General features: G+C 49.9%; 59 protein-coding genes and 1 riboswitch (2 of these 60 cut by a window edge). Of the genes, 2 read left to right on the forward strand and 57 right to left on the reverse strand.

Translation table 11 applies throughout. The features are described from left to right. The 37 genes from B9D94_RS28115 to pth form a co-directional block, all read right to left on the reverse strand. Positions 1-48 carry the 5' portion of a hypothetical protein gene (locus B9D94_RS28115; RefSeq protein ID WP_148248508.1) on the reverse strand. 492 nt of this gene lie to the left of the window's left edge, so only the first 48 of its 540 coding nucleotides appear in the window; it begins with the start codon at positions 46-48; its stop codon lies off the left edge, out of view. Between the two features lie 152 nt (positions 49-200). Further along, on the reverse strand, positions 201-1712 hold the full coding sequence (lysS, locus tag B9D94_RS28120; RefSeq protein ID WP_006207459.1) for a lysine--tRNA ligase: 1512 nt from the start codon (positions 1710-1712) through the stop codon (positions 201-203). A gap of 228 nt (positions 1713-1940) precedes the next feature. Then, the gene (gene greA / locus B9D94_RS28125; RefSeq protein ID WP_006207458.1) at positions 1941-2417 is read right to left on the reverse strand and encodes a transcription elongation factor GreA; all 477 of its coding nucleotides are present in this window, start codon (positions 2415-2417) and stop codon (positions 1941-1943) included. Between the two features lie 209 nt (positions 2418-2626). Beyond that, on the reverse strand, positions 2627-3658 hold the full coding sequence (gene dusB / locus B9D94_RS28130; protein ID WP_036640946.1) for a tRNA dihydrouridine synthase DusB: 1032 nt from the start codon (positions 3656-3658) through the stop codon (positions 2627-2629). A 231-nt stretch (positions 3659-3889) separates the two neighbouring features. Continuing rightward, positions 3890-4096, reverse strand: a complete 207-nt coding sequence (locus tag B9D94_RS28135; RefSeq protein ID WP_040680117.1) for a helix-turn-helix domain-containing protein — start codon at positions 4094-4096, stop codon at positions 3890-3892. Beyond that, positions 4048-4596 carry a 2-amino-4-hydroxy-6-hydroxymethyldihydropteridine diphosphokinase gene (gene folK / locus B9D94_RS28140; RefSeq protein ID WP_036640947.1) on the reverse strand — a complete coding sequence of 183 codons (549 nt, stop codon included), beginning with the start codon at positions 4594-4596 and terminating at the stop codon, positions 4048-4050. The genes B9D94_RS28135 and folK overlap by 49 nt, the downstream gene beginning before the upstream one ends. A 7-nt stretch (positions 4597-4603) precedes the next feature. Then, positions 4604-4966 carry a dihydroneopterin aldolase gene (folB, locus tag B9D94_RS28145; RefSeq protein WP_006207454.1) on the reverse strand — a complete coding sequence of 121 codons (363 nt, stop codon included), beginning with the start codon at positions 4964-4966 and terminating at the stop codon, positions 4604-4606. Positions 4967-4997: 31 nt separating this feature from the next. Next, positions 4998-5858 (reverse strand): dihydropteroate synthase, encoded by an 861-nt coding sequence (gene folP, locus B9D94_RS28150; RefSeq protein WP_148248509.1) that lies wholly within the window; start codon positions 5856-5858, stop codon positions 4998-5000. Continuing rightward, entirely contained in the window at positions 5855-6742 is an 888-nt protein-coding gene (locus tag B9D94_RS28155; RefSeq protein WP_063478234.1) for an aminotransferase class IV, read from the reverse strand. Before B9D94_RS28155 ends, folP begins: the two co-directional genes overlap by 4 nt. After that, on the reverse strand, positions 6739-7320 hold the full coding sequence (gene pabA / locus B9D94_RS28160) for an aminodeoxychorismate/anthranilate synthase component II (protein ID WP_006207451.1): 582 nt from the start codon (positions 7318-7320) through the stop codon (positions 6739-6741). The genes B9D94_RS28155 and pabA overlap by 4 nt, the downstream gene beginning before the upstream one ends. A gap of 1 nt (position 7321) precedes the next feature. Continuing rightward, the gene (locus B9D94_RS28165) at positions 7322-8998 is read right to left on the reverse strand and encodes an anthranilate synthase component I family protein (protein ID WP_148248510.1); all 1677 of its coding nucleotides are present in this window, start codon (positions 8996-8998) and stop codon (positions 7322-7324) included. A 263-nt stretch (positions 8999-9261) separates the two neighbouring features. Next, positions 9262-10197, reverse strand: coding sequence for a cysteine synthase A (gene cysK, locus B9D94_RS28170; protein WP_036640953.1), 936 nt, complete (start codon positions 10195-10197; stop codon positions 9262-9264). A 421-nt stretch (positions 10198-10618) separates the two neighbouring features. Beyond that, the gene (locus B9D94_RS28175; RefSeq protein ID WP_148248875.1) at positions 10619-11554 is read right to left on the reverse strand and encodes a peptidylprolyl isomerase; all 936 of its coding nucleotides are present in this window, start codon (positions 11552-11554) and stop codon (positions 10619-10621) included. A 20-nt stretch (positions 11555-11574) separates the two neighbouring features. After that, positions 11575-12459, reverse strand: coding sequence for an Hsp33 family molecular chaperone HslO (hslO, locus tag B9D94_RS28180; RefSeq protein WP_063478232.1), 885 nt, complete (start codon positions 12457-12459; stop codon positions 11575-11577). Positions 12460-12511: 52 nt separating this feature from the next. Then, positions 12512-13276: a type III pantothenate kinase gene (locus B9D94_RS28185; RefSeq protein WP_006207446.1), complete on the reverse strand. Its 765-nt coding sequence runs from the start codon at positions 13274-13276 to the stop codon at positions 12512-12514. Then, complete coding sequence (gene nadC / locus B9D94_RS28190; protein WP_036640958.1) at positions 13273-14148, reverse strand: carboxylating nicotinate-nucleotide diphosphorylase; 876 nt, start codon at positions 14146-14148, stop codon at positions 13273-13275. The genes B9D94_RS28185 and nadC overlap by 4 nt, the downstream gene beginning before the upstream one ends. Beyond that, on the reverse strand, positions 14138-15754 hold the full coding sequence (gene nadB / locus B9D94_RS28195; protein WP_148248511.1) for an L-aspartate oxidase: 1617 nt from the start codon (positions 15752-15754) through the stop codon (positions 14138-14140). Before nadB ends, nadC begins: the two co-directional genes overlap by 11 nt. Positions 15755-15792: 38 nt before the next feature. After that, positions 15793-16731, reverse strand: a complete 939-nt coding sequence (nadA, locus tag B9D94_RS28200) for a quinolinate synthase NadA (RefSeq protein WP_006207443.1) — start codon at positions 16729-16731, stop codon at positions 15793-15795. Positions 16732-16961: 230 nt separating this feature from the next. Continuing rightward, positions 16962-19031 (reverse strand): ATP-dependent zinc metalloprotease FtsH, encoded by a 2070-nt coding sequence (ftsH, locus tag B9D94_RS28205; protein ID WP_006207442.1) that lies wholly within the window; start codon positions 19029-19031, stop codon positions 16962-16964. A gap of 99 nt (positions 19032-19130) precedes the next feature. Continuing rightward, complete coding sequence (gene hpt, locus B9D94_RS28210) at positions 19131-19670, reverse strand: hypoxanthine phosphoribosyltransferase (RefSeq protein ID WP_006207441.1); 540 nt, start codon at positions 19668-19670, stop codon at positions 19131-19133. A 68-nt stretch (positions 19671-19738) separates the two neighbouring features. Beyond that, positions 19739-21169: a tRNA lysidine(34) synthetase TilS gene (gene tilS / locus B9D94_RS28215; protein WP_148248876.1), complete on the reverse strand. Its 1431-nt coding sequence runs from the start codon at positions 21167-21169 to the stop codon at positions 19739-19741. Between the two features lie 41 nt (positions 21170-21210). After that, positions 21211-22131 carry a serine/threonine protein kinase gene (locus tag B9D94_RS28220; protein WP_006207438.1) on the reverse strand — a complete coding sequence of 307 codons (921 nt, stop codon included), beginning with the start codon at positions 22129-22131 and terminating at the stop codon, positions 21211-21213. After that, positions 22115-22855, reverse strand: coding sequence for a vWA domain-containing protein (locus B9D94_RS28225; RefSeq protein ID WP_006207437.1), 741 nt, complete (start codon positions 22853-22855; stop codon positions 22115-22117). Before B9D94_RS28225 ends, B9D94_RS28220 begins: the two co-directional genes overlap by 17 nt. 173 nt (positions 22856-23028) lie before the next feature. Further along, entirely contained in the window at positions 23029-25539 is a 2511-nt protein-coding gene (gene spoIIE, locus B9D94_RS28230; RefSeq protein ID WP_006207436.1) for a stage II sporulation protein E, read from the reverse strand. Positions 25540-25883: 344 nt separating this feature from the next. Next, positions 25884-26375, reverse strand: a complete 492-nt coding sequence (locus B9D94_RS28235; RefSeq protein WP_006207435.1) for a S1 domain-containing RNA-binding protein — start codon at positions 26373-26375, stop codon at positions 25884-25886. Positions 26376-26489: 114 nt separating this feature from the next. Further along, on the reverse strand, positions 26490-26840 hold the full coding sequence (locus B9D94_RS28240) for an FtsB family cell division protein (protein WP_006207434.1): 351 nt from the start codon (positions 26838-26840) through the stop codon (positions 26490-26492). An 11-nt stretch (positions 26841-26851) separates the two neighbouring features. Next, positions 26852-27421, reverse strand: a complete 570-nt coding sequence (yabQ, locus tag B9D94_RS28245; RefSeq protein ID WP_006207433.1) for a spore cortex biosynthesis protein YabQ — start codon at positions 27419-27421, stop codon at positions 26852-26854. Beyond that, a complete protein-coding gene (gene yabP / locus B9D94_RS28250; protein WP_006207432.1) occupies positions 27418-27699 on the reverse strand; it encodes a sporulation protein YabP in 282 nt (93 codons plus the stop codon). The genes yabQ and yabP overlap by 4 nt, the downstream gene beginning before the upstream one ends. A gap of 151 nt (positions 27700-27850) precedes the next feature. Next, positions 27851-28129: an RNA-binding S4 domain-containing protein gene (locus B9D94_RS28255; protein ID WP_006207431.1), complete on the reverse strand. Its 279-nt coding sequence runs from the start codon at positions 28127-28129 to the stop codon at positions 27851-27853. Next, positions 28129-28401 (reverse strand): HU family DNA-binding protein, encoded by a 273-nt coding sequence (locus tag B9D94_RS28260; protein WP_036640966.1) that lies wholly within the window; start codon positions 28399-28401, stop codon positions 28129-28131. The genes B9D94_RS28255 and B9D94_RS28260 overlap by 1 nt, the downstream gene beginning before the upstream one ends. A 165-nt stretch (positions 28402-28566) precedes the next feature. Further along, positions 28567-30081 carry a bifunctional methyltransferase/pyrophosphohydrolase YabN gene (gene mazG / locus B9D94_RS28265; protein ID WP_006207429.1) on the reverse strand — a complete coding sequence of 505 codons (1515 nt, stop codon included), beginning with the start codon at positions 30079-30081 and terminating at the stop codon, positions 28567-28569. A 95-nt stretch (positions 30082-30176) separates the two neighbouring features. After that, entirely contained in the window at positions 30177-31859 is a 1683-nt protein-coding gene (locus B9D94_RS28270) for a putative polysaccharide biosynthesis protein (protein ID WP_006207428.1), read from the reverse strand. Positions 31860-32058: 199 nt separating this feature from the next. Further along, positions 32059-32601 (reverse strand): stage V sporulation protein T, encoded by a 543-nt coding sequence (gene spoVT / locus B9D94_RS28275; RefSeq protein ID WP_006207427.1) that lies wholly within the window; start codon positions 32599-32601, stop codon positions 32059-32061. Between the two features lie 315 nt (positions 32602-32916). Next, a complete protein-coding gene (locus B9D94_RS28280) occupies positions 32917-34002 on the reverse strand; it encodes a peptidylprolyl isomerase (protein WP_148248512.1) in 1086 nt (361 codons plus the stop codon). Further along, positions 33986-37513 carry a transcription-repair coupling factor gene (gene mfd, locus B9D94_RS28285; RefSeq protein ID WP_148248513.1) on the reverse strand — a complete coding sequence of 1176 codons (3528 nt, stop codon included), beginning with the start codon at positions 37511-37513 and terminating at the stop codon, positions 33986-33988. Before mfd ends, B9D94_RS28280 begins: the two co-directional genes overlap by 17 nt. 186 nt (positions 37514-37699) lie before the next feature. Then, entirely contained in the window at positions 37700-37930 is a 231-nt protein-coding gene (locus B9D94_RS28290) for an anti-sigma-F factor Fin family protein (protein ID WP_006207424.1), read from the reverse strand. 123 nt (positions 37931-38053) lie between these two features. Beyond that, positions 38054-38617 carry an aminoacyl-tRNA hydrolase gene (gene pth / locus B9D94_RS28295; protein ID WP_006207423.1) on the reverse strand — a complete coding sequence of 188 codons (564 nt, stop codon included), beginning with the start codon at positions 38615-38617 and terminating at the stop codon, positions 38054-38056. Positions 38618-38724: 107 nt separating this feature from the next. On the opposite strand from pth, the gene B9D94_RS28300 reads away from it, so the two are divergent. Continuing rightward, entirely contained in the window at positions 38725-38925 is a 201-nt protein-coding gene (locus B9D94_RS28300) for a hypothetical protein (protein WP_006207422.1), read from the forward strand. A gap of 155 nt (positions 38926-39080) precedes the next feature. Here B9D94_RS28300 and B9D94_RS28305 read toward each other — a convergent pair whose 3' ends face one another. The 13 genes from B9D94_RS28305 to B9D94_RS28365 form a co-directional block, all read right to left on the reverse strand. Beyond that, positions 39081-40034: a ribose-phosphate diphosphokinase gene (locus B9D94_RS28305; protein WP_006207421.1), complete on the reverse strand. Its 954-nt coding sequence runs from the start codon at positions 40032-40034 to the stop codon at positions 39081-39083. 88 nt (positions 40035-40122) lie between these two features. Further along, positions 40123-41511, reverse strand: a complete 1389-nt coding sequence (gene glmU, locus B9D94_RS28310; RefSeq protein WP_006207420.1) for a bifunctional UDP-N-acetylglucosamine diphosphorylase/glucosamine-1-phosphate N-acetyltransferase GlmU — start codon at positions 41509-41511, stop codon at positions 40123-40125. Positions 41512-41621: 110 nt separating this feature from the next. Further along, positions 41622-41906, reverse strand: coding sequence for a septation regulator SpoVG (gene spoVG / locus B9D94_RS28315; protein WP_006207419.1), 285 nt, complete (start codon positions 41904-41906; stop codon positions 41622-41624). Between the two features lie 183 nt (positions 41907-42089). Then, positions 42090-42917, reverse strand: coding sequence for a pur operon repressor (purR, locus tag B9D94_RS28320; protein ID WP_006207418.1), 828 nt, complete (start codon positions 42915-42917; stop codon positions 42090-42092). Between the two features lie 108 nt (positions 42918-43025). Then, complete coding sequence (gene ispE / locus B9D94_RS28325) at positions 43026-43880, reverse strand: 4-(cytidine 5'-diphospho)-2-C-methyl-D-erythritol kinase (protein WP_006207417.1); 855 nt, start codon at positions 43878-43880, stop codon at positions 43026-43028. Between the two features lie 191 nt (positions 43881-44071). Beyond that, positions 44072-44254, reverse strand: a complete 183-nt coding sequence (locus tag B9D94_RS28330) for a small, acid-soluble spore protein, alpha/beta type (protein ID WP_006207416.1) — start codon at positions 44252-44254, stop codon at positions 44072-44074. Between the two features lie 232 nt (positions 44255-44486). Next, a complete protein-coding gene (veg, locus tag B9D94_RS28335) occupies positions 44487-44762 on the reverse strand; it encodes a biofilm formation stimulator Veg (RefSeq protein ID WP_006207415.1) in 276 nt (91 codons plus the stop codon). A gap of 288 nt (positions 44763-45050) precedes the next feature. Further along, positions 45051-45953: a sporulation peptidase YabG gene (yabG, locus tag B9D94_RS28340; RefSeq protein ID WP_036640982.1), complete on the reverse strand. Its 903-nt coding sequence runs from the start codon at positions 45951-45953 to the stop codon at positions 45051-45053. A gap of 114 nt (positions 45954-46067) precedes the next feature. Then, positions 46068-46952: a 16S rRNA (adenine(1518)-N(6)/adenine(1519)-N(6))-dimethyltransferase RsmA gene (rsmA, locus tag B9D94_RS28345; protein WP_063478222.1), complete on the reverse strand. Its 885-nt coding sequence runs from the start codon at positions 46950-46952 to the stop codon at positions 46068-46070. Further along, positions 46949-47500 carry a ribonuclease M5 gene (gene rnmV, locus B9D94_RS28350; RefSeq protein WP_036640994.1) on the reverse strand — a complete coding sequence of 184 codons (552 nt, stop codon included), beginning with the start codon at positions 47498-47500 and terminating at the stop codon, positions 46949-46951. The genes rsmA and rnmV overlap by 4 nt, the downstream gene beginning before the upstream one ends. A 194-nt stretch (positions 47501-47694) precedes the next feature. Beyond that, positions 47695-48882 (reverse strand): resuscitation-promoting factor, encoded by a 1188-nt coding sequence (locus tag B9D94_RS28355; RefSeq protein WP_006207411.1) that lies wholly within the window; start codon positions 48880-48882, stop codon positions 47695-47697. Between the two features lie 272 nt (positions 48883-49154). Further along, a riboswitch (cyclic di-AMP (ydaO/yuaA leader) is annotated at positions 49155-49369 on the reverse strand. A 206-nt stretch (positions 49370-49575) separates the two neighbouring features. Next, entirely contained in the window at positions 49576-50340 is a 765-nt protein-coding gene (locus tag B9D94_RS28360) for a TatD family hydrolase (protein WP_006207410.1), read from the reverse strand. 94 nt (positions 50341-50434) lie between these two features. Then, complete coding sequence (locus tag B9D94_RS28365; protein WP_006207409.1) at positions 50435-51724, reverse strand: HD domain-containing protein; 1290 nt, start codon at positions 51722-51724, stop codon at positions 50435-50437. 321 nt (positions 51725-52045) lie between these two features. Here B9D94_RS28365 and B9D94_RS28370 point away from each other — a divergent pair, with 321 nt between their 5' ends. Then, positions 52046-52300 (forward strand): AbrB/MazE/SpoVT family DNA-binding domain-containing protein, encoded by a 255-nt coding sequence (locus B9D94_RS28370; protein WP_006207408.1) that lies wholly within the window; start codon positions 52046-52048, stop codon positions 52298-52300. Positions 52301-52548: 248 nt separating this feature from the next. On the opposite strand, the gene rsmI is transcribed toward B9D94_RS28370, so the two are convergent. The 7 genes from rsmI to B9D94_RS28405 form a co-directional block, all read right to left on the reverse strand. Further along, positions 52549-53442 (reverse strand): 16S rRNA (cytidine(1402)-2'-O)-methyltransferase, encoded by an 894-nt coding sequence (gene rsmI, locus B9D94_RS28375; RefSeq protein ID WP_006207406.1) that lies wholly within the window; start codon positions 53440-53442, stop codon positions 52549-52551. Next, positions 53439-54206 carry a tRNA1(Val) (adenine(37)-N6)-methyltransferase gene (locus B9D94_RS28380; RefSeq protein ID WP_120662312.1) on the reverse strand — a complete coding sequence of 256 codons (768 nt, stop codon included), beginning with the start codon at positions 54204-54206 and terminating at the stop codon, positions 53439-53441. Before B9D94_RS28380 ends, rsmI begins: the two co-directional genes overlap by 4 nt. A 194-nt stretch (positions 54207-54400) precedes the next feature. Further along, entirely contained in the window at positions 54401-54772 is a 372-nt protein-coding gene (yabA, locus tag B9D94_RS28385; RefSeq protein WP_006207404.1) for a DNA replication initiation control protein YabA, read from the reverse strand. Positions 54773-54804: 32 nt separating this feature from the next. Then, the gene (locus B9D94_RS28390) at positions 54805-55605 is read right to left on the reverse strand and encodes a PSP1 domain-containing protein (RefSeq protein WP_006207403.1); all 801 of its coding nucleotides are present in this window, start codon (positions 55603-55605) and stop codon (positions 54805-54807) included. Positions 55606-55661: 56 nt separating this feature from the next. Beyond that, a complete protein-coding gene (gene holB / locus B9D94_RS28395) occupies positions 55662-56648 on the reverse strand; it encodes a DNA polymerase III subunit delta' (protein WP_148248514.1) in 987 nt (328 codons plus the stop codon). Positions 56649-56723: 75 nt separating this feature from the next. Continuing rightward, positions 56724-57167, reverse strand: coding sequence for a YaaR family protein (locus tag B9D94_RS28400; protein ID WP_006207401.1), 444 nt, complete (start codon positions 57165-57167; stop codon positions 56724-56726). A gap of 339 nt (positions 57168-57506) precedes the next feature. Further along, positions 57507-57671, reverse strand: partial view of a cyclic di-AMP receptor DarA gene (locus tag B9D94_RS28405; protein WP_006207400.1) — the 3' end only. 165 nt of this gene lie beyond the right edge of the window; the window shows 165 of its 330 coding nt (coding positions 166-330); its start codon lies beyond the right edge, outside the window; it ends in the stop codon at positions 57507-57509.

The raw sequence follows: 57671 nt of genomic DNA on the forward strand, positions 1-57671 counted from the left end.
AAATATCCAGAACAAAACTTCACAGGCAACTATAAAAAAAACAATCATTTGGCCATCCCCTTATTTAATACAATCGTATTAAATAAATTTAACACAGCTTTGTTCCCTAAACAAGATACCCTCGTGAAATAAAAAAACAGCCCACTATAGATAACTATAGTCAGCTGCCTTTTGTACTACTTATGAAAACAAAGCCACTTCTATTCTTTATTGCGCATGTGTGGGAACAGCAAGACATCGCGAATGGATGGGGCATTGGTAAGCAGCATGATCAAGCGATCGATCCCGATACCAAGTCCGCCTGTTGGCGGCATACCATACTCCAGCGCACGCAAGAAATCTTCATCCATTTCATGTGCTTCATCGTTACCTTGCTCTTTTTCCTTCATCTGTGCTTCAAAACGTTGACGCTGGTCAATCGGATCATTGAGCTCAGAGAATGCGTTCGCATGCTCACGCGCCACGATAAACAGCTCAAAACGATCCGTGAACCGTGGATCCACGTCATTCTTCTTCGCAAGCGGTGAGATCTCAACCGGATGGCCGGTCACGAAGGTCGGCTGAATCAGCGTTTCTTCAACGAACTGCTCAAAGAATGCGTTCAGGATATGCCCGAATGTCATATGTGGCTCAACCGGAACCTTATGTTCTTTTGCCAGACGATGAGCTTCCTCATTGGACATTTCAACACCAAAGTCTACGCCCACAATCTCTTTGACAGCGTCCACCATGGATACACGGCGCCACTGCGGAGTCAGGTCCACTTCATGGCCTTGGTAGGAAATCACTTGTGTACCGAGCACTTCTTGTGCAATATGGGCTATCAAGTTTTCGGTCAGTGCCATAATATCCTTATAGTCCGCATATGCTTCATAGAGCTCGATCATCGTGAACTCCGGATTGTGACGGGTAGAGATGCCTTCATTACGGTATACACGGCCAATCTCGTACACTTTCTCCAAGCCGCCCACGATCAGACGCTTCAGGTGAAGCTCAATCGCGATTCGCATATACAGCTCCATGTCCAATGCATTGTGATGCGTAATGAACGGGCGTGCCGCAGCCCCGCCAGCGATCGAATGCAAAGTTGGGGTTTCCACTTCAAGATAGCCCAGGGAATCCAGATAACGGCGCATCGACTGGATAATACGGGAACGTGTAATGAACGTCTTTTGAACATCCGGATTGATGATAAGATCGACATAACGCTGACGATAACGAAGTTCCACGTCCTTCAGGCCATGGAATTTCTCAGGGAGCGGATACAGCGATTTCGAAAGAACCTCCAGCTCCTTCACTTTCACGGTTGTCTCACCGGTTTTGGTCTTGAACAAGACCCCCTTCACTCCGATGATGTCACCAAGATCAAGGATGCTGAATGCTTCATATTGTGCTTCTGCAACGGAATCCTGACGAACATAAATCTGAACGCGACCACTCAGGTCCTGAATATGAGCAAAAGAAGCCTTGCCCATGCCGCGTTTAGCCATAATCCGGCCAGCCAGGTTCACTTCCACCTGCTTCTCTTCCAGCTCTTCCTTGGAGAGTCCGTCATACTCTTTTAGAATATCACCTGCGTGATTTTCTCTTTCATACTTCCCACCAAACGGATCGATACCCAGCTTGCGAAGCTCGTCCAGTTTGTTGCGGCGGATTTGCAAAAGCTCACTTAACTCCTGCTCTTGTTCCTGATTGTTTATTTCTTCCGTCATCGTCATTCATCTCCTTCATTTCACTTCCATCGTGAATCCCCATAGAGCAGCACAAAAGCCGTCACCTACATACCATCCGGACAGCTCTCAAATCACTTGTATACATTCGCCAAGGACTTAAACGTATGGGCAGCCCAATCAGACTGCCAGCAACCATTTAAGCCCTTCACACGACCTTGCCTATTTAAAAAAGCCCCCCGAAGGAAGCTTTCTACATCACATTCCGACTTACTTCTTAATGTCTACAATTTTATATTGAATAACGCCCGCAGGAACGTTAACATCCACTACCGATCCTTTTTGCTTGCCAATGATCGCTTTGCCGACAGGACTCTCGTTGGAGATCTTGTTATTCAGCGGATCCGATTCAGCCGAACCAACAATGGTATATTCCATCGTGTCGCCAAATTCCAAATCCTCAACAAGCACCGTGTTGCCCACACCGATTATATCGGTATTGATATCATCATTGTTGATGATACGCGCATTACGGAGCATCTTCTCCAGCGTAATAATCCGGCCTTCGATAAAGGCTTGCTCGTTCTTGGCGTCTTCATATTCGGAGTTTTCACTAATATCACCGTAACCGATGGCAACTTTAATCCGTTCCGCCACTTCGCGGCGTTTTACAGACTTCAGATTCTCAAGTTCGTCCTCCAGTTTCTTCAGACCGTCCTGTGTAAGAATGACCTCTTTATCGCTCATAAACCGATTCTCCTGTCATGTAAATAATTTAAACCACGATATCAACTTACTATATGCGAATTCTTGGGGATCAGAACTCCCTCTGATGCCTGCTCAATTTCTTGAATTTATACTGAAAGATTATATGGGAACCATTTCAAAAAGTCAATGCGCGCAAAGGCTGTTACGGATGTCGCATACACGCACCCATTAACAGCCTGCAAGCAAGGTTACCCCATTGCCGCTGCGGCTTGAGGGTATACACTTTTCGTCGATTCTTCTTGGTGCTCCAAACTGTTCACAAAGTTGTCCAAGAGGCTCACCATTTCATCGCGCTTCGTTTCTTCCATAATGATATCTTTAATGCGGGCTGAACCCTTCAGCCCTTTCAGATACCAGGACAGATGCTTGCGCATTTCCCGTACCGCGACCTCTTCCCCACGCAGGGCAATCAAGCGGTCCATATGCAGGATAGCTATCCTGATTTTCTCCTGCGGAGCCGGATCCGGCAGCAGCTGGCCCGATTTCAGGTATTCTATGGTGCGATACAGCATCCAAGGATTCCCGAGCGCACCACGGCCGATCATGACTCCGTCGCAGCCCGTAATGTCCAGCATCCGGCGTGCATCCTCTGGCGTAACCACATCGCCGTTACCGATCACCGGAATAGAGACGGCTTCCTTCACTTGCCGGATGATATCCCAATCGGCATGCCCGGTGTACAGCTGCTCACGCGTACGTCCATGAACACTCACCGCCTGTCCCCCTGCACGTTCGACAGCTTGTGCATTTTCGACAGCATATATGTGATCGCTATCCCAACCCGTTCGCATCTTGACCGTTACCGGCTTGTTCACTGCATCAACGACTGCTGCAACCATCTCATAGATTTTGTTGGAATCCAGAAGCCAGCGTGCGCCAGCATCCATCTTCGTTACTTTCGGTGCAGGACAGCCCATGTTGATATCGATGATATCGGCGTTAGTCTGCTGATCCACGACTTTGGCCGCTTCCACCAGGGAATCACGGTCACCGCCAAAAATCTGCAGGCTCAGCGGCTTCTCCCGCTCGTCCACGAACAGCATCTCCTGGGTGCGCTTGTTCCCGTGAACGATCGCTTTACCGCTGACCATCTCAGCACAGACCAGCCCTGTGCCGAATTCCTTGGCAATCAATCGGAAGGCCGGGTTGCATACGCCTGCCATAGGAGCAAGAACAACCTGGTTCTTCATCTCGATGTTAGCGATTTTCAATTTATCCATTTCTTATATCACTCCTTTCCTATTCAAATATTTATAGTGGAAGGATCCTGTATACCCCGCCAGGCAGGATCCTTAAGTCTCAAACCAAACCATCATACGCATTAATCGTAGGGTAGTCCAGTCGAAAAATTTGCATATTTTCAGGTAGATAGCTACCCAAAAAGATCTCTCCTATATTAATACCGGGGTTTCTGAAAAATAAACCTGCCCTCGCGTCGTTATGCAGTCTATCTAGCTGCGCTCCTTAAGTTCCTGCAGTGTAATCTCCAGCGCATCCGCAATCTGCACCAGCATCTGCTCCTCGGCACGGCGGTTCCCCCGCTCAATTGAACCCAATACAGCCAAAGAAATACCGGTTCGCTCTGCAAGCTCTTGCTGGGTCAAACCCTTCAATTTTCGGAAAGCGCGGATACGCTGCGCCAATTGCTTGTTTTCCAAAGCTGTATTCCTTCCTTTCCTTCCAGGTTCTCAAGTGCTGTCTTCACCACGGGGTACAGACCCGAAGGTTCATGCTCAAACACGATATCGGAAAGCGGTCTGAGAACAAAGGCCCGCTCCTGCATACGGGGATGGGGAAGAATAAGGTCCGGCGTATCCAAACGGCGTCCTTCCATCCATAGCAGGTCCAGGTCCACCGTCCGTGGTCCCCAGTGTATATGACGGACCCTGCCAAGCTCTTTCTCAATCCGCTGCATTTCGGCAAGAAGCTCATGAGGACTCCGCGAGGTTGACAGGGCTGCCGCCATATTGAGAAACATCGGTTGATCAACATACCCGACCGGATCGGTCTCATACATGTTGGAAATGCGCTCTACCGTAATACCGGGCACTTCATCCAACCGTTCCAGAGCCTCCATCAGATTGCCCTCGCGATCTCCCAGATTAGCCCCTAAAGCAATATAAGCCTCTGAGTTCTCAGAGGTAGCGTGTGAATTCATGATCGTCTCACTTTCTGGTCCGGTGCAGCTCAATGGTCACACCTTCAAAATGAATATCAAAAGGCGGGTGCGGCTTCGTCAATCGGACCGTTAAAGCATCGATAATAGTATAAGTGTCCAATACCTTAGATGCAATATGCTCCGCTAAAGCTTCGATCAGGCGGAATGATTCTGTCCGCATAATGTCCAGCAAGAGGTCATGAATCTCGGCATAATTTACCGTCAGCGTCAGATCATCCGTTTTGGCAGCTTTACTCAAATCCATCTCCAGCTCAAGATCCACATAGAAGCGCTGTCCCAGCTTGCGCTCTTCCTCAAACACTCCGTGATATCCGTAGTATTCCATGCGGCTCAGTATCATCTTATCCATCTCAGATTCCGTCCTTCCGTATCCCCAAAAATTAAATGCGTCGAAGCTCCGTCGAAGCGTAAGTCATAGCATCACACATCTTCGCTGTACGTTTCATATGTTTCACGTCATGCACCCGAACGATCTGGCAGCCCTGCGCAATACCATAGGCCACCGTTGCCGCTGTGCCTTCCAGTACATCCTGCGCAGGGGCACCAAGCGCAGTCTGGATAAACCTTTTGCGGGAGGTTGCCAGCAGCACCGGAAATCCGAGACTTACAAGCTCATCGAGGGATGCCATTACCTTCATGTTCTCGTCATAGTCCTTGGCAAAGCCGATGCCCGGATCAAGCAGAATTTGATTATCTTTAACGCCAGCAGATCGTGCAATCTCGACACTTTCCAGCAAATCCCGTTTAACGTCCTCTATAAGATTGACATAGTTCCGATCAAGACGATTATGCATCAGAATAACGGGACACCCCAGCTCCGCTGCAGTTCTCGACATATCGGGATCATGTTTAAAACCCCAAATATCATTGATGATATGGGCTCCCGCTTCAATAGTCTGACGGGCAACCTCAGCTTTATAGGTGTCAATCGACAATGGGATATGCGGAGCATGCCGGTGAATAGCCTCTATAACTGGAATAACACGGGCGAGCTCTTCTTGAATCCCGACCGGCTCGTGTCCCGGACGTGTTGATTCCCCGCCGATATCGATGATGTCGGCTCCCTCTTCGACAAGCTGCAGCGCGTGCTCGACCGCTCGCTCCGTATCGTTATAACGGCCTCCGTCCGAGAACGAATCCGGCGTTACATTCAATATGCCCATAATGAGCGTGGACTGGCCCAGCTTAAGCGCAGCATCTTTGCTCAGACGATATTCACGTTCGTAAATGGTTGTTCTCATACATAATACCCTGCTTTCCTTCTATACGCACTCTGCAATGCCCGGGTTACTGGACCGGCCGCACCTTGTCCAATGACAATAGACTGATCTCCCGATCCAATCAGTGTCGTGACCGGTACGATTTCCTGAACAGAGCCTGTCGTAAATATTTCATCCGCTCCGCTGAATACTTCCCAGCTGTAGTGCCCTTCTTCGGCTTCGATTCCAAGCTCGGCAGCCAGTTCCAGGACAACGGCCCGGGTAATCCCCGGTAAAATGCCCGTACTGATATCAGGCGTATATAAATGCCCCTCTTTGACAAAAAAGACGTTGCTGACAATACCCTCAGCCACATCCCCTCCTGCGGTTAGCATCAAGCCTTCTGCCGGTCCGCCGGGATGGGCAGGATACCGCTCCAATTCCCGCTTTGCGAGTATATTGTTCATGTAATGCAGAGATTTCATCCGGACAGGGGATTCCGGTGTATTCCTTGGAAGAGACAGCAGGCGCATCACTCTGCCTTTTTCGTATACATCTTCCTTCGTGACCGGCAGCTCTTTAGCAAACAGGATCTCGAAGGGCTTCACATAATCACCGAGAGGCAGACCCAGCAGACCCTCGCCCGCCGTAACCGTATACCGGATATAAGCATCCTGAAGGCCATTAGCCTCCATCAGCTCCGATATCCAGCGGCTCATCCCGTCATGGTCTGTCATGTGGACTATCCCAAGCTGTCGGCAGCTATCCATAAGTCGTTCCAAGTGCCGCTCTAATTGAAATGGCTTCCCCTGATAGGTGCGAAACGTCTCGAATACGCCCATTCCGTACAGAAGACCGTGATCCATTACAGACACCACAGCCCCGGCAGCATCCACGATGCCGCCGTTCAAGCCAATGAATCTCATGCCTTGGCGCCAGCCGTGCGCTTCAAAAAGTTGCGCAGCATCTGATGACCGTGATCGGTAATAATCGATTCCGGATGGAATTGCACACCTTCAACCGGATATTGTTTATGGCGCAAGCCCATGATCTCGCCCTCTTCGGTCCAGGCGGTAACCTCAAGATCATCCGGCAGGCTCTCCTTCTCCACGATCAGCGAGTGATAACGCGTTGCAGTGAAAGGAACCGGCAGACCTTCAAAGACCGAATCGCCTGTATGGTGAATGGGCGAGGTTTTCCCGTGCATCAGCCGCTCCGCGCGAATCACTTTGCCACCAAAAGCTTGGCCTATCGCCTGATGACCGAGGCAAACACCGAAGATTGGAATGACACCCTTGAAGTGTTCAATAATCTCCAGGCTGATACCCGCCTCATTCGGTGTGGCCGGTCCAGGCGATATGAGAATATGATCCGGTGCCAATGCCTCGATCCCGGCAATATCAATCTCATCATTCCGGTATACCTTGACTTCCTCTCCGAGCTCTCCCAAGTATTGAACCAGGTTATACGTAAACGAATCATAGTTATCGATGACAAGTATCATGTTATTTCCCCCCTATATTCGCAGCCACCGCTGCAGCTTCTTCTTCACTGCACATCAGTGCCGCAATCAAAGCCTTTGCCTTGTTATGGCACTCCCTGTACTCTCGATAAGGATCGGAATCAATCACGATACCCGCTCCCGTCTGAATGTAGCCAATCCCATCCTGTACCGCAAGGGTCCGGATAATAATGTTTAGCTCCATATCCCCATTATAATCGATCCAGCCCATAGAGCCGGTATAAGGCCCCCGGGTAACAGGCTCCAGTTCTTCAATGATTTCCATGGTCCTGATTTTGGGAGCGCCTGTTATAGTGCCGCCAGGGAATGTTGCCGCGATGACATCATATGCATTGTTTCCCTCTGCAATTTGACCCTCCACCTGTGACACCAAGTGCATCACGTGGGAGTATCTCTCCACCGTCATCAGCTCAGGAACATGAACCGATCCGTATGCCGCAATCCGTCCAATGTCATTCCGCTCCAGATCAACCAGCATGATATGCTCCGCCCGTTCCTTCTCACTGCCAAGAAGCTCAGCTTCCATAGCAGCGTCCTCATCCGGGTTGCTTCCGCGGCGGCGGGTTCCTGCGATCGGCCGCGCAGACACAACATCGCCATCAAGCTTCACCAGCAGCTCCGGTGAGCCGCTCGCCAGACTAAAGCCAGGTGAGGACAAATACCCCATGTAAGGCGACGGATTCAATATACGCAGCCATTCATAAATATCAGCAGGGTCCGCATGCAGCTGCAAATGCCGCCTTAAGGATAAATTCACCTGAAACACATCGCCTTGGCGGATGTATTCTTGAATGGATAACACCGCTTGCTGGAATGCTTCTTGTGAAAAATCAATCTGCAGCCGATCCCAGATCTCAACGTTGGGCCCGGACAGCTCCTGTGCTTTTGCCTGCCGTTCCTGCCGCACATGCTCATCTTCGGACATAACACCGATTCCTGAATTTGTTCCAAACATCTCGTTCCACTGGGACAGCATGGATTCAGCTCTAATAGCGGCTGTTTCATATAACTGGCCCAATAGTTTCTCCTGCTCGGGCGCAAGTACCAAGTCATTACACGTGCCTGAAGGATCACCCGACACTGACACCGGCTCTTCTGACTGAATGTCCAGGGCTGCTGATTTGTTTGCCCATGGCAGCGGAACGTGAACCGAGCAGTACATGCTATCATCGGTGTGATCATATATCCAAATCTCTTCCATGCGCATCCACAGGTAATCCGGAAAGCCCGGCTCATCCTTGGCCATCGTGGGGAGCTGTTCAATCGAGCGGACCACATCATAGCTCAGGAAACCGGCGCAGCCTCCACGAAAATCGGGCCATCCCGGCACACGGGGGGCCTTCCAGGCTCCCATCCACTGCTCCAGGAGATGCAGCGGCTCTCCTGTTACGTTCGTTCTTTTACCGCTGGACAGCTCTATGACCTCGCCGCTGCTTCCTTTTCCCTGGAGAATGGAAACCGGCTGCAATCCAAGATACGTGTAGCGTCCGCCCTTGCCGCTCTCCAGCACGAAGGCATACGGCGACGCCGCTTTCCATGCATGTCTCCAGGACAAGGGCAACCCTCTTGATGTTCCTTTATATTGAACCAGATAGGGAACTACGGACCAGCCCTCTTTAGCCCATTCTTGCCACTGGGCCAGCTTCACTCTTCTTTCCATGCCGATCCTCCCTTAGTCTTCAAAAGCCTTACTGTTGCCTGTCAGTATACTGTATCCCGCTTCTCTTGAAAACCCTAAATAGGGCATGTCCCACAATAATTTTTGTCCATGGATGAGCCTGGATTCCATTAAAGCGTTCTCTTTGAGAGTAGTATACACAAAAAGCCCCCAATGCTATAAAACACATTGAAGGCTTCCTTATAACTACGTATGTCCAGACCCTAACGGAACGGGAAAATTCGCAGTTTTATCTTAAAGTCGTCTTATTCGAAGTTATAGAGAGGCGTGCTCAGGTAACGTTCCCCGTTACTTGGAATCACAGCTACCACCCGTTTGCCCTTACCCAGCTCTTTAGCCACCTTCAATGCAGCATATACAGCAGCACCGGAAGAAATACCGCCAAGAACGCCTTCTTCCTTCGCCACACGACGGGATGTTTCAAAGGCATCATCATTCTCTACGTGCACGATCTCATCGTAGATTTCTTGATTCAGGATTTCAGGAATAAAGTTTGCTCCGATGCCTTGAATCTTGTGAGGACCTGGTTTGCCTCCGGCAAGGATCGGCGAAGCAGCGGGCTCTACCGCAATGATTTTGATGTCAGGGAACTGGCCTTTCAGCACTTCACCTGCTCCTGTGATCGTACCGCCTGTTCCGATACCAGCGATGAACGCATCCAGGGAACCTCCGATGGACTCGATGGCTTCCACGATTTCAGGACCTGTCGTCTCACGGTGTATCTTCACATTGGCTTGGTTCTTGAATTGCTCAGCCATAAAAAATCCGGCATTTTCTTTCTGAATTTCTTCTGCCTTCTTAACCGCGCCGTTCATACCTTCCGATCCTGGCGTCAGGACCAATTCCGCTCCGTAGGCACGCAGCAGGTTGCGGCGCTCCAGGCTCATGGTTTCAGGCATAACGATAACTGCTTTGTAGCCTTTGGCAGCAGCCACCATCGCCAAACCGATACCCGTATTTCCACTTGTTGCTTCAATTATAGTATCACCTGGTTTCAAGCGGCCGTCTTTCTCCGCCTCTTCCACAATGCTGATTGCAATGCGGTCTTTAACGCTTGCTCCCGGGTTCTGGTATTCCAGCTTCAGATAAATCTCTGCGCTATCCTCGGGTACAATCCGGTTTAAACGGACAAGTGGAGTTCCACCGATTAATTCCGTCACATTATTGACGACTTTTGCCATGAATAAAGCCCTCCTCATAAATATAAAATGTACAAACATAGTCAATACATAATGATGTTATTCATTCTAATGTCGAATCATTGAATTTGTAGTGTCTGGGATGTGTTAAAAAGATAGTGGAGCCAGCATAATCTGAAACTTTCGATTATTTCGGCTTTCCTAATATCCGAGTAAAAAGGTAGGTTTTCGTTCTTTCATCTTATCAACGTTATAAGCCATTGTCAATATCCCATTGCTCGAAATTCAACATTTCTAGGCGGATTTTCCTGCGTCTCTTGAACGAGAAGAGGGCGTGTCCCTTACCATTGCGGAATCTGAAATGCCGCTGTGTCCCTTGCTTTGACGAATAAGGTTAACTTAAGTGAAAAAAAGCTCCTGCAGCAGATTTACTCCGCTACAGCGAGCTTTTCCTCATTTTGATCTACAGCGTGACTGTGCCCGCGCTGATTCGTGCCTCATACTTCTCCCGAAGCTGCCGCTCCAGTTCCGATAAGGATATCGACTGTTCCAGCGCTAGCTGCTTACGAACCGCTTCGCGAATCTTGTCCTCGCTGGGAGCCTTAGGCTCAATAATATCGTGCAGATAAACGATCGCATAGGTGTCTGTGAGTGAGATAGGTCCCGCAATATCCCCTGGTTCAAGCTCTAAAGCTGCATCAAGCAGTGCGGGCGGCAGAAAAGGATCATCCTCTTCGATCAGCCCTATCTGTCCGCCCTCCTCACGGGTGTATTCATCCAAGGATATCTCAGACGCGAGAGCAGCAAAATCTTCACCGTTCTCCAGCCGGTCCATGGCCTGGTTCGCCTCATCCTCCGAAGCCACTTCAATCATGGACAAATTCAGTTGTTTCTTGGGGCGAAATTGATCAGGGTACAACTCCAGATAAGCATCAATCTGCTGCGGTTCGATATAAACATCAGAGGTGGCGATTTTTTCAAGCAGCATCCTATAGGTCGTTTCCATCCTTAATTCTGCTTCGGTAATCCCTAACTGGTCTTCCATTTCCGATAAGAACCGTTCCTTTGAACCGTAGCTGCGGCTCATCACATCGATCTCCGCATCTACTTCCGCCGTCGTAATATCAATGCCCTTCGCCTTGGCCTCCAGAGCTACCGCTTGCCGATTCAGCATGGTCATCAGCATTTCACGGCCATAACGCTTTTTTAGCTCGTCAACCCATTCGTCTTCAGTGATCGCCCTGTCCTGTATGGATGCGACTGCCAGGGATCCATCTTTCAATGATGGCGAAGCCTCCTGCGAAAAAATCCCCGAAAACAGCACCCAGCCGCCCATACCTATTACGCATGCTGTCAAGACAATGACGGTCGCCCACAATCCCTTCTCTTGTCTCGTCATCACGGTCGCTCATCCCAACGTTAAGATTTGGCCCGCTCTAGCACGGATCTTAGCTGTTCTTCATCGTAAGTATATTTCTCATTGCAAAAATGACAGGAAACCTCCGCCTTGCCATCCTCTTCAATCATCTGCTCAAGCTCTTCAAGTCCTAAGCTGATCAATGCGCGCTCAACCCGCTCCTGGGAGCAGTCGCAGCTGAAGATCACTGGCGTTTCCTCCAGAATGGTCACATCCGGAACAACCCGCTTTAGGATATCCTCGAGCTCCAGTCCTTCTTCCAGCAGCTCGGTAATCGGTGGAATCTTGCTTAACGCAAGCTCCAACTCCGTAATCTCCTCATCGGACACTCCAGGAAGGAGCTGAATGATGAAACCTCCGGCATTCGCCACGGTGTAATCCGGTGAAACCAGCACACCCAGACTTACCGCGGAATTGGTTTGCTCCGAAACGGCAAAATAATACGTAAAATCCTCGGCCAGCTCACCTGAAATGATCGGAACGCTGCCCCGATAAGGTTCCTTTAGGCCGAAATCCTTAATCACATCAATGTGGCCGGTGGTACCCACCGCTGCTGCAACGTCCATCTTGCCCGGACGAATGTTCGTTAGCTCGACATGCGGATTTTTGACATACCCGCGAACTTCTCCGTTGGCACTACTCTCGGCTGCAATCAGTCCGATCGGTCCATCGCCGCGTACTTGTATGCTAAGGCGTTCGTCTCCTTTCAGCATGGCTCCCATCATCGCAGCTGCTGACACGGTACGGCCCAAAGCGGCTGTGACGACAGGGAACGTATCATGTCTCCGGCGCAACTCTTCTACCAGTTCGGTTGTCCGAACGGCAAATGTCCGTACTTTTCCGTTTAGTGCAGTTCCCCGCAGCATACGGTCTTTTTGTTTATCCATCTTGAGGCCTCCTTGTCCTTCTTAGTTGTTATGTCCAACTGAAGTATAACGATTAATTCCGTTCATAAATAATGCGCAAGCCTTCAAGCGTTAAAAGCGGGGCAATCTCCTCAATGGATTCCGTCTCGCTTGCGATCAGCTCGGCCAATCCGCCGGTAGCAATAACCTTAACATTGTCCGTTCCCATCTCGGCTTTTATGCGTTTGACCAGACCATCGACCTGGCCTGCGTATCCATACACGATGCCGGCCTGCATGGCATGGACGGTGTTGCGTCCGATTACCTTTTTGGGCTTCTCGAGCTCGATGCGCGGGAGCTTGGAAGCACGCTGTACAAGGGCCTCCGTGGCAATCCCAATCCCGGGCACTATAGCACCGCCGAGGTAATTCCCATCCCGATCAATGCAGTCAAACGTCGTCGCCGTACCGAAATCCACTACAATCAGCGGCCCTCCGTACTGCTCGACGGCTGCCACAGCGTTGACGATTCGGTCAGCGCCCACCTCACGCGGATTTTCGTACCGCAGATTAAGCCCGGTTTTTATGCCCGGTCCCACGATAAGAGGGGCTTTGCCAATGTATTTATTACACATCTCCTCAACCACGCCTACAAGCGGAGGAACTACGGAAGACACAATAACCCCTTCTATTTGGCTTACCAATATATTCGACATTTGAAACAAATTGTGAATTAATACGCCGTATTCGTCCACGGTAGATTGACGCGCTGTACTGATCCGAAAATCATGCAGCAGCTTCTTGCCCTGGTATACCCCCAGCACAATATTGGTATTCCCTACATCTACAACCAGAATCAATCCACTGCTCCTCCTTTCTTCTCGTTAAGATCCAGGCTGATATCCAGGCTGTGAAAAGAATAAGTCAGCCGTCCAACGGAGATCACATCCACTCCGGTTTCGGCAATCCCGCGCACGGTCTCCAGCGTCACGTTTCCCGACGCCTCGACACGCACATGAGGGGACCTGGCCTTGATTCTCCGAACAGACTCCGCCATCATGTCATGACTCATGTTATCGAGCATGATGATATCAGCGCCTGCCTCCAAAGCTTCATCCACCTGCACAAAACTCTCAGTCTCAACTTCTATGGTCATTGTATGTGGAATATTAGCCCTTGCCCGGCTCACCGCTTGCGCGATTCCGCCTGCACCCTTAATATGATTATCCTTGATCATGACGGCATCGTACAAGCCGAATCGATGATTCGCACCGCCACCGACCCGAACCGCATATTTCTCCAGCATACGGTGCCCTGGTGTTGTTTTGCGAGTATCCACCAGTCGGGTCGGTAATCCCTCCAGCATGTCAACAAAAGAACGTGTTCGGGTTGCTATGCCGGACAGCCGCTGAAGCAAATTCAAAGCGAGCCGCTCCCCTGTCAAAATACGATGCGTGCTTCCCTCCACTTCAGCGAGAATGGTACCCTTCTCCACCATGTCACCGTCACGGACAAATGCCGTAAACGTCAGGGAAGGATCGACCGTTTCGAATACGAGTTCTGCGGCAGGCATGCCCGCAACAACCCCTGCCTCCTTGGCATGAATAACAGCCTTGGATTCGTGACCCGGCTCAATCGTGGTAAGGGTTGTAATATCCCCTGATCCAATATCCTCTTGCAGCCATGTCCGAATGCTCTGGAGAAGGCCATCATGGTATCCGTTAAACATCATCGCTCAATTCCTCCGTCATCTCTTGATCCCGAGTATGCACAATATGCTTCTGCCATACGCTGTCGTTCCGATCCGGGAAATCCTCACGGTAGTGGGCTCCCCGGCTTTCTTCGCGACCCAGCGCGCCCTGAACCACGAGCAGGGATGCGGTGAGCATGTTGGCAAACTCGTATTCCTCACGTTTCGAGAGCAGCGCTTGGAACAATGGCAGCTGACGGCCAAGCTCTTCTGCAGCTCTTAATAGGGTATCCCGATTGCGGCGAAGCCCTGCATATCGTACCATCACTTTTTGAAGTTTCAGGCGTTTTTCAACTATCGCTTGTGACGGGGCATCCTTACGTCCAAGCTGATATGATACATGAAGAGGCCCTTCTGATGGTTCAGGGAGCTTCTGAATACGTTCCACAATGCGACTGCCGTATACAACCGCTTCCGAAAGCGAGTTGCTTGCCAACCGGTTCGCTCCATGAACGCCGGTAGACGAAACCTCTCCGCAAGCGAACAAGCGCTTCACGCTGCTCTCTCCGTGCAAATTGGTCTTGATGCCCCCCATCATATAATGCGCAGCCGGGGAGACCGGAATCCAATCTGACGATAAATCAAGTCCATACTGCATGCATGTCTCATAAATCGTCGGGAACCGATGTTTGACCATCTCTGGTGACTCATGGGTAATGTCCAGATACACAAAGGTAGACCGCGTCGCTTCCATCTCGCTGACAATGGCCCGGGCAACAATATCCCGGGGGGCCAGCTCCAGCAAGTCATGGTACTTTGGCATGAACCGTTCCCCTTTGATATTACGAAGAACAGCGCCCTCGCCACGAACCGCCTCGGAGATCAGAAACCGTGGTGCACCCGGATAGCTAAGTGCCGTGGGATGGAACTGAATGAATTCCATATCCCTGATGTCCGCACCTGCCCGGTAAGCCATAGCAACACCGTCGGCTGTCGCAACCTCCGGGTTGGTTGTATACCTGTACAGCTGGCCGGCGCCTCCTGAGCACATAATGGTCGCCCGCCCACGTACAAAAACCCGCCTGCCATCCGGCATCTGTACCAATGCACCGTGACATTCCCCTTGCTCCGTGACCAGATCAATGACAAAATGATCGTCCCATACTTCTATATTGTGAAGCATTTCAACCTGAATGGAAAGGGCACGTACAATTTCATATCCGGTAGCGTCCCCATTAGCATGAAGAATACGACGGTGACTGTGCGCACCTTCCTTGGTTAGCGCAAGCTCGCCATTCTCGACATCAAACATCGTCCCAAGACGAATCAGCTCCTGAACCCCAACCGGTCCCTCATTTACGAGGACATCCACCGCAGTAGATGAGCATAGTCCCGCCCCTGCCATCAGGGTATCCTGGCGATGGTAGACCGGAGAGTCATCTTCAGCTGTTACGGCAGCAATGCCGCCTTGAGCATAACGAGTGTTGCTCTCGAGCAGCGATTTCTTTGTAATCAGCAGCACCTTTTGAGTGGCACTTGCCAAAATGGCCGTATATAAACCCGCAATGCCTGAACCGATGACGATAACATCCGTCTGGACGACCGGCAGATCGTTCAGTTCAAAATCAATCAAATACTGCGGTATCACGATGCCTCACCTGTCTTTTCACGAAAGAGTAGCGCATGCTACTTAACCTGTAACATGCGCTCTAATGAAGTTCTGGCTTTCTCTGCAACGACCGGAGGCACATAAATTTGCGGCTTCATCGTTTCCAGTGCTTTGACCAGCTTTTTGAGATTATTCACTTTCATATTGGGACAAACCAGGAATTTCGTGGCAAAATGGAACGATTTATCCGGGCTATCCAATCGAAGCTGATATCCTGTGCCATCCTCTGTACCTACAATAAACTCCTTGGCAGACGAATTTTTGCAATATTCCAGAATCGCAGTTGTGCTGCCTACAAAATCACCCATCGCAACGACCTCCGGACGGCATTCCGGATGCACCACAAACTCGGCACCAGGATGCTTGGCTCTCATCTCGACAACATCCTTAACGGTCAGCATATCATGCGTGTTGCAGTACCCTTCCCAGATGATCAGCTTCTTGTCGGTATGCTGCTGGACGTAGTGCCCTAAATTTTTATCAGGCACCCATATAATTTCATCTGAATCGACGGATTGAATCACCTTTACCGCATTGGATGAAGTACAGCAGATATCTGTTTCTGCTTTGATCTCAGCTGATGAATTGATGTAAGTTACCACTTTTGCATTCGGGTGCTGCGCTTTCAACTTCCGCAAGCCGTCAACGTTCACCATATCCGCCATCGGACAACCGGCACGCTCATCAGGAATAAGAACGGTTTTGCCCGGTGCCAGGATTTTAGCGCTCTCACCCATAAAGTGCACACCGCAGAATACGATAACCTCAGCATCGGTTTGTGCTGCTTTCTGCGCAAGCAAGAAGGAATCCCCGCGGAAATCAGCGACCTCCTGTATTTCATCCCGTTGATAATAATGAGCCAAAATAATTGCGTTACGTTCCTTCTTCAATTGCATTAACCGCTCACGCAGTTCACGGTTTTGCTCTGCCTTACGCTCCAGTGCCAAAGCTTCCATGATCGACCCTCTCCCTTTATGTAGTCCGGCTGTAAACCGCTTGATGACCATGTGACTTCCAGGATGGTTTATACCTTTGTGAAAGGATGCGCATCCTTATTTAACAACTAATGTACACGTTCGTTCTGTGCCCTGTCAATGTGATAGAAAGCACAAAAAGAACCGGAAAACGAATTATCGTTCTCCGGTTCTTCGATTTTATTCGGTATTCGATGTTTTATCAGCGAATATTACGTTAACCTGCTGTTTCCGTTGTCCGATCCATCTGGAGGATCCTTACGGTCCGAATCTTTAGGCTCCGGCTGTTGATCATTCGAATCCATCGGGTTGTTCGGAATTTCTTCCGTGGAAATCGGCTGATCTCCGTCTTCTTTCCCTTGGATGCGAACTTTCACGTCACCAATGTTGTCGATGATCGGTTCGCCGCTCTCGGAAGAACCTTCACCTTCTCCATTGCCATTGCCTTCAGCTGATCCAGTCTCAATGAGATTCTTGATTTGCTCAAGCTCCAGTGTTTCCATCTCAAGAAGCGTATTCGCAATCAGGTGAACTTCTTTGGAATGCTTGGTCAGAATCTCTTTAGACTTCTCGTAACAATCGTTGATGAACCGCTGCATTTCTTGATCGATCTCATAAGCGATTTGATCACTATAGTTCTGCTCGTGTCCGATATCGCGTCCCAGGAACACCTGTCCTTGGGATGTACCGAACTGCATCGGTCCAAGCTTCTCACTCATACCGTACTCCACAACCATGCTGCGGATAATGCCGGTTGCCTGCTGGAAGTCACTGTATGCTCCGGTACCGATTTCGCCAATGAACAACTCCTCGGCTACACGACCACCAAGCAAACCGGATACACGATCAAGCAATTCCTGTTTCGTCACGAGCATCCGATCTTCCTTCGGCATCATAATGACGTATCCACCAGCACGACCACGAGGGATAATCGTTACCTTATGAACGGTATCCGCATGCTCGAGGAAGTAACCTACAATGGTGTGACCCGCCTCGTGATAAGCTACGATACGTTTCTCGCGGTCACTGATCACGCGGCTGCGCTTCTCCGTACCCACGATCACACGGTCGATCGCTTCATCCACTTCTCGCATGGAGATATCCTTACGATTGCGGCGTGCCGCAAGCAAGGCTGCCTCATTGAGGAGATTCTCCAGATCGGCACCCGTAAATCCTGTCGTACGTTTAGCGATGATGTCCAATTTAACATCCTTCGTCAACGGCTTGTTGCGTGCATGGACTTTCAGCACAGCTTCACGGCCCTTCACATCTGGACGATCTACTGTAATCTGACGGTCAAAACGTCCCGGACGAAGAAGCGCCGGGTCCAAAATATCCGGTCGGTTCGTTGCAGCAACGATGATAATGCCTTCGTTTGCTCCGAAACCATCCATCTCGACCAGCAATTGGTTGAGTGTTTGCTCACGCTCGTCATGTCCGCCGCCAAGACCGGCACCGCGCTGACGACCTACAGCATCAATCTCATCAATAAAGATAATACATGGAGCATTCTTCTTCGCATTCTCGAACAAGTCGCGCACCCGAGATGCGCCAACACCGACAAACATCTCAACAAAATCGGAACCGGAAATGCTGAAGAATGGCACTCCCGCTTCACCGGCAACAGCACGTGCCAGGAGTGTCTTACCGGTTCCCGGAGGACCGACAAGGAGAACACCCTTCGGAATGCGAGCGCCTACCGTGTTAAACTTGCGCGGATCTTTCAAGAAGTCAACAACCTCAATAAGTTCCTGCTTCTCTTCATCTGCTCCGGCTACATCTTCAAATGTAATCCGTTTCTTCTCTTCATTATATAAGCGGGCTTTGCTCTTACCAAAGTTCATCACTTTGCCGCCGCCGCCCTGAGCCTGATTAAACAGGAAGAAGAACAGAACAAACATAATGATGAGCGGAATAAAGGATGAAAGTAATGTCAGCCAAATGCTTTGGCCTTCCATTGGCACCACGGTCAGTTTGACTTTGTTGCTGTCACTGGCTGCAGTCAGCTCTTGCATAGCTGCATCCGTAGCAGGAATATAGGTTGAGAAATTCTCCGATTTTTTCTCTTCGGTAATCTCCCTATACTTACCGGTCACCAGATAAGCGTAACCGTCAAATTGCACCGTCATTTCCTCTATGTTGTTAGCTTTGACTTCCTGCCGCAGCTCGTTATAACTAGGGGCATCGGCTTGCTCGCCGCCATTGGTGACAAATTGAACTATGCCCACCACGACCAAAAATAGAATCAAATAAAAACCAGAATTCCGGATGAACCGACTCATCCCCTACCTCCTCTCAAGACACATAAGATATTTTACCACAGCCTGTCTGGCCATCTCAACAAAGGGCCCTAATCTGTGGCAGCAGCCCATTGGCGCGGTTTAACTGCTGTAGATTTCCGGCTTCAAAATCCCGATGTAGGGGAGGTTCCGGTAATGCTCGGCATAATCGAGTCCATATCCGACAACAAAAGCGTCGGGCAGTACAAACCCGGTATAATCAGCCTGCAAATCCACCGTACGGCGTGCCGGTTTGTCAAACAGGGTAACTACGCACACCGAATTTGCCTTACGGCTCTTAAGCAGCTCAATCAAATGACTTAGCGTAAGGCCGCTGTCGATAATATCCTCCACAATCAGAACATCTCTTCCTTCAACGGACGCGTCCAAATCTTTAATGATTTTGACCACGCCAGAGGATTTCGTAGATGCCCCATAGCTGGAAACAGCCATGAAATCCAGCTCCAGAGGTACTGATATGGATTTAACCAAGTCGGCCATAAAAATAAACGCACCTTTAAGAACGCAAATTACTAGTGGATTGCGTCCCGCATATTCGGCGCTTAGCTTGGAACCGAGTTCCTTAATTTTTGCGTGAATCTCTTCTTCACTGATGAGTATTTCCTGAATGTCATTCTGCAACTTAAGTGGACCTCCTACGTTTATACTATGAAAGCGTGAAACGGGCCATTCTTCGTTTAACACTTGCCTTAAGCATCCGATAGCTCCATCCGGAGAATTCGTGATGTGTGCCGCCCGCAAGCGGCATGAACGGAACGTCGTACACCTGGAATCCACACGATGCTGCCGGAACTGTCACAAAGAATAGGAATCCGGGAACGGACAGACGGTGGAATTTTCTCATCAATGAGAATATCTTTCACCTTTTTGCTTCCGTTTAATCCCATGATCTTCATCTTGTCTCCCGGCTGTCTGTTACGTACGGTTAAAGGAAACTGCAGCCCATCCGCATCAAAATCCGCCACAAAGGGCGATGGTCTGGAGCCGCTCCGGCTTTCGCTTCCTGTCTTTAACGACAATTTCAGCATTTTTCCGATTTCCTTAACATACAGCTCTGAAACATCAGGAGAATCAAGAATGTATATGTACTGTCCCTGTTCTTCCGGAGGCTTAGGCCAGAACTGGACTTGGCCATACTCGCGAACACAGGTAATGCCGTCGCCCAGATCCAGACGCCAATTGCTTCGTTGATCGTTAAGAATCCCTTGGCGAACCGATTCAATCTTGACAAAATCGGTGTTTTCCTGATCTGAGGGCAGGTAATTTAATATTAGTTTAATCAAACGCCGTTGTAAAGCGACATGTAAGCCCAAAAAGGAAGGCGCGTCGAAAGCGAGCCTCCCATCGTTCTCCTGCACCATTCTCCGAAATTGCTTCGCAGCTTCACGCTCCACAAAATCATCCTCCTGCTGGACAATTTCGGCCAGCTGATTGAGTGAGGAGGAGAACTGCCCATTGTATTGTTCCAGGAAAGGCAATACTTCCAGACGAATCGCGTTGCGGCGGTACTTCGTCTGCAGATTGCTGTTATCTACCGCATACTGGAAACCGCACACCCGGCACAGCTCCACGATATCCGCTTTGTACATACGAAGGAACGGACGGATAAGTTCCACTTTTTTTTCCGTGCGCTTAAATTTAATTCCGGCAAGCCCGGGAAGACCGCTTCCCCGCAGAAGCCTCATCAATACCGTCTCGGCCTGATCGTCGGCATGATGAGCAAGAGCCACTGAGCGTGCATTGTATTTCTGTGCAGTTTGCAGCAGAAATTCATAGCGCTTCTCTCTAGCTGCCTCCTGTCCTCCCTTGCCGCTCTCTTCCATATAAGCAGGAATATCAATGAACGCTGTCTCTAAGGGGAGCCCCAGCCGCTTCGCCAACTCACGCACCATCTCTGCCTCTTGATCCGATTCAGTTCGAAAGCCATGATGCACATGGGCGCAGATCAGCCTAAGCGGCGTATGGTTCAGCGAAATTTCGTGCAGCACGTGCAGAAGCGCAACGGAATCGGGGCCGCCGGAAACAGCGACCACGATACCATCACCCTCCGACCACAGCTCAAACTCTGCGGCGGTTCGCTCCACGTTATGAACAAATGTCCGTAAATAATCCTGTTTCACTTGCAGATCCCCTTTATAACTCCCAGTGACAAGACGTTGCTTCATGAGCGGAAGAAGAAATAAACGGCACAGGCCATAATGACTAACGATAAGGCAAATGCGTTCCTCAGCCACCGAGGCGTACGCCCCGGAATAGGACGCGCGCTCTTGGCTGTGCCTTCATACATCCGTTTCTTCCACTCGTTCAACGCTTCCCGTGAATCCGCGAAATTTCCGCATAACGCCTTATTCAGCCAGACAGCGTATGGCTTGAACACAGGGTTTCTTCGCAGTATCAGCTGCAGATCTGCAACACTGCGGGTCTGGGGAAGCTGGCAAGATGCCTCCCTTAAGGATTTCTCATCCAGCAGGCCGATACACATCACGGCAAACGAGAACAAATCATAGGATACGTCGCCGGTTCGGCTTCCGGCATTCCAGTATCCCCGATCATACCATTCTGTAAACTGTTTTACGCTGCGCCCAAAGGAGCTGACGCCTCCGTAATCGATCAGCTCCACTCTTCCGTATGCCGAGACCATTACATTATCCGGCTTCAAATCCCCGAATGCATAGCCTGATGCATGCAGAACAGACAACTTCTCAAGCAGCTTCAATCCAATCAGACTTACCCACTCGGTGCCGCGTTTGCGAATAAACCGATGCAGCGGGCTCCCCTCAATGTAACGCATGACATAGAAGGACACCTCATGGCTGCCATCATGATGATCGTCCGCCTCCACAAGATACGGGTCCGGCATCTGTTCTTTCAACGCATTCAGCACATTAATTTCGGATTGAAGATCCAGAGCGTCATGACCTACTTTCAGAGCATAACGCCCGCGTACTCCTGCCCGATGGACCAGATACACCTTGCCGTTAGCCCCTTTGCCGAGCATACGTTCCACGATATACCGGCTGTTCCGCCATTTACCGGTAATTACGGTTCCTGGCGGGTAACCCGGGTTAGACAACGTAGTCACCGAGCATCCCTTCCTCTTGGCTGGAATCACCCTGCCATGATTGATTACCTTCTAGTGTACCATATCGGTAAAATTCAATCACCTTTAACAGGGCAGGTCCTGTCGGCGTAGCCCCTTTCATCTGAAGCCGGCTGAACATCCCCCTCGCACCATCCAGATCCGAGGTCCAATCCACGTCCATGACCACATCTTCGCCGCTATGCTTGCCCGGAAAATGGAATACGGACAGCTTACTTGAGCCTAAGCGCGCTTTCAGGCTCAGCATCAAGTCACGTATTGCCTCTTCAACAGCAGCCAGTTTAGGCTTCATGCTGGCACTTGCATCAATTAACAGCGCTACTTGAAGGGATGACGTCTCAGCCAGCTCATCCACCACTTCAACGACTTGTGAACGCTTGTCTGGCGGAAGCTCCTCCAATGACCCGCTCCCTAAAATATGCTGTATCTCTTTATTTACCGCTTGTTGGATCGTCTGAACCACCGTTTTCCGAGTCATCATCTGCATCGTCTGTGCCAGCTGCGGTGTACCTACGATCCGGTGAATGCCTCCTCCCGCTTTGGCAATCTCCTTAATCTCCAGTCCCCCAAGCTCACCGATCGTCCCGTAATCAAGAACCCCCACCACGTTTACGACAATTCCGTCCTGCAGCGCATGGGCTGCGGCCAGTACCGGACTGGCCCCTACATTTGAGCATCCATCTGTAATCAGTAGAATTTGTTTCATAATTAAATAATCGCCTCCGTCTCATCCATTCCTATCGATTTGACTTCTATCTCTATCATTTCCACATTCAAGAGAGTTCAAACGACCAATAGGAAAAGAATAGGCGGAAAAAGATTCAGGGTCTTCTTAGGTTCCTCCATTTCCCGGGTAATCACATATTTTACCTGAATCCGTCAGCTAACCGTTCGGGGCCGTTCCATTCGAGCAAATCCCGGCACATGCACATTGGACCACTCGGGATGAAAATGATCGACGCGTCCGACCACCACCGTCATATCATCATGAATCTGGTTCTGTTGATAACGAATGACTTTCTCTAACAAACAATCGGCAATTTCCTGCGGGTCTTCGCTGCTCACTTCCTGAATCAAGCGCTTCATCCACAGCTCCTTGTTAACGGCGTAACCAGGAGCATCATAGATTCCATCCGTCATCATAATCAGAACATCGCCTGCCTGAAGCTGTAATGATACCAGATCCACCTCGATATCCTGAATGATGCCAATCGGAAGATTGCTGGCCGATACCGGTATGACATCGCTGCCCCGTTTAATAAAGCTTGGGGTTGAGCCGATCTTCATGAACGTGGTCTGAGCGGTATATTGATCGATTAGAGCCATATCAACCGTGGCATAAATTTCGTCCGGCGAGCGCAGCATCAAAATCGAGTTAACCGATTTAATCGCAAGTTTCTCATCCATCCCCGATTGAAGCAGCTGCTCCAATATATTGAGTGCCGAGCTGCTCTCGAGCCGCGCCCTTTCCCCGTTACCCATCCCATCGCTAAGCGCTACCGCAAACGTACCGTTGCCCAACTCGACCGTACTGAAGCTGTCACCCGATAAAATATCTCCTCCCTTGGCTGCCGCCGCTACCCCCGTCATAATTTCAAACGTCTTGGCTGAACCAAAACGCACAGTCGCCAAACCATCCCTCGGATGGGTCAAGGTCTCTTCCATCACAGCGATGTGCTCCCCGATAATGTCAGACAGCAGAGGTCCAATAATCTTCCTGCATTCGTCATACCCTCGGGTATATGCATGAATAATCTCAATCTCAACCTGGCCGGAATCCAAACTGATGATGTCGATGCCTTGAATCGATAACCCGAGCTGCTGCAACGCTTCTCTGATCTGCTCCTCCTGTATGTGCATCGTTTGGCTCTCCCGCTTGATCTCCCGGGCCAAGTCCTCCATCACCTGCGAAACCCCGGATAATTGTTCCGCTACCAGATGACGGCTATCGTATATTTGGCGTTTCCACTGCATATCATGTTGGTAGAGATGATACTGCTGCTTCAGTATGCCAAGCACTTCCTCCTTCTTGGCGCAGATCCGGCTCCATTCCGGCGGCAGATCCTTGGCTTCCAACTCCGGATTCTCCTCAATTGAGGTCATCATATCGGTCATATATTTATAAGTCTGGTAAAACTTCATATCCCAGCACTGATTCCGTTTATAGCATGTGGCACAGCTGCCTTCAGCCACGGCATTCATGAAATGGTTCATCTCCTCCGTTTGTCTGCCTGGAGGCTGCATGACCCCTGAGGTTTGTCCAAAACTTTGCGAGAGCTGGCGGAACACCTTGGAGAACTGCGTCACGCGATCCGCCGTAAGATCTCGAACCCGCTTCGCATATTCGTGCTGAGAACGAGTATGGTCCTGCGTACCCGGCACGTATTTGCCAATGGCCTGCATCACACTCTTCGGCGTGATCAGGAATAACACAATGGCAGCACAGGTTTCCCAAGTCGATATCATCACTTCACCAGGATTGCTGAAATAAATGGAGAGAATGGTAGCTCCCAGAAGCATTCCCAGCGAAACACCGCCTTTCTTTCCTTCCTTCAGCATCCCGGCGAGCATCCCGGAAAATGCGAGCAGGCTCATTTGGGAGAATGCCGATATATTGGCAAGACTGAGGATTAATCCCGTCACTACGCCCACGGAGGCACCCAGCGGAGCTCCCCCCACTAGAGCAAACAGCAAAATCAGATACCGGGATAATACATGCTCCACCGACAGGGATTGGACTGTCCAGCCGACGGCCCCTGTCATGACCGACGCCAGCAGAATGATAATACATAGAATTTCCTCGTTTCGGAGGACATACGATTTTTTACGAAGCGTCAGCACCGGGATGGCCTGGATAAATACCAGCGTCAGAACAAAACTGAGCACGGCGTTCAGGGTAAGCATCATCATGGAGTACCAGGTAATGCTCGGCCCGATGAGGACACTGAAAAGGTTCACAAAGAAAGTGGAGACAAACACCATCAGCGGTGCATAAGACAGTTCCGCCCGTTCATAGGTCTCCAATCCCCGCATCATAAAATAAAAGATCAAGATCTCTGCCGGCACCATCCAAGCCACCGGAAAGGACGCAAATAAACTTCCTGCCACGATAGCCACGCCTACCGGGAGAAGATAATCGCGGCGCATAAAGGCAATGACTGCAAAATAAGCAACTGCAAACGGAGACAGCTCTCCCAGAATCATCGCTCGTCCAAGCAGGAAACCCATGAAGGTTAGCAAGATCATCCACTTCTTTGCGGCCAGGAAGTGGATGGGACGCTGCAGGAAAGACAGCTGCCCTAAACGTTCTGTTACACGGGCACGAATAGAACCCGCTCCCCCTTTAACTGCCTCAGTACCCGGAAACATCACCAGATTTCTTTTGTCCATTACGCTGGCACCCCATTCTTCACGAATTTGTTGGTCCCATTATAAAACCCCCATTCAGGAAAGTTTGTCAGAACACCGGACAAGCCCCAAAGAAATTTCCGACAAAATCGCCGTGCCTTGCGAACGTTCGGGAAAAGAGCGTTCATCCTACGCGCCCAGCGGTGTTTCCACCGATCAAGCTTGAAACATCCAGGCAGATCATTTCCCGAATTGAGGCGGACATCCCGCGCGCATTTCCACGGGAGCGCCGTAAATTGCGTAGGAACCTGTCGTACCCTTGGATACAACGACAAAAAAACCGCAGAAGGCGATTTCCCTCTGCGGTCAGTTTATATTTTATCGAATTACATACGTTTGGCTCCGCGTCCGCCGCGTTTACCTTCCGTATTCTTCTTAAGCGAAGAGATTCGTTCTTCACTGTCTTTTAGGAAGCGTGACATTTTATCCTCGAATGAAGGCTTGTTGGCCGCAGGCTTAAACGGGCGTCCACCGCGTTCACGGTTGAATCCTCCACCACCGCCACCTCCGAATCGTTCTCCGCCGCCGCCTCCACTGCGTTCCGGTCTCGGTGCGCGGGGTGGACGACTTTCGGAAGCCGGCTTGTCGACGGCCTGCTTGATCGATAGACCGATCTTGCCGTCCTTGTCGACATTAATCACCTTCACGGTAACGACATCGTTGATCTTCAAATGATCGTTGACATCCTTAACGTAGTTGTCGGCGATCTCCGAGATGTGAACGAGACCCGTGACACCTCCTGACAGATCCACAAATGCTCCAAAATGCGTTATGCCTGTCACCTTGCCCTCTAACTTGGTGCCCACTTCAATTGCCATAGAATAAAATGATCCTCCCTTAAAAATATACAGTCGGATTTAAAAATCGCGCTGCGGTGATTTGATTATACGATAATGACCTAAACAAGGTCAACAGACGTCTGTCATGCCTAATTACGGCTTTTCGCCCGAATTTTGGGGCTGAATGATCGGTGTTTCATTTGGCAGATATAAACCAAATTTCTTACGGGCAATCTGCCCGATATATTCAGGGTCCTTCAATCGCTCCACTTCATGATGAATCTGGTTTAGCGATTGTTCAACGGACTTATAATCCCCTTGCTTCTGAGCTAGCGCTTCGTTCTGATTACGGATGCGGTCATTCTGGGACCAGAGCGTTGAACCTGCCCAGATCAAAAACAGCGCCATCATCGCCACAAACATTCTTTTACGCCGGCGGGCGCCTTTGTTCTTCGTCTTGGTTTGTTGGGGAGCCTGCTTCGACGGATCAGCAAATCTTCCCATGACCATACCTCCTAAAACCAGCGCTTCCACGCCTTAATAACCTTGTCCGCTAATTGCTTGCTCCATGCAGGTAACCTGACTCTGGATGTGATCGGTCTCAGCATCCATTTCAAGAGTCGCCAAAAAGGCATGAGGCATTTAAGTACCAAACGCAACAGCGACAGGAGAAACTTCCATAGAAACCTTAACAACCCTAAGCATAACATCAGGATTCCTTTAATCGGATTCCAAAGCAACATGCGGAACAACTTGTACAAAAAGGACAATATGCCTTTTGTCACTTGAATTAACATTACCACAAAACGCTGGGTTATGACACTCCATAATAAAAAATAGATCCAAACCCCTATAAATAGCCCTACAAACACGTAAAAACGCAGTTGGCCGTTATTGGTGAAGTACAACATGCGAAAAATGAAGAACGCTGCCGCAATCCAGTAAAGGAAGTCTAGGGTATGCTTGGACCATTTTGGGAAATGGAGCTGCCCGGCCAGCACCCGGTAGCTGTCGAAGGCGACTCCCATCGCTGCTCCGGAGAAGAGCATCCAGAGCAGCGTGATCCATTGTACGCTTGGGTTCATTTAAACAGCTTACCGAGCAGGCTCTTATTCTTGGCCTGAGAACCGGGATTCAGGTAAATAAGTGAATGCACCTGACCTTCAATAGACAAAAGCCCCTCTTCCAGGCTGAGATTTTTAATATGTAAATTTTGCCCCCGAATGGTGAGATGCCCCAGCTCGGTCTGAAGCAGAAATTCTTCACTGTCAAAACTCTCCACATTTTGGACACCCGTTATGTCCAGCAGCTTCCGGTTCTGCATCCTCAGGTCATGAAACTTGCCCTTCCCTTGGTCGATCATGGCATGTACCCCTCCTTTTAACAATAGCTTATGGAAAGGTGCCTGTCTTTAGAACCCGGAAGCGCACTTCAGTGAAGATCATGGCATAAAAAACAGAAGCGTCCCCCTCACCCCATGTGAGAAGGACGCTTCATGTAACGGTTTAGGCTGCTTACCAGTCCAGACCGTGATCTTTAACGATCGGTTCTTCCTTGACCAAGGTATAGAGGCTGGTTGCCTCATCTTTACGGGTTGTCTCGGTAAGACGCTCGACCCGGACGGTCACGAGCTTCTGGCCAAACTGGACGGTGATCTCATCGCCCAATTTAACCGTGCTGCTCGGCTTCGCTTCACGGCCGTTGATCAGCACCCGGCCTTGATCCGATACATCTTTCGCTACGGTACGCCGCTTAATTAACCTCGATACTTTCAGGAATTTATCGACTCGCATTATTTTACAGCTTCTTTAAGTTTGTTGCCTGCTTTGAATGCAGGAACGTTCGATTCTGGAATTTCGATGGTGTTGCCTGTTTGCGGGTTACGGCCTGTGCGTCCAGCGCGTTTGCGAGTTTCGAAAGTACCGAAGCCGATCAATTGAACTTTATCACCATTAGCCAAAGCATCCGTGATTTCGCCAAGGAAGCCATTCAAGACGTTCTCAACGTCTTTTTTTGTCAATCCACTTTTACCGGAAATGTTGTTGATCAGATCTGTTTTGTTCATGAGTTAAATCCTCCCAATTATCAGAAAAATATAAGATTTACGGTTATTCGGTTAAACCGCCTTGCACTCTGCAAGATTTCACCATAAATGATTATTCTGGATGCCTTGCGGAATTCCTGCCGCAAATCCCTATTTTTTTATTTTTTCGTGAAAAGTTGCCTTTTTTCACCCGTGGATCCCGCCGTTGTGTGACGATCCCGATTTGGCAGCCTGCCATAGGGCTTCCATCTCGTCCAAAGTACTTCCCTCAACGGATTTTCCCTGCAAAGCAAGTTGCTCCTCTATGTAGCTGAAGCGACTGACAAATTTCCGGTTCGTTCTCGAAAGTGACTCTTCCGGGTCTGCTCCGATGAATCTTGCTGCATTGGAGACCGCGAACAGCAGATCGCCCAGCTCAAGTGCCGTATCCTCGGCTGACTGACCTTCGGCCACGGCCTGCCGCAGTTCACCAAGCTCCTCCTCAATCTTCTGGAACACACCTTCGATGTTATCCCAATCAAAGCCGACCTTGGATGCCTTCTTCTGAAGCTTGTACGCTTTCATCAATGCGGGAAGATCCCGCGGTATGCCGTCCAGTACAGAGGCTTTCTCCGGGGAGAGGCCTTTAAGGCGCTTCTCCTCGGCTTTCATCTGCTCCCAGTTCTGCAAGGCCGATTCCGCGTCTTTGGCGCTGCTCTCGCCAAAGACATGCGGATGACGGAAGATCAGCTTGTCATTCAGGGCTTGAATGACATCGTACACTGTAAAGGTACCGAGCTCCTCCTCCATCTGTGAATGCAGCATAATCTGCAGCAAGAGATCACCAAGCTCCTCCTGCATATGCTCAGGATCATCCTCATCAATCGTCTCAAGCACCTCGTAGGTTTCCTCGATCAGATTTTTGCGGATGGACTCATGGGTCTGCTCACGGTCCCATGGGCAGCCTTCAGGACTGCGCAGAATGCCGACAATTTCATGAAGTCTGGCAAACGTCCTCTGCCGGAGCTGGCTGTCATCACTTCGAGGCACATAGACCAGCGACAGGTTCCCGTAACCTTCGATACGATCCAGTTCGTAGAGCGGCACACGCTGAATCGCTTCCTCGCCTTCAACGCCCAGCGCATGGCCCACGATAACCGGGTAATCGTCCGGATACAGTTCCATCAGCGCCAGCTTGACTTCCGAAGCGGTAAACATGTCATACACCTGGCCGATCAGGGTATGCAGCTGCGGCTGAAGGACGCTTGCTTGAAGCTCAGCTGCATCGAGAAGCTGGAAGCCCTCAATGGGATCGAAACCAAGGCGAACGAAGGCCTCGTCCAGAAAGCTCTCACCGCCGAGCACCGTCAGGGTCACATTCTCTCCCGGGCAGCGCTCCCGCAACAACCGAACCGTGGCTTCCGCTACCATGGGATGTCCCGGCACCGCGTAGACAATCTCACGATTATCCTCAGCAGCTCTGGCCAGGTTGATCAGAGCGGATGCAATGGATTCGTACACCTCAGGAAAGGTGTCATGTGCTTCATACACATGGTCAAACGATTCCGGATTGACCTGGAATTCATTCAACGCAGCGATTACGGGATGAGATAATGTGCGCACATACACCTTCGATGCCCGCTGCATGGTTTTTATGATGCCTATAGTCAATCGATCAGGATTGCCAGAACCCAGGCCGACCACCGTAATGGATGCACTCATACGATACTTCCTTTCGCTCTTCGTCCGCCTTGTAGACGTCGTTATCGTACACTACTATATCACAGAAGATCAAACATCTCACGTTTGCCGTGCTTTTAGCGCAGCACACGCAAGGCCCGCAAGAAGGCTGCCAGCGGTCTTCCGACCTTCGGCAGCATCCGAAGCTCCTCCTCCGTGAGGAGCTTCGTGAGCGCGGCGCCGATGAGGAAGGCGCCGCCACCGGCCGCGACGCCGCTCAGGCTCCGGGCCGCGGAGGTAAGGCGGCCTGGGGCGAAGCCGGCCGCCGCCAAGATGCCGCTGGCCGCTTCGCCTGCGCCCCAGGCGGCCAGCGCCACCGCTGCGAGGACGGGCAGCGTCCTCGCGAGCAGCCCGCCGGCGTCAAGCCGTGCGCCGGCACTGCGTGAGAGCAGCGCGAGATTGAGCGCTGCGGCGGTCAGGTGCGCAGCCACGCCAGCGATGGCTGCGCCGGTAATGCCCAGCTGCGGCACCAGCAGCAGGTTGAGCAGCAGCTTCAGTCCAGCCGCCGCCAGCAGATGGAGCGCTGGCGCCTTCACGACGCCGATGCCCTGAAGCAGCGCGGCTGTAATCGTGCTCAGCGTCCCTCCGGCCGCCGTGAAGGCAATCACCTGCATCGTCCCTGTACCGGCTGCATCTTCGTACAGCATGATGTTAATCGGCTCGGCAAGCACGGCCAGTCCTACGGAGGCCGTCATCCCGATCAGCCAGAACCAGCGAAGGGCCATACGGGTTTGCCCTGCAACACGGTCTGACTCTCCTCTGAACTTGGCTTCCGCCAGTGCAGGAATAAACAGAACCGACAAGGAGGCAGCCAGCATCGTAACCAGTTGGACCAGCGGCAGACCCCGGTTATAGATCCCAAACTCCGCCATCGTCAGCGCTTCGCCAAGCCCGCTGGATTTCAACAGCCGCGGCACTGTGAAAGTGTCCACCAGTCCAATCAAAGGAACCGCAAGCAGACTGAGGCAAACCGGGATGCCGTAGGCAAGCAGGCGGCGAATTAGAACACCTGCTCCCTCTTTAGTTACATCGGCATGCTGCCCCGAATCGTTCATATCCGGTATGCCGAATGTTGAACTTCCTTCTCCTCCATGTACCTTGCCTCGATACCCCTTGATGTGCTTCCGCCAGTACAGCCCCATCACCAAGAGCCCGGCTGCACCGCCGGCGGCAGACCCCAGGAGCGCCCCGGCCGCAATCATATCTGCACGGGCTCCGGCACGAATCATGTAGAGCAGCAGCGCAATCATAACCCCTACACGGACAATCTGCTCCGTAATCTGGGAAATCGCCGTTGGCACCATATTGTGCAGACCCTGAAAATAACCGCGCAGTACCGCCATCCAAGGAACGAACGCCAAAGCCAATGCACCTGCGCGAAGCGCAGGAACCACTTGGCTGCTTCCGATCCATAGGCCAATCCATGGAGCGCAAACATACATCAGGAAACCCAGGATTAGACCAAACAGCACCAAGGTGATGGAAGACAGCTTCAGCAGCCGGTGGCTGTCCTCGGTTCGTCCCACCGCCTCATACTCCGCCACATATTTGGAGACGGCAGCCGGGAAACCGACAGCCGCAAGGGTAATCATCATCATATAAAACGGATAAACCGTGTTGTAGATGCCGAATACGGCATCTCCGCCCATATTTTGTAGCGGTATTTTTTGCAATGTTCCAATCAGCTTGGACAGAATCGCGGCCGCACTGAGAATAAACGCTCCCCGCAGGAGCCTTACGCCTGTTTGATCTGGTTTCATAGCCTTCTTCCAATCCCCTACATGATCTTTACGGATCACCAATCAACCATAATACGGATGCCGTCATGTGTATCTCCATTATAACCAAGGGTAGGGGAGCGGTACAAAACTATATCAGACAACAAAAACTCCCAACTGTCGATTGATCCTAAGATCAACATTCAGCGGGAGTCTCCATCCAAGGCGTCATATCCTCGTCTTACTGTTCCATTTGCTTGCCGAGGAAGCCTGCGGCCGTTTCAGACATCTTCACTTCCATTTCACCCATGTTCACGGATTCATCCTTGTTCATCAGCACAACGCTGCCAATCGGATCTCCTCCAGCTATGATAGGCGCAACCACAAAAGCGGACAAGGCTTCCGGGTTGTCTTTGCTGATCTCATAAGTACCGCTGTTGCTTTCCAGAACCGTCTTCCGATTCTCCATGCAGTTCTCCAGAAGGTTGCCAATCGGCTTGTCCAAATACTCCTTCTTGGAGCCGCCTGCTACAGCGATGAAGGTATCACGGTCAGAGATGATCGTGATGTGACCTGTGCTCTCATAAAGGGATTCCGCATATTCCTTCGCAAAATCGCCCAATTCACCGATAGGTGAATATTTCTTCAGAATGACTTCTCCATCCCGGTCAACGAAAATTTCGAGCGGGTCGCCTTCGCGAATCCGCAGTGTGCGTCTAATTTCTTTCGGAATGACCACGCGCCCGAGGTCATCAATACGGCGGACGATACCAGTAGCTTTCATGTCACTTGTTGCCCCACTTTCATTAAGAAGATTTTTCAACTACTGTTCCATTCGGGAAGAGGATGTCCCCAGGTATATAAGAGTTAATGTCTGACCATAGTATTCATCCATTCCCAATTCCTTATACATCATCTACCCTCTGTTGGTTGCGAAATCCAAAAATAAATTCATCAGGTCTTGGGGAAAAAAATCCATAACGCGCGATTTCGCACGTTATGGATTACAAATCCCGCCATTTGAGCCATTCGCTGTCTTACAATACTTGAATATTGGTAGCGCAGCACAAGATAATTAACGGGACGCTTGTCCGTCAAATTATTTGCCCGTGTCTTCCTTGCCAGCATCCGGTGTCTGGTCGCCCTCAGCCGGTTTATCGGTTGTGCCGTCCTTCTGCTCGTCACCTGTGCCTTCAGCAGGCTTGTCCGTATTCTCGCTCTTCGGAAGATCCATGCTCTCAATCAGATCGTTAAGCTCATTCTGCATGAAGTTATCGATCTTCGCGGAAGCAAGCTCATTCAGAATGCCTTCCTTCTGATCGGCAGGAAGCTTGTCATATGCAACTTCCTCGCGCTTCTCCACCTTCATGACATGGTAGCCGTAATCCGTCTCAACAGGAGCGCTGATTTTGTTCAGCTCAAGCGTCAGAGCTTTTTCCTTGAATTGCGGTACCCAAGAACCCGCAGGTTTGTTCTCAATCAGCCCCCCCTTGTCCTTGGAGGCCGGATCCTGGGAATATTCCTTCGCTACTGCGGCAAAATCCTCGCCTTTGTTCAGCTTGGTTTCCACTTCCTTGGCGATTTTAAGGGCTTCTCCCTCTGGTCGGTCCTTGCCTTCCGCATCTTTAAAGCTCACCAGGACATGGCGAACGCTGATGTTGGTATAATCCTTCTTGTTTGCATCGAAATCCTTCTTGATATCCTCTTCGGAGACCTGATTCTTCTCGTGCTCCATTACAGTCAGAACACGAAGCATGTAGTTCTTCAGGTCCTGCTCTGTCAATTTCTGCGTTTCCAAAGCTGCTTTGAACTGATCTTCGCCCATACCGTTCTTCTGCTGCTTGAGCAGATCATCGGCTTGCTTCTCGGCAGCTTCTTTTGCTTTATCGTCAGCTTTGGCATACAGGTATTCATACGCTACGCCCTGCTTGGCCAAATACTCTTTAAATTCATCCATCTGCAGAAATTGGGCGTATTCCGGAGACATGAACTGGATCATGCGCTGCTCCAGATCGAATTCCTTCTCGGTAATTTCTCCGCCTTTATATTTCACAATGACTTTACTGTTATCTTCTTTGGCACCCTCGGTTTTGTCGTTTCCGCATGCAGCGATCATCGACATGGATAGTACGGCTGTGATGGATACAATGAATGTCTTCCATACCTTTTTATTTCTTAACGGCATTTTGTAGTTCTCCCTTCAGGTTGAATGGCCCTTGTGCAGCCTCCAGGAATTGCTCCAGCAATTCTAACAATTGTTGATCGGAAAGTCCCTTGCCTTTAATGCGAATAGCCATCGCAGGTCCTTGTTCAAATTGTACACGTCTTTCAAACATATTTCCAATCTGCGCAAGACCTGCTGTATTAACCGCCTTGTCCTGTCCTTCATAGAACTGCAGCAGCACATCGTCCCCGCGCTGAATAATCGAGTCGATCCCGTACGTACGACCATATACCTTCAAGCGGGAAACAGCAAGCAGGTTACTTACCGCCAGCGGCAGCTCGCCAAAGCGGTCAAGCAGCTCATCTTCAAGCTCAGCCGATTCGTCAATGGACGAGACGACCGCCACTTTTTTATAAATTTCGATTTTCTGAATGCTGTCATAAATGTAATCCGATGGCAGGTATGCGTCAATGCCCAGATCGATGGATGTATTCCAATCTTTTGTCGGCAGCGCAGGCTCGCCCAGCATGCTGACTTTGCGCTTCTGAATTTCCTCAGCCAGCATCTGCGAGTAGAGATCGAACCCGACAGAAGCAATGAATCCATGCTGCTCCGCTCCAAGCAGATTGCCGGCACCGCGAATCGACAAGTCCCGCATCGCGATCTTGAATCCGGAGCCAAGCTCCGTGAACTCTTTGATCGATTGCAGCCGCTTCTCCGCCACTTCGGTCAATACTTTATCGCGCTGGTATGTGAAATAAGCGTAAGCGATTCGATTGGAACGCCCTACACGTCCGCGCAGCTGGTACAGCTGGGAGAGACCCATTTTGTCCGCATCGTGCACGATCAATGTGTTTACATTCGGAATGTCGACACCCGTCTCGATAATGCTCGTACTGACCAATACGTCGTATTCGCCATCCAGGAAGTCAAGAATTGTCTTCTCCAGCTCTGTCTCCGACATTTGACCGTGGCCGACACCCACTCTGGCCTCCGGCACAAGCATGGATATCTGAGCGGCCATCTCCTGAATGCCTTGAACCCGATTGTAGAGGTAGTAGACCTGACCGCCGCGGGCCAGCTCACGCTCGATAGCTTCCCGAACCAGGGTCTGGCTGTGCTCCACGACATAAGTCTGCACCGGAAAACGATTCTCCGGCGGTGTCTCAATAACCGACAAATCCCGAACGCCGAGCATCGACATATGCAATGTGCGGGGAATCGGCGTTGCCGTCAGCGTCAACACGTCCACATTGGTCTTCAGCTTCTTTAATTTCTCCTTATGCGTAACGCCAAACCGCTGTTCTTCATCAACGATAAGCAGTCCCAGATCTTTAAACACAATATCCTGAGACAGCAAGCGGTGTGTACCGATCAGAATGTCGACGGAACCCTGCTTCACCTTTTTGATCGTCTCATTCTGTTCCTTACGGCTGCGGAAACGGCTCAGCACCTGAATGTTGATCGGATAATTGGCAAAACGCTCCCGGAACGTCTCGTAATGCTGCTGCGCCAAAATCGTTGTCGGTACAAGTACCGCAACCTGCTTGCCTTCGATGGCCGACTTGAATGCAGCACGAACCGCCACTTCGGTTTTTCCGTAACCAACATCGCCGCACAGCAGCCGATCCATCGGTCGATTTTGCTCCATGTCTTTTTTGATCTCGGTAATGGCACGGAGTTGATCGGGTGTTTCGTCATAAGGGAACATGTCCTCGAATTCCTGCTGCTCTGACGTATCTTTCTCAAATCCGTATCCGGGAGCGGACTGACGCTCGGCGTACAGCTTAATCAGATCATCGGCAATATCCTGAACGGAGGAACGGACCTTGTTCTTGACTCGGGTCCATTCATTTCCGCCCAGCTTGTAAACCTTCGGCTCTTTATCTTCAGAACCGACATATTTCTGGATAAGATCGATCTGTTCAATCGGAACGGACAGCTTATCGCCACCAGCATACAAAATATGCATGTAATCCTTATGGATCCCGTTGATCTCCAGCGTCCCGATCCCCATATATTTCCCGATACCGTGGTTTTGATGCACCACATAATCGCCGACTTTGAGCTCTGTGTAACTCTTGATACGCTCGGCGTTGTCCATATTCTTCGTGCTTTTGCGAGTTTTGCGCTGCTTCGAGGAGAACATTTCGCTCTCTGTAATGATGGCGGCATGGACAGAAGGCATCTCGAAGCCATTCTGCAGATGCCCTTCAAGCATCACCGGCTCGTCAATGCCATAGTCCTGCAGCACTCGCCGCATGCGGTCCATCCGCTCCGCATCGCCCGCCAGCATCATGACCTGAACGCCAGATTTCTTCCAGCGCTCCATCTCCGCCTTAAGCACGTTCATCTGACCATGGAAATCCTGCATGCCGCGCGTGATGACATTAATGATGTTCTGCGGCTGCATTCTTGGCACCTGACGCAGGAAGATCGAGATCAGCAGGCTTTGATATGGATGCTGATAGATCAGTTCCTCCGTATCCAGCGACAACGGCAGCTCCGGAAGGGATTTGCCATTCTGCATCAGATGCAAATTCCATTCGGCCTCATCCCGTTCCAGCTGCTTCGCTGTTTCGAGCAGACGTGCCGGTTCATCCATAATCAGAATGGTATCCTTCGGCATGTAATCATACAGATTGGTCTTCTCCGGATATAACAAAGAAATATATTTATAGAGCTCAGGGAAATAAATCCGCTCGCGCAGCATTTCAACTTCGCGGTGTATTTCATCCCGCAAACGGAGCTTGGCTTGGCGGTCACTCATACGTTCGAGCTGCGCCTCCAGCAGACGAACCACCGTATCAGCCGTACGGCTGAGCCGCTCCAAATCCGCAATAATCTCCTTGCACGGCGTGATGACTACTTCCCGAACCTTATCAATCGAGCGCTGATCGATGGGGTCGAATGTTCGAATCGAGTCGATATCCTCATCAAACAGCTCAATACGGTAGGCCATCGTCGTTGTCATCGGATAGAAATCGATGATGCCGCCGCGGACACTCATCTCACCGCGGCTCTCAACCCGTTCCACCCGCTCATATCCCATCTCAACCATCCGATTCAAGAAGGAATCCAGCACAAGCGTCCCGCCATCATGAAGCACGATCCGGGCATCCGACATCACTTCCGGTGCTGGAAGAAGCCGGCGCACGCCGGAAAATGGCGCAACGACAATACCCCGGAAGCCCCTGGCACAGCGGACGAGTACATCAATCCGTTGTGCCAGAGTCTCGGGGCTTGATACCGCCGACTCAGCCGCTACCAGTTCATTCGCTGGGTATAACAGCACTTGATCAGATGATAGCGCTTCCTGCAGATCATCCGCGATTTTCTGGGCTGAAAACATATTATGAGTCACAACGAGCAGCGGGCGCTGCTGGTCTTGATGCAGTGCAGCCATTAAGATTTGCCTGGACGACCCGGAAAGACCGGAGATCAATTGCTCCCTCATACCGGCATTAACCCCGGCCGTAATGGATTTGAAATCCGAATCCTTCGAAAATACATCAATAAGTGCTTGTAACAAAAGGGGGCACCTCTCTTATGCAAAAGAAATGAATTTCCTAGAATCTATTTCTCATGGAATTTTAAACATTTGCCAAAAAATTATAACCGAAAAGAAGCCTTGAGCAAAACTGCCAAGGCTAGGGCAGCGGCAGACTATGCCACTGTATGTCTTCTACGAAAAAGCATCGTGTACCCCATTATACTCTCATTGCAGGGGATTTGCCAAAAGACTAAGCTCCGGATGGGCTTCGAGCGCTTCCCTGCAATGATCGCAGGTTACCCGAACCATAACTTCTCCGTTAAAATCATACGCTATTATATCCTTGCGTTCCTCAGGGGTCAAGGAATCAAAACCAAGACGTGCTTCGGATACATGATTGGAATCGATACGGCCCTGAAACGCTCGACAGTGTCTACAAACATAGGTTATCGCCATCATATGCCTCCTGAAGGTTGTATATACCTTCAGTATGCCCGGACTTTCCTTGTTTAAGACGCTGTTCTTCTGCTTCGGGAGCCTCAATACATCTCTTGTATGTCTGCATCATATGATGCTCCTCTAGGATTTGTTAAACTTCGCCATCGTCTGTTCAAAGGTATGATCCAGGCTGAACTCCAGCGCATCGCAGGTTTCTTCCACCATGCTCTGCAGCTGCTCACGCTCCTTCTTCGGAAAGGTGCCCAGCACATAGTCTACGATGGCATAACCCGGCTCCGGCCTGGATATTCCCATGCGGACACGGTTAAAGCTTTGAGTGCCCGTATGCTGAATGATGGATTTGATGCCATTATGTCCTCCCGCACTGCCCTGATAGCGCAGACGGATCTTGCCAACGACGGTATCCAAATCATCATAAACTACAATCATATCTTCCAGATTTACTTTATAATAATCCATATAGGCGCGTACAGCCTCGCCTGAGAGATTCATAAAGGTCATCGGTTTGATCAAAACGGTCTTGGAACCGCCAATCATCCCTTCGGCGATGACCGATTTGCACTTGTTCTGATTGAACTTCATGCCATGACGCTCCGCCAGAGCATCCAGTGCCATGAACCCAACATTGTGGCGTGTCTTCTCATAAGCTGGACCAGGGTTGCCCAGTCCGACAATCCATTTCATCACTGGTTGATTCCTTTCACGATTTATACTTTCTTCTTTGCGCATTTCTGAGTACAATATGAACAAAACCTATTGGCGTAATGCCCTCATAAGAAGGTGAATCGGCATTGAAAGCTTTTGAACAGAAATTAACGCATCACAGCCATTTTCAATACCATATGAAGCATGGCATCCCCGTTCAAGTCTATGAACTCGGTTGTCACATAGACGTGGGTCTGATCACTGCAGTCGACGCCTATTTTGTTGAGCTTGAGGGAACGCTGTACAATCGGAGTACGTTCACTTTCATTTCCAGGCCCGGATACTGACATGGCCAACCGTGTATTAACAGGCCTCTATTATGAAAACGTTTACTTCACAGTTGTTCAACTGCGATGCCGGGGTAAGGCCGAGCCAAAGTCACCATAGCCGACAAGGGCTACATTTCCTAATAAGGAGATGTAACCCTGTCCGGCACGGTTTATTATTCTATTTCAAACAATTTACTAATCGATAATTCCTCGTGAACCCGAATGATGGCTTCTCCCATCAATGGAGCAACCGACAGCACGGTCAGCTTGCTGCTAGGATTAGGATTGGTGATCGGAATGGTGTCTGTTACAACAACTTCCTTCAGCGGAGAGTTCTCCAGACGCTCATGGGCAGGGCCCGAGAGAACCGGATGTGTACAGCACGCATACACTTCTTTTACGCCGCCTTCCATCAACGCGTTGGCACCCAGCACAATCGTTCCGGCTGTATCGATAATGTCATCGATCAGAATGGCTGTTTTGCCTTCGATATTCCCGATGATGTTCATGACTTCACTGACGTTCGGCTCCGGACGGCGCTTATCGATAATGGCCAGCGGAGCATTCAGGAAATCAGCCAGCTTTCTTGCACGAACCACACCGCCGTGATCCGGAGATACAACGACTGGGTTCTCAATCTGCTTCGAGCGGAAGTATTGTGCAAGAATCGGTACGCCGAGCAGATGATCCACCGGAATATCAAAGAAGCCTTGAATCTGCATCGCATGCAGGTCCATCGTTATGACGCGATGAGCTCCTGCCTTCTCGATTAGGTTCGCAACCAGCTTTGCAGTGATCGGATCCCGCGAACGCGCTTTACGGTCTTGACGGGCATATCCGTAATACGGAATTACCACGTTGATGCTCTTCGCGGATGCCCGCTTGAGCGCATCGACCATAACCAGCAGTTCCATCAGGTTATCATTCACCGGCAGGCAGGTAGACTGTACGATATATACGTGGCAGCCCCGTACGCTCTCGGAGAGCTTTACTTGAATCTCGCCGTCACTAAAGCTGGTTGTATGCGATTCCCCCATCGGAATGCCGATATAGTCAGCGATTTGATGAGCAAGTTTAGGATTGGAATTACACGTGAATATTTTTAATTTAGAATCAAGATAAGTCATAGAATAAAAACCCTCCGTGCTGGTTCGTTGAATTAGGCTATCCGATCACCGCTTCCCATCTTCGCGAGAGAAGCAGGCGTATTACGATTTACTTGTTCTTCTTAGCAATAGCGCGTGCCCGAATCTTCTCTGCATATCCAGGCTTGTTCTCTTGACGCTGTCTGGCAATGGCCAGATCATTGTCGGAAACCGAATGCGTAATGGTGGAGCCTGCAACAACGAATGCGCCCTTGCCTACCTTCACCGGTGCAATCAAATTCACATTACTGCCGATAAATGCATCATCTTCAATCTCGGTAATGGATTTATTATAACCATCATAGTTGACAGTAATCGCTCCACAGCCGATATTGACGTTCTTGCCGACCTTGGCATCGCCAACATAACTGAGATGGGATACTTTTGAGCCGTTGTCAATCGTGGCATTCTTCACTTCAACGAAGTCGCCAACCTTCACATCTTCACCCAACTTGGCGCCTGGGCGGAGATAAGCAAAAGGCCCCACCGATGTCCGCGAGCCGACTTCAGCACTGCTGAGCACCGAATGTTTGACGCTGGCACCATTGGCGATAACGGAGTCTTCAATATCCGTATCGGGTCCGATCACACAGTCTTCTCCGATCACCGTATTCCCCTTCAGGATGGTACCGGGATAGAGCACGGTGTCAGAACCAATAGTGACATCAGCACCGATATACGTCGAAGCAGGGTCAATGATAGTAACACCGTTCAACATGTGCGTGCGGTTGATGCGCTCTCTCATGAAGCCTTCGGCCTCTGATAGCGCAAGACGATCGTTGACGCCAATCGATTCCGCATAATCATTCGTCTGATAAGCAAGCACGGTCTCGCCGGCTTGTTTCAGGATACCGATGCAATCGGTCAGGTAATATTCTTGCTGCGCATTCTGATTGGTTACCTTATCCAGTGCAGCGAATAGCTTTTTATTGTCAAAACAATAGGTACCGGTATTAATTTCAGTAACTGCGTCCTCTTCCGGACTGCAGTCTTTCTGCTCGACAATCCGAAGTGCACTGCCATCCTCGCCACGGATGACCCGGCCGTAGCCTTTGGGGTTGTCCATATGCGCGGTAAGCACCGTAGCGGCCGCGTTGTTGCTCTCATGAAGCTTCAAAAGATTTTCCAGTGTCTCTGAAGTCACCAGTGGAGTATCCCCGCAAATGACAATCGTGGATCCTTCCTCAGCGCCAAGAAGTTCCTTGGCTTGCTTCACAGCGTGACCCGTACCGAGCTGCTGTTCCTGCAGAACATATTCGGCTGCGTCTTGCAGATATGTGCGGACGGCTTCCGCGCCGTGACCAACGACCACAACACTGCGTTCACAGTTCACCTGCTGTACCGTTTGCAATACATGTCCTACCATCGGCTTGCCACAAACAGGATGCAGCACTTTATATAGTTTGGATTTCATACGTTTGCCCTGCCCAGCGGCGAGCACAATAGCAAATCTTTTCAAGGGCCATGCCTCCTCCTCTTGAACTCACTACTGAATATATATCATTCTACAAAAAAAGAAAAGAGAGCCATAGGTATGGCTCTCTTTTCCTTGAACCCCAATTGTAGAACTTAAGCGCCTTCTTCAATCACTTCTTCTTCTGTAGCCGCGCGCTCATACTCGGCTAATACAGCCGATTGAATCTTCTCGCGGGTACCGGAAGAAATGGGATGGGCAATGTCGCGGAATTCTCCATCAGGAGTGCGTTTGCTCGGCATTGCAACAAACATTCCATTGTTTCCGTCGATGACGCGAATGTCGTGAACGACAAATTCATTATCGATGGTAATGGATGCGATTGCCTTCATTCTCCCCTCAGAGTTAACACGGCGGAGTCTGACATCCGTAATTTGCATATGTGTTCACCACCTTTTTCCATCAGAGACTTGGTGTATAATTCCACACAGCAAACCCGAAATCCTTCTTTTTTCTACTATAAAATGTCCTAAAAACAGGAATTTTTTTTAGAAAGTGATATTTTCGACAGACTTCGGGCAAATTCGAATGAAAACGCTATTATATCGACAAATATCGCGATCCTATTTTTCGAAGTAATTACCAGGGTTCACGGTAATCCTCTTCGTTTTGGAGTCCACATCGCTTAGGATGGCGAGTGAGATATAGTCCTCCAGAAGCCTTTCCTCGGTTTCAACCGCTCCCGACTCTACCAATACACCTACACCTGCGACTTCGGCATTAAATTCACCCAGCAGATCAACCATACCTTGTATGGTACCCCCCGCCTTCATAAAATCATCCACAATCAGTACACGGGAGCGTTCTTTGAGCGCCCGGCGGGACAATGACATGGTGTGAATGCTCTTGTGTGAGCCCGATACATAATTGATGCTTACGGCCGATCCTTCCGTCACTTGATGGTCCCGGCGAACTAGTACGACCGGCAGGTTCAGCTGGGCCGCTGTCGCATAAGCCAGCGGAATCCCCTTGGTTTCCACCGTCATGACTACATCAATATCCCGGTCCGAGAATGCGGTAGCAATGATCTTGCCCGCCTCGTTCATCAGCGAAGGCTGTCCAAGCAAATCCGACATGTACAGATAGCCGCCTGGCAAAATCCGGTCCGATTGCTGAAGCTGCTGACACAGCTCCTCGGCAAACCGCAGCGCATGATCCTTACGCAGCTTCGGAATGTGCCGAACTCCGCCCGCTGCACCAGCCAGCGTCTGGAGCTCTCCGAGCCCCTCACTCTCAAATACGTCCTTAATGATCGCCAAATCCTCACTGATCGATGACTTGGCCGCTCCATATCGCTCGGCGAACGTCGTCAGCGGAATCAACGTATGCGGTTTGGATAGTAAATATTGGGTCATGTCGACCAATCGTTCGCTTCGTTTTAATTTTTTCACTAGGGTTCCTCGCTAAATCCGAATATTATATGTTAAATATAACACTTTTGTACGTATTTATACAACTTCAATTGAAATTCGCCCCCGAATTGTCAATAATAACCGTTTCTAGGTAAGCAGGCGAACAGCATACACTTCCTTGCAGAAACCCCGCAGACCATTATAAATCCGGGCCACCTTGGATTCCTTCGATACCAGACCGAAGACCGTAGGTCCGCTTCCGGACATCAACGCTCCATCGGCTCCCAGCTTCAGCATCCCTTCCTTCAGCTGCTGAACCTCGGGGTGCATCTTCAAGGTAACCTCCTCCAGCACGTTGCCAAGCGATTGGCACATCAACTGGAAGCTGCCCTGCGAAAGCGCCTCTACCATACGCTCAGCGGATGGATGGTGCTGGATCTGCTCGCTGCGCAGACGGCCGTAAACTTCCGCCGTCGATACGTTGATCGGCGGCTTCGCCACGATCACCCAGCACTGCGGCGGATTCGGGATCGGCGTCAGCACCTCGCCGCGCCCTGTCGCCAGTGCTGTGCCGCCGGTTACGCAGAACGGCACATCCGAGCCGAGCTCCGCGCCAAGCGCAAGCAGCTCTTGCTGGGGGATGTTCAGCTCCCAGAGGCGGTTCAACCCACGCAGAGTTGCCGCTGCATCACTGCTGCCTCCTGCGAGTCCTGCCGCGACGGGAATTTTTTTGTCCAGGTGAATGTGCACACCCTTCTTCACGTCGTAGCGCTCTTTGATTAGTCTTGCTGCCTGAAAGGCCAAATTCTTCTCGTCCAGCGGTATGTATCCTGCCTGTGAGGTGATGATGATGGTATCCCGCCTCTGTTCCGACATCTCGAGCCGGTCGGCGAGGTCGATCATCGTCATGACCATCTCTACCTCATGAAAGCCGTCAGGACGTTTATGGAGTACATCCAGCATCAAATTAATTTTGGCCGGTGCTTTTTCGTATATTTTCAAGAACGTTCACCTATCCTTAGCTTTTCCCATATGCTTGAACTTACCATATTCGGAGAAAAACATCTATTGCCTCTATCTTAACAAACTCCGGCGATGAAGTCATGGGACCGTCCGTTGCAGCGTACCCGTGCCGCTTGAGCCGCAATAAAATAACAGGGCCTCCCGCTTTACGGAAGGCCCTGCCCTGTGGTTTACAGATCTGATTTGCTAGCTGCCCGCTCTGCGAGCTCAATCGCCCGTTTTACCATGTTGCCGGCATCCTTGGCTTTAATGCCTCCCCAGCCTTCCTTCTGCACGGTGTCGTAAAATCCCAATTCCTTAGCCAATTCGGTCTTCAGTTGATCTGACATAATACTGCGCCTTCTCCGGCTCATCAAACCCGCCTCCTTGGAAAATGTATTGAGTATGGCATGAACGGCTTACAGCGCGTTGTAGAGGCCTTACGTAAAGCTCCTCAAGGCTTAAGTCTCCACTGGCCGCATTCAGGCGGTTGAAGAGACCCGCGCAGCCTTAGTATGCGTTCCATCTCTCCTTGTCATTCCTCTGGAGAGCTGGCAACAACAAAAAACAGCCTCCCTGTAAGTGGAGACTGTTCTCGACATATCGTTATGACTTGATATAGGTGATTCGCATCTCGTTGTCATCACCGGTTACCATGATTTCCACGGTTTCGGTCAGAATATCGGCATAACTGTAAGACACACGTTTAAAAGTCTGCTGGTCTTGATCCAGCTTCACAATGAAAACAGAAGGGTACGTTTCTTCCAAAACACCAGTACGCTCGACGGTCTTCCGACGGCCACCGTTAGCCCGAAGCGTAATTTTTTGCCCTAAATGGGCATCGAGACTGCGTTTGATTTCCAACAGCGCATTTTTAGCCATTGTCGACGACCACCTCTTTCCTTGTCCATTATACCGAAGATTCAGTCATTTGTCAATTCAAAAACATTAATTATATCAGCATCAAAAATACCTTGTCAACGAATTTTTTTTGATCCCGTATTTCTCGTGTTCATTTGTTTTAATATGCGCTAAAATGACAAGCTTTATGTATTTTTTTTGACAAATTTCTTTAGGTTTCGAAAGAAAAAATAAAAAAACCCCAGCTTGTGGGGTTCTTCTTGGTTTGTCCTCAGCGGCATGATTCAACCGCTAGCACTAGGATTTTGGCTAGCTAACGGAAGGCGTAACCTTCAAAGTGGACAAATCCTGCAGTTTGGGCAGACCGATCCGGTAGCTGCCTCTTGTTTCGATTCCGCCCACGCCTTGGCTGCCGCTAATCGTATGATGGACGATATCATGAATATTTACGGTTTCCCTGACCGACGTATAAGCTGCCTTGGCAGCTACATACACGGGATCCAGCGCATGGATGAGAATTCGCCCTGGCGAGCTGGCAAAATTGGCTCCTGCCTGCAGAAGTGCTTCGAAATGCGATTGGCACGCACCGGCCACAATGACCAGGGAATCCAGATTCCGCTCATACTGACGGGCTACCTGGATAGCCGTGACGAAGTTGTGTGAATTTTTATAGCTGTCCAAGCTATATAAGTCGTATGGCTGTCGTCTCTTGAGAACACCATCATGACCTGTAATCACAACGATATCGGGTCTTACCCTGGGAAGAAGACGATATAATGAATCGGCCATCGACGACTCATTGATATAATGGCCTTCCGCTGGTACCCGAAGCTGATTGTACAAGGCCATGCTTTTCTTCAGGTACTGGGGATCTCCATCCAAATGCAGCACCTTGCCCGGCACGTCAAAGTATCCCTTATTCGCATGCTGGTCGCCTTCGATATTTCGCAGATTGGCCAGTTGACGCTCGCTCTGCTCCTGACGGTGCTTCTGAAGGCGGTCAAGCGACTCACTGGCTTTAATTTGTGCCTGCTTTGTTCGTTCGCTTACGGCGGGATGCGGGACCGTGACCAAATCATTAACGGGAGCGTCGGCCAATAACCGGAATTCCGTCCCTTTGATGACGATATTATTATTTTGCCGCATGCCTTCTACCCGGAACGTTACATCGCCGCCGTAGGATTTACGAACGACCAAGTCTCCCAAGTTCATCACAACATCACCCCTACCCTATGGTATGGGCCACTGTGACTATTGGTTCTTAGGAAGCTTCAATTTATCATGTTAAACCCCTTCAGGGCCCCCTGCGCACGTCAATCTGCTGGTCTATCGAATATCGGCGTTGTAGAGCACATTGCTAAGTTTGGCATACTCTTCGATGCTGAGTGTCTCTCCGCGCCGTGAAGGCACAATTCCTGCTTCCTGCAGCAGCTGTTCCAGCCGCTCACGTCCTTCACCCGCAAAGAACCGGCTCTTCAGGTTATTGGCGATGGTCTTCCGCCGCTGTGCAAAAGAAGCCTGTACCACTTCGAAGAAAAACCCTTCGTCTTCTACGCTAACAGGTGGCTCTTCCCGTACGGCTAGGCGAATAACAGCCGAAGCGACATTGGGCTGCGGAATAAATACCGTATGCGGCACGATACAGACCAGCTTAGGCTCACTGTAATATTGGACAGCGATGCTGAGACTCCCGTAATCCTTGCTTCCCGGTGCCGCAGCCATACGCTCTGCTACTTCTTTCTGGATCATCACGACGATATTCTCCAGCGGCAGCTTCTCCTCGAGCAGCTTCATCAGAATCGGCGTTGTCACGTAATACGGAAGATTCGCAACGACGCTGACTTTCGATACGCCCGCAAAGTCTTGTTGGAACAACTCATGAAGATCCACCTTCAATACGTCCCCATGATGAACCTTCACGTTCTCATAAGGCTCCAGCACTTCCCTCAGGATCGGAATCAAGCGCTGATCAATCTCTATCGCTGTAACCGTTCCTGCAGTCTGTGCAAGCTTCTCCGTCAATGCTCCGATGCCAGGACCGATCTCTAGCGCTCCTTTATCCTCATCTAATCCTGCGGCCTCCACGATTTTGTAGAGAATATTCTGATCGATGAGAAAGTTCTGACCCAAACTCTTCTTGAAGGAGAATCCATGACGTGAGATGATCTCCTTCGTCCGTCTTGGTGTTGATATATCATCGAACCGGCTCATGATTTTACGCCCCCCTCTTCCAGCTGCGTCAGCGCGGCCAGAAATTCTTCACGTGATATTTGAAACGTGGCCAGTCGTTTATGAAACTGCTTGCTGTTGCAATATCCGATGCCCAGCAGGTTTCCCATCGCCATCCGTCTTGCCGCAGCCTCCGGATGGGCCGATAAACCGGCCTCCATCATGTCCTGCAGACTGATCAGGCTCTCTCTGCCCTCGAAGGAGGTGTGGACCCTCTCCAGCGCACGCAAAATGGCCTCAGGAGAGGCGTTCTCAACGCCGATATCCCCTTTTCGGGTAGCGTCCTCTTCCGGAATGAAGGCGTGTTTGCAGCCTGGCACGCCCTGCTCCACGATTTTCCGAATCCGCTCTCCTGCATGATCGGGGTCCGTTAATATAATAACGCCTCTGCGCTCCTGGGCAAGCGCGATGCGTTTAAGGATTTGCTTATTGATGGCAGAACCGCCCGTTTCGATCGTATCCGCGTCCACGGCCCGTTTAATGGCTACCGTGTCGTCCCTGCCCTCCACAACGATTACTTCTTTAATCATGCGATTGCTCTCTTCCTTCCCACGCAAGGCCGGCTTGTACAGCGAATGGTCAGCTTCAAGCCCCATAGGCCTTATATTATTACTCGTTTTTTACAAAACAAAAGAAGAGGAAAGATTCCCTCTTCTTCATCATCATTTATTATAAGCTAAATAGTATAGCATTAGAATGGCATTGTAAATTGGAATTCATTCGTTTAGTTCAATTCAGGTTTAACCGGACCGATCACGTAAACAGTACGGCCGCTTTTACGTCCGAAATTCATGGCGGATTTCAACGAATCGTAATAAACATCAATTTTGTTTCCTTTGATGGCACCGCCCGTATCTTCCGCACGACGGAAGCCGATGCCTTCAATATACACCCACCATCCGATGGGGATGATATTAGGATCTACCGCAATCGTCCGACCTTCCGTCACACGTGTTCCGGATGCTGTCCGAGTGCCGATTCCTTGCTGCTCGGCAGAATACGCCGTCATCGACACGTTGTTCAATACCTTTTTGTATTTAAAATCAACGCCTGCCCGAGAAGCCACATTATTCTCCACCGCTTTGGCGGTTGTTACCTTTTTCGTGCCGGAGAGTTTAGCCGGTGTTGCTTTCACATCGGTGGCTGCCGCTTGAGCAATAGCGGGTTTCTCCACTTTTTTCGTGCCTACAGCAATAATTTTGTCCTTCGTTCTGCGCTCAATCTCCTGGGAAACCTTGGTCTTGGAAACCAGCTTGCCATCGTGATAGACCTTCTCATAGTGATTTACCATGATGCCGGACTCACCCCGCTGAATCACGCGGTTGTCACCCTTTTCGAGCGATGGATCGGCTGTCTTAATCACACGAAATTCCCGGTCTTCTGTTTCCTTAACGTTTTGTTTCGTAACGCGCACGACGTTGATACTCATATCGCTGGTAAGCTTCGTATGCTGTGCCGGTTGTACTATATCTTCACCCTGGATCGTAATGCCAGCTTCTTTCAGTACATGATCAACCGTATCCTGGGATGTAAATATGGTTTTGGTTTTGCTGCCAACTGTAACCTTGACTGGAACTGCCCGTTCAATGATGATCCGGTCGCCGTCCTGGATCGCACCGTTTAGAGGCATCGAAATCTGATCCTCTGGGCTCAACGTGATCGCTTGCTCATCCAGCAATTCCTGCAGCAATGATCCACGTGTTTCTACTGTGGTGACACGACCATCGACCACAAGCTGAACTTCCTTGCCTGTCTGATCATGTACAATCAACGAAACGAGAAGTGATACCGTAACGGCTCCCATCGTGCCGAGCAACATCAATTGACGCAAATTGTCATGCTTCCATCTCAATGCGTAAGACATGCTGGATGATTGTGATTCATGGGTTTCTTCAGGTTGAAAAATGCCCACTATTCCATCCTCCTTCATAGTCCCGCCGTCTTCAGTAACGCATGAATGCATTTGACGTGACTATAGCAATTATTCTCACAAGGCGCCCTGCTATCTATCTAACACCCTGCGTCAATTCCCGTCTTCCCGTCCATCTACCACCACCTCCTGATTACCAAGAGTATGATGATCCCTTCGCCATTATTCAAAAATAAAAGAAAGCCATTGAAAGAGTACTAGAGGCTCTAACGTGGCTTCCTGATGATTAGAATCATGGAAATGGTATGCACGAGATTTCCCCTCTTATTTCGCTTACGGAGTTAGCTGTCGGGTTCGGACGTAAGAGAGACGCCCTATATCCGGATACCCGCTCATGGCGAGATCCTTCAAATTCACCCCAAAGACCCGATAAAGAAATCAAATACGGCTTGGTGCATTCAGACCTGTATGCACGGCAGTATCGGTTCCCCCGTTCTCCAGAATTTCGGAGATTAAGCGAGACGGTTCATGAAATATTCGGCTGGCGATCTGCACATCGCAGCTTCTTATCACTGAAAAGATGATATCCTGTTTACATGCAGGTTGTAAAGCAACAATCAACCACATTTTCTGATGTAAATGGTTAAAATATTGTAATATCAACGCCTTTTCTGATTAAAAAACTTTAATTAATCGAAAATGCTCTCTTTTTCATCGCTTTTGCTCTCAATTTCGTTAAATGCCAAATCGTTCCAGTGCATTTTTGGTGGTAATTTGGGCCAATTCCTCTAAGGACATGCCCTTAATCTCGGCTGCGGTCTCCGCCACTAATTTTACATAAGCGGTCTCATTTCGCTTCCCGCGGAAGGGGTGGGGGGTCAGATAAGGCGAGTCCGTTTCGATCAATAATCGATCGAGTGGAACCTGCGCCAATACCTCTTTAGGCTGCTTCGCATTCTTGAAGGTAATCGGTCCTCCAAATGAAATATGGAATCCCATATCCAGACACATTTTGGCCGTTTCCCAGCTCCCGGAGAAGGAGTGCATTACACCGCCGACCTCGGCGGCTTTTTCCTCCCTTAGAATCTTTACGATATCTTCATGTGCATCCCGGTTATGGATGACAATGGGCATGTTCAGTTCCCGAGCCAGTCCGATTTGGCGGCGGAATACTTGATGCTGTACTTCTTTTGGGGATGTATCCCAATAATAGTCCAGACCAATCTCCCCGATAGCCACCACCTTCTCATGACTGCATAGGGAGGCGATCCAATCCAGATCCTGATCCTCCATGGTGATGGCATCTACAGGATGCCAGCCTACCGCTGCATATATAAAGTCATAGTTCTCTGCCAGCTTCATCGTGGTCGGGATGGTCTCCCGGTTAAATCCGATGTTAATCATCCGGCTCACGCCGGCTTCAAGCGCCCGCGCGATGGTTTCCTCCCGGTCCTCGTCGAATTGGGGAGCATCCAAATGAGTATGCGTGTCGAACAGCATGATATTACCCTCTCCTTTCCTGTCGTTTCCTTGTTGTATATTTTCCTGCAGCACTGCTTATACCCATCATGCTGCGGTTGTCCTGCTCACCAAGTTAATTCTGCTGCTTAAAAATCTCACCTATCTTCTCCGGCATCTGCTCCAGTAGCGGATACACCTTCTCCTCCGGAAAATAAAGATGATATCGCCCTTTATGAATGCCGCTGATAGAGCGTACAATATCGGACACCTCGGAAATTTCCCGCAGCTCATCATGCCGATCCAGAAGCAGGATCTGCTTCTCGTTAAGCGGCATATCAGAATGAACCTTATCATAAGGAAGATCGGTTGGAAAATCAATCTCCAGGTCATATTCCGGATGCAGCCCCGCATCGCGGAACGCTTGGCGTATCCCGTCGATGGTCTCCAAATCGATATTGTCGATTTCTACATATTTATAGAGCTTCCGGTGCATGAAACGGCCGCATAATTCGCCAAGAAGCTTGTCTTCCTCCTCGGTCCATTGCAGAAATGCCGTCTGAATAAGCGCTTCATCCAGGCGCAGGTATTGATTTACACCGATATTGCCTTCAAACAGGGCCGGAAGCGGCTCGACCATAAACCGGAAAGCGTACCCGTTGTCATGCAACTCTTTTGCACGGCGAAAGATTTGACGCAAGATGATCTCCGAACTTCGGGTGACAGGATGAAAATACACCTGCCAGTACATTTGGTACCGCGACATCAGATAATCCTCCACGGCGTGCATGCCGGATTCCTTGACCACCACGCGGTCACGGAACGGCCGCAGCATCCGCAATATCCGGTCGATGTCAATGGTCCCATAATTCACTCCCGTATAATACGCATCCCGCAGCAGGTAATCCATGCGGTCTGCATCAAGCGGACTGGTTACCAGGTTCATGACAATCGGCTTATCATACGTCTTGTTAATGACGGAAGCCACTTTCTCCGGAAAATCTGCCCCAAGCTCCTGCAGAACCTTGTTAACACAAGTATCACCAAGCAGTATCCGGCATGTCCAATCCTCGTGGTTCATATTGAAGGCTTCTTCTATAGAGTGGGAAAAAGGCCCGTGTCCCAAATCATGCAGCAGCGCCGCACAGAGAGCCACATGCCGTTCCTCGGCTGGCCAGTCAGAATACCCTCTCCGTTCGAATTGAGAGATGATTCTTCTCGTAATTTCATAGACACCCAGAGAATGAGAGAATCGGCTGTGCTCCGCTCCGTGGAAAGTCAGGTAAGAGGTCCCAAGCTGCCTGACCCGGCGGAGCCGCTGGAATTCCGGCGTATTGATTAACCTCCATATGATATCGTCCTGCACATGAACATAATTGTGGACTGGATCCTTGAACACTTTTTCTTCCGATATTGGGGAATGCATCCATCTCATCTCCTTATCATTTTGATGTGGATATGGCCGTTTAACACTTCTTTTGACAACTAATGTCGAACAATGTCGAATAAGGTAAAAACGCGCTTTCCAAATCGACAAATAGAAAATTGCAACAATAATTGGTTCGATTATGGTAATTCCTTTGTTATACAAGGGTTTTGTTCACTATACTTTCGTAAATAGGTTCCGATTTTTCAAAAATATAGGTTGACTGTTTTGGGAATCGTTGGTACTATAAATAACATAAAAACTAGAACTATGTCGAATTATGACTTTTTTAAATTATGGCGAGAGGGGCATTTATAAGTTATGATGAAATCAACAGGAATTGTAAGGAAAGTCGATGAGCTTGGACGGGTCGTCATTCCAATTGAGTTACGCCGTACGCTCGGAATTGGTGAGAAAGACGCATTGGAGATTTATGTAGACGGCGAACGCATCATGCTTAAGAAATATGAGCCTGCCTGCATCTTCTGTGGTAACGCTGAGAATGTCACTTACTTCAAGGGTAAAATTGTTTGCCATGAATGTATCTCGGAAATCCCTACACCTGTGACAAATTAAGATTTTTAGTATATAATAGCATTATTACACTTTGTTAATTCTAACCTTTTTCATATCTCCTTGGCACCTTCCTCGGCTTTGAACCCGGCCGCAGGAGGGTCTTTTTTTGAGATTAAAGAAAGTTTTCAGTGAAATGCAAGCCATTCTTCAATCCTTTACGGGTCCCAGCAAAGTTTTTAAAATAATCATCAAAGCATAGGCTCTACTTTGTGGGCTATTTGGCTATCCCCTGCGCCAGGTATGGGTGGTCATGAATCTGCTAATAACGCGTTATATATATCCCGCTTCGATACACCGCGATCACCCGCGGTTTTTTTCATAGCATCCTTCCGGCTTAATCCTTCCCGCTCATAATGCTCTACATGCTCTTCCAGCGAAAGCTCCTGCCACCAGGCATTTTTCTCCCGAAGCTCTTCCTCTGCACTGCCCGCCTCTACCACCAAACAATATTCACCCAATGGAGGATGTTCCGTAAGCCACTCCAGGCACTCTGTCACGCTTCCGCGTAGAAATTCCTCATATCGTTTGGTCAACTCGCGTGCGAGGGTCACCTTCCGATTTCCCAGTACCTCTTGCAGGATCTCCAGCGTTTTCTTCACACGATGCGGGGATTCATAGAACAACAGCGTTCCCTGCGCCGATTGCAGTGCCTGCAGCTGCTCCACGATATCCTTGCGTTCCCGCGGCAAAAAGCCGATAAAGGTAAACCGTTCGGTTGGCAGACCCGAGACGATTAAGGCGGAAAGTGCAGCATTGGCCCCCGGGATTGGAATGACGGAAATTCCCGCTTCAATGGCCAGTGAAACCAGGTCCGTACCAGGGTCTGAAATGGCCGGCAGACCGGCATCGCTGACGAGTGCCACATTTTTTCCTTCTATTATATAGCGTATGATTTCAGGACCGCTCGCCGCCTTATTATGCTCGTGATAACTGAACATCGGCTTGGACGGAATTTCGAAATGCGTCAGCAGCTTACGCGATTGCCGCGTATCCTCCGCTGCGATAATGTCGCATTCCTGGAGAATCCGCACCGCACGGTACGTCATGTCCTCTAAATTACCGATCGGCGTCGCCACCAAATAAAGTGAACCCGGGCTTCCCTCGTCCCGAGTTGCATAACTCTGTTGCACGATATTTCTCATTCTTTAGTCTCATCCTCATGTGATCCGTAGTAAATTTCCATGAAATCCGGGCCGTAATTTCCTTGCTCGTCATACACAATCAGCGGAGGCTTCAACCGTACCTCCGGCTTCCCATCCCGAATGCCTTCTATGAGCACCATGTTGGCCTCCATATCTACACGCGGATGGACAAAACGGATGACTTTCGGTTCAATCCGGTATTTGCTCATCAGGGTAATAATCTCCGCCAAACGCAGCGGCTTGTGAACCATGCTCATCTTCCCGCCCTGGCGCAGCAGCTTCGCACAGGCTTCAATCACTTCCGCAAGCGTGCAGTGGATTTCATGCCTTGCAATCGCTTGATGCTCATTCAGCTTTAAGTCACTGCCATTCATCGGCATATAAGGCGGATTCACCGTAATCAGGTCATAGGTTCCATACCCTTTTTCCTTGTACAGCTCCCGCAGATCGCCTTCATGTATCGTGATCTGCTCCTGTAGACCATTCATCGTTACACTCCGTCTAGCCATATCGGCCAGTCTGGGCTGTATCTCGATGCCTTCAATCGGTGCACCTGTACGTGTCGACAGCAGAATGGGTACAACTCCGTTCCCCGTGCACATATCCAAAATGCGGCCCCGCCGTGGTACGCTGGCAAACCTGGCAAGCAGGACCGCGTCCATGGAGAAGCTGAAAACCTCCTCGCTCTGGATGATTCCAAGCTCATGGGTGAGCAGATCATCAATCCGCTCTGATGTCTGTAACAGCACTTCTTTCAATTTCATAGTTTCAACCCTTTATCTCCATAATAGATCCTTGCCTCGTATTGCCCTAACTAACCGCATGTCGGGCCTATAAAATACACAAAAGGCTGCTCTTCACATTGCATGACAAGCAGCCGTATGACGTTCTTATCGATCCTTACAGTATAACCTTTCCATTCTAGAAAAAAACCGTAGGCAGTTTCTCCTACGGCTTCTCATTTATTCAAAAAAGACAAGCAGAACAGGCAATCCCCTTCCGTGCGCAGATGTCCATAATAGACATTGCAAATGTGGAAGCCTTCATGATACAGCCGGGCCAGGTTATCATATCCCTCACCGACCACATCTTCTCCATGTTCCTCATCCTTCACATGAGGCTGAGGTTGTATAGCAACTGGGTTTTCAAATTCTGCCGGATTGACTTCCCTCTTTAAGATTTTCCGGAGCTGTTCATTTTCAAGACTGAGGCGATGGTTCTCTTCCAGCAGTTCCTTGATGACCAGCTTAAGTCCACCCAGTTCACTGTGTATATGTCCCATCTGTGTTTCCAACTCTTGAATGAGCACAAAAATGTTTTTCTTCTCCAAGTCTACACCCCGAAAATAAACATTCTATTGGACTACTTGATGACAACGTCATCCATCGGAAGTTCCTTAACCTTTCCAATTTCAAACAGCTGAACATGAACCGTCCGCTTATCCGCATTAAGTCCGACTACTTTGCCTTCTCCCAGCGAAGTAACGACAAGCTTTCCAGCGGATGGAAGCTCTTCTTTCACGCTTTCATAATTATCATGCTCAAATTTCAGGCAGCACATCAATCTTCCGCATAGCCCGGAAATTTTAGTCGGATTGAGCGATAGGCTTTGATCCTTTGCCATCTTGATCGATACCGGCTCAAAATCACCAAGCCATGAGGAACAGCACAGTACGCGTCCACAGGGTCCAAGACCGCCGAGCATTTTGGCTTCGTCACGAACTCCGATTTGGCGAAGCTCGATTCGAGTTCGGAATATACTGGCCAGATCCTTAACCAGTTCACGGAAATCCACACGGCCTTCGGCGGTGAAGTAGAAAATGATTTTGTTGCGATCAAATGTGAATTCCACATCGACCAGCTTCATTTTCAGCTCGTGATCCCGAATTTTATTTAAACAGGTGGTGAATGCATCTTTCGCGGCGTGCTTGTTCTCTTCAACCACACGGGCATCGGAATCACCAGCGATGCGAATGACCTTCTTCAGTGGAAGAACAACGTCCGATTCACCAACCTCCTTCTTTCCTATCACAACTTGACCATACTCTATGCCTCTCGCGGTTTCCACAATGACGGATTGTTCCTTCTCCACGGGCAGATCGAGCGGATCGAAGTAATATATTTTGCCCGCTTTCTTAAAGCGGACACCTACTACACTGTACAAAAATAAACCCCCTTGTGCCTGTACATATTGGCCATTCTTCGGGCCTGGGGGTGTGCTCACGCCGGAGTGTTACCGCCCAAACCCATCAACAACTGCTCTAAACTGAGCTGTCCATTGACATTATAGCGTAACTTCTTCTGACACTCTGCGGCCAAATCCATGTATGACACCCACTGTGCTGTGCTGCGGGCTGACGCATGACCAGAGATATACTCCGCCTGATCTATGAAAACGAGAGACTCTTTCCTTCCATACTGGACATGGATCATGTCCTTAAACCATAAATGAAACATGCTGAACAATAGGTCCAGATGATCAGAGAGTTCTGTTTTGAACACTTTTTGACTCGCTGTAATCATAGCTGAGCCGCTTCGGTTCAAAGACTCCTTCCCTAATTGTAACACTACGTTTCTAATTTCTGCAAACCAATTCTCATTCAATATTTTCCTGCACTCATCAATTCCTGATGCAAGATGAACTGCGCAGCGCACAAGTGCAGCAGGATAACCTTCACCTACCAGGACCTTCTCCATCATCTGAGGATCCAGTGCCCGGAACGGTACTTGCTGGGATCTGGACTGAATGGTGGGCAGAAGTGCCTGTCCATTCTCGGCTATCAGGATAGCTACCGCCGGCGACTGCGGCTCCTCCAAAACTTTAAGCAGACTGTTGGCTGCCTGTGTTGTCATTTTCTCCGCCCGGTCAATAATATAGACCTTCGGATTGCGGTTCTCCGAGCGATAGGAAAATATGCGCTGCAGATCACGAATCTGATCGATCTTGATGCTGGCCCCATCCGGCTCGACCATCGTAAGGTCAGGATGATTGCCATGGTCCACCTTGCGGCATTCCAAACAATGCCCGCAGGCATCATCTTCAAGCTCCGTACAAAACAATGCCTTGGCGAACGTAAGCGCCGTCTGCATCTGCCCGGCACCGTTAGGACCGCTGAACAGATAAGCATGACTAACTGCATGGCGGCGCAAGGCATTTTGCAGCAATTGCTTCGCAGTCTCTTGACCTACGATATCATTAAAAGACATAAGTCCTCACTTTCTACCGATCCCCATGCCTTCATGGCCGTAACACCTCATGGATCGTTTTAAGCTTCCTTACAATTAAAATACAAGATTGATTAGCATGCCGCGAATTTCTCCAACCTTGTTCAGCAAATCAATTCTCCCTTGCTCCGTATCAAGCAGATCATCTGCCATAGCCAGCAGCGCAGAATCAACCTCATCTATGACATTATAACGCTTGCCGCGCCCCCGGCGGTCCCAGCCCCGTGTTTCCTTCATCTTCACACCGCGCCGAACCGTTTCCTCAAGGAAGCGCCGAACCATCATTTTATAAGTCTTCAGCTCCCGAACAGTCATGACTTTGGCCAATCGGTCCCCTTGTAGTGCAATTTCACGCATTTGACGATTCAGTTCCTCATGGGTTGCACGTTCCCCCTGCTGCTGCATCATATCGGAGAATGATCGCTGCTGAATCGGTCTGGCGTTGCCATCCGGCACCGTGATTTCACTTTTCATGGGCCGAAAGCCCGGATTAATCTTCACCCTGATCCACCGCCTCTTGCGTAATTCTAGCATCTTAATAAAACGGAGGCATCCGGTACGTTCATAAATCGAACAACCTATGCCTCACGTGAACGTACCTTGAAATGGTTTTCTTGTCAAGCGATTTACAGGCAATCATCCGATACATTCAATACTTTATTTGGAGTTCATCTACATCATTACCTATTAAAGATCATCTCCCGAGTACGGCGATCTACGGTAACTATTTTTATTATGATACAGAAGAGGTTCAAAAGATAGTCGATACAGGAGAACACAGCCGTCAAATATCCCAATAAAAACATCCGTTACGTGCTATCGCAGATCCAGAAAATGAATTTAGAAATGCTCGAATCGTTCAACAGGGAGCACAAATACCGTAGCACCGCCAACCTGTACTTCGACTGGAAGCGGTAGATAGGAATCTGTAGTACCACTCATTGGGGTTACCGGAGTGACCAGCTGCTCACGAACCTTACAGCTTGTGCGAATGACACTAAGCAC

The sequence above is a fragment of the Paenibacillus sp. Cedars genome, assembly GCF_003184205.1.
GTDB classification, from domain to species: domain Bacteria; phylum Bacillota; class Bacilli; order Paenibacillales; family Paenibacillaceae; genus Paenibacillus_AQ; species Paenibacillus_AQ glucanolyticus.

Excerpts from the sequence above, each read along its gene's own strand:
- lysS (WP_006207459.1), bottom strand. The coding sequence starts at position 1,712 with ATGACGGAAGAAATAAACAATCAGGAACAAGAGCAGGAGTTAAGTGAG.
- greA (WP_006207458.1), bottom strand. The coding sequence starts at position 2,417 with ATGAGCGATAAAGAGGTCATTCTTACACAGGACGGTCTGAAGAAACTG.
- dusB (WP_036640946.1), bottom strand. The coding sequence starts at position 3,658 with ATGGATAAATTGAAAATCGCTAACATCGAGATGAAGAACCAGGTTGTT.
- folK (WP_036640947.1), bottom strand. The coding sequence starts at position 4,596 with ATGAATTCACACGCTACCTCTGAGAACTCAGAGGCTTATATTGCTTTA.
- folB (WP_006207454.1), bottom strand. The coding sequence starts at position 4,966 with ATGGATAAGATGATACTGAGCCGCATGGAATACTACGGATATCACGGA.
- folP (WP_148248509.1), bottom strand. The coding sequence starts at position 5,858 with ATGAGAACAACCATTTACGAACGTGAATATCGTCTGAGCAAAGATGCT.
- B9D94_RS28155 (WP_063478234.1), bottom strand. The coding sequence starts at position 6,742 with ATGAGATTCATTGGCTTGAACGGCGGCATCGTGGATGCTGCCGGGGCT.
- pabA (WP_006207451.1), bottom strand. The coding sequence starts at position 7,320 with ATGATACTTGTCATCGATAACTATGATTCGTTTACGTATAACCTGGTT.
- B9D94_RS28165 (WP_148248510.1), bottom strand. The coding sequence starts at position 8,998 with ATGGAAAGAAGAGTGAAGCTGGCCCAGTGGCAAGAATGGGCTAAAGAG.
- cysK (WP_036640953.1), bottom strand. The coding sequence starts at position 10,197 with ATGGCAAAAGTCGTCAATAATGTGACGGAATTAATCGGTGGAACTCCA.
- B9D94_RS28175 (WP_148248875.1), bottom strand. The coding sequence starts at position 11,554 with ATGACGAGACAAGAGAAGGGATTGTGGGCGACCGTCATTGTCTTGACA.
- hslO (WP_063478232.1), bottom strand. The coding sequence starts at position 12,459 with ATGGATAAACAAAAAGACCGTATGCTGCGGGGAACTGCACTAAACGGA.
- nadC (WP_036640958.1), bottom strand. The coding sequence starts at position 14,148 with ATGATGTTTAACGGATACCATGATGGCCTTCTCCAGAGCATTCGGACA.
- nadA (WP_006207443.1), bottom strand. The coding sequence starts at position 16,731 with ATGGAAGCTTTGGCACTGGAGCGTAAGGCAGAGCAAAACCGTGAACTG.
- ftsH (WP_006207442.1), bottom strand. The coding sequence starts at position 19,031 with ATGAGTCGGTTCATCCGGAATTCTGGTTTTTATTTGATTCTATTTTTG.
- B9D94_RS28225 (WP_006207437.1), bottom strand. The coding sequence starts at position 22,855 with ATGAAACAAATTCTACTGATTACAGATGGATGCTCAAATGTAGGGGCC.
- spoIIE (WP_006207436.1), bottom strand. The coding sequence starts at position 25,539 with ATGGACAAAAGAAATCTGGTGATGTTTCCGGGTACTGAGGCAGTTAAA.
- B9D94_RS28235 (WP_006207435.1), bottom strand. The coding sequence starts at position 26,375 with ATGGCAATTGAAGTGGGCACCAAGTTAGAGGGCAAGGTGACAGGCATA.
- B9D94_RS28240 (WP_006207434.1), bottom strand. The coding sequence starts at position 26,840 with ATGGGAAGATTTGCTGATCCGTCGAAGCAGGCTCCCCAACAAACCAAG.
- yabQ (WP_006207433.1), bottom strand. The coding sequence starts at position 27,421 with ATGAACCCAAGCGTACAATGGATCACGCTGCTCTGGATGCTCTTCTCC.
- yabP (WP_006207432.1), bottom strand. The coding sequence starts at position 27,699 with ATGATCGACCAAGGGAAGGGCAAGTTTCATGACCTGAGGATGCAGAAC.
- B9D94_RS28255 (WP_006207431.1), bottom strand. The coding sequence starts at position 28,129 with ATGCGAGTCGATAAATTCCTGAAAGTATCGAGGTTAATTAAGCGGCGT.
- B9D94_RS28260 (WP_036640966.1), bottom strand. The coding sequence starts at position 28,401 with ATGAACAAAACAGATCTGATCAACAACATTTCCGGTAAAAGTGGATTG.
- mazG (WP_006207429.1), bottom strand. The coding sequence starts at position 30,081 with ATGAGTGCATCCATTACGGTGGTCGGCCTGGGTTCTGGCAATCCTGAT.
- B9D94_RS28270 (WP_006207428.1), bottom strand. The coding sequence starts at position 31,859 with ATGAAACCAGATCAAACAGGCGTAAGGCTCCTGCGGGGAGCGTTTATT.
- spoVT (WP_006207427.1), bottom strand. The coding sequence starts at position 32,601 with ATGAAAGCTACTGGTATCGTCCGCCGTATTGATGACCTCGGGCGCGTG.
- B9D94_RS28280 (WP_148248512.1), bottom strand. The coding sequence starts at position 34,002 with ATGCCGTTAAGAAATAAAAAGGTATGGAAGACATTCATTGTATCCATC.
- B9D94_RS28290 (WP_006207424.1), bottom strand. The coding sequence starts at position 37,930 with ATGGCGATAACCTATGTTTGTAGACACTGTCGAGCGTTTCAGGGCCGT.
- pth (WP_006207423.1), bottom strand. The coding sequence starts at position 38,617 with ATGAAATGGATTGTCGGACTGGGCAACCCTGGTCCAGCTTATGAGAAG.
- B9D94_RS28305 (WP_006207421.1), bottom strand. The coding sequence starts at position 40,034 with ATGACTTATCTTGATTCTAAATTAAAAATATTCACGTGTAATTCCAAT.
- spoVG (WP_006207419.1), bottom strand. The coding sequence starts at position 41,906 with ATGCAAATTACGGATGTCAGACTCCGCCGTGTTAACTCTGAGGGGAGA.
- B9D94_RS28330 (WP_006207416.1), bottom strand. The coding sequence starts at position 44,254 with ATGAGCCGGAGAAGGCGCAGTATTATGTCAGATCAACTGAAGACCGAA.
- veg (WP_006207415.1), bottom strand. The coding sequence starts at position 44,762 with ATGGCTAAAAATGCGCTGTTGGAAATCAAACGCAGTCTCGATGCCCAT.
- yabG (WP_036640982.1), bottom strand. The coding sequence starts at position 45,953 with ATGAACTTGGGAGACTTGGTCGTTCGTAAATCCTACGGCGGCGATGTA.
- rsmA (WP_063478222.1), bottom strand. The coding sequence starts at position 46,952 with ATGAGCCGGTTCGATGATATATCAACACCAAGACGGACGAAGGAGATC.
- rnmV (WP_036640994.1), bottom strand. The coding sequence starts at position 47,500 with ATGATTAAAGAAGTAATCGTTGTGGAGGGCAGGGACGACACGGTAGCC.
- B9D94_RS28360 (WP_006207410.1), bottom strand. The coding sequence starts at position 50,340 with ATGCTGTTCGACACGCATACTCATTTGGATGCTCCCCAATTCGACGAG.
- B9D94_RS28365 (WP_006207409.1), bottom strand. The coding sequence starts at position 51,724 with ATGCATTCCCCAATATCGGAAGAAAAAGTGTTCAAGGATCCAGTCCAC.
- B9D94_RS28370 (WP_006207408.1), top strand. The coding sequence starts at position 52,046 with ATGATGAAATCAACAGGAATTGTAAGGAAAGTCGATGAGCTTGGACGG.
- rsmI (WP_006207406.1), bottom strand. The coding sequence starts at position 53,442 with ATGAGAAATATCGTGCAACAGAGTTATGCAACTCGGGACGAGGGAAGC.
- B9D94_RS28380 (WP_120662312.1), bottom strand. The coding sequence starts at position 54,206 with ATGAAATTGAAAGAAGTGCTGTTACAGACATCAGAGCGGATTGATGAT.
- holB (WP_148248514.1), bottom strand. The coding sequence starts at position 56,648 with ATGTCTTTTAATGATATCGTAGGTCAAGAGACTGCGAAGCAATTGCTG.